Below are 56309 nucleotides of genomic sequence, written 5' to 3' on the forward strand. Positions count from 1 at the left end.
GGCCCTGATCTGCGACTCTCACGAGTCGGGACGACAGGATTTGAACCTGCGACCCCTTGACCCCCAGTCAAGTGCGCTACCAAGCTGCGCCACGTCCCGGTGCGTCCGTACGGTGTCCCGTGTGAACGCGCGGGTCAACACTACCGCACGCGCGTGACTGCTCTCAGCCGGTGCGGGTGCCCGCGCGGGGGGCGGCTTCGCCTGCGGGCTCGGTCTCGGCGTCGGCGTCCTTGGCGTAGGCGAGGAAGTCGTCGACCATGCGGTGGAACAGGGTGGCGAGCCGGCGCAGTTCGTCGGCGGACCAGCCGGACAGGGCGGCCTCCATGCCGCGGGCGCCGACCTCGCGGACCCGGGCGATGGCGTCCCGGCCCTGCTCGGTGAGCCGGATGCGCTGGGCCCTGCGGTCGTCCGGGTCGGGGACGCGGGTGACGTACCCCGACTTCTCCAGTTGCTGCACGGTGCGGGTGACGTGGGAGGCTTCCACGCCTAGGCGGTGGGCCAGCTCGCCCGGCCGCAGCGGCTCCGAGTCGGCGATCTGGCGCAGCAGCGCCACCGCGGCACGGTCCAGCGGGACCCCGGCCAGGCCCATCAGCTTCTCGTGCTGCCGGGCCCGCGTGCTCAGGTACGTGATCCGGGTCAGAGCGCGCTCGATCTCGGCCACTTCGGGCGAGACGGGTCCGGGGGGCGAGGATGCTGTGGACATACCCCCCAGTTTACCATATCGTTGCGTTACTCAACTAATTCGCGAGTGCACGCGCGGTGAGCGCCCACTGCCCGCCAGCCGCTCATCCGCCGCCGCCCCACCACGGCGCCCACCCCGGTCGCCGGGCCCCGCACTCCCCCGGCCCGCACCGGGCGGGGCTTCCCGGGCGCAATCACGGCGGCGGCCGGTGCCGCGCCCGCAGGAGGGTCCCCGGGGACGTCCCCGCCGTCCCCGGGACACGGGGACGGCATCACCGGCGGCCGGCACGGACACGCTGGGCGGCAGGTGATCACGGCACGTGGTCACGGAACGACAGCCCGGAGGTTTCCATGATCCGACGGACCCTCACCGGCGGCCTGCTGGCCACGGTCGCAATGCTCGCGCTCGTGCCCACCGCCGCCGATGCCGCCCCGGCCGCCCCCGCCCCGCGCGCCGCGGTCTCGGCGACCGCCCCGAACCCGCTCCCCGGCCGGGCGCTCCCGCCCGCGCACCGCGTCAACCACTCTGCCACGCACAGGCGTTCGCACCACGCCCTCGGCCGGGTGGTCACCCACCGCGCGTCGCTGAACGTCCGCTCCGGCCCGGGCACCGGCTACCGCGTGATCGGCGTACGGCACGCGGGACGGCTGGTGGCGCTCAGGTGCCGGACGTACGGGTCCCGGGTGCACGGCACGCACCAGTGGTACCGGCTCGCCCGGGTACGCGGCTACGTCTCCGCCCACTACGTACGGGTGGTGCGCGGCACCGTGCCGTGGTGCTGACGCGGCTCACCGCACGCACCCGGTGACACGAGCGCCCGGCGCGGGGACCCCGTGGTCCCCGCGCCGGGCCCGTGCCGCGCCGGACGCAGCCGCACGCCCCGGCCCACCCGGACGCAGCCGCACCTCCGCACGCCCCCGGCCGCACCGGCTCACCGTCCTCACACCTTCCGGATGTGTGGCGGCAGGCCCGGCCAGGGAAACCATCCGGACATCCGGGGTGAAACACCCGAAGCGGGAACGGAGTCGGGAGCAGCGAGATGCGGCAGCCCCAAGAAGCGGCAGCGTCCCCCGTGCCGCTGGTGGCGACCTTGCGCGAACTGAGGGAGCGTACGGGCCTGAGCCTGGCGGCGCTCGCCACGCGCACCCCTTACAGCAAGTCCGCCTGGCACCGCTACCTCAGCGGGGCCAAGCACCCGCCCCGCTCGGCCGTGGAGGCCCTGGCCCGTCTCGCGGGCGCCGACCCCGCCCCGGTGCTGGCCCTGTGGGAAGCCTGGGACGGCACCGGACCCGCCGTACCGGCCCAACGCGGAGCCGCAGTCCCGGGCGCGCCCGGCGGGTCCGGCCGCCCGCCCGTCCGGCGGCGCCGGCTGCCGCTGCTGCCGGCGCTCACCCTGCTGACCGCGGCCGCCGCGGTCGCCACCGCCCTGGCCGCGTCCTCGCGCGGCGCCTCGCCGGGCTCACGGGCGGGGTTCGCCCCCGTGCGCTGCCACGGCCGCTCCTGCCAGGGCGAGTTGCCCGGCGCCTCCGCCTGCGCGCGGGACGCGCAGACCAGCAGCGCCGTGTCCGACGCGACGTACACGGTACGGCTGCGCTGGTCACCGTCCTGCCACACCGCCTGGTCGCAGGTCGGGGTGCGGGGCGCGGTGGCCCGGGAGATCTCCGTACGGACCGGTGAGGACGTCCTGTCGGCCGCCTACCCCGCCCGGGACACCGCCAGTGACACCAGTCCGATGCTGGCCGTCTCCTCGCCGCGCGGGGTGGAGGCGTGCGCCGAGGTGAACGGTGAGGTGGCGTGCACCGGCCTGGACGCCGACGCGGGCGGTGAGCCGTGATCCGCGCGCGGGTGCGTGCCGGGCACCGCGCCGGTTCGCGTCCGGTCGCGGCCCCGCGGGTGCCGCCGCCGCGGGCGGGCCGCCGCACGGAACGGCCGCGCCGGCCGGTCCGGCGGCCGGCGCGCGGGTGAGGGGGTGAGGGGGCCTACTTGATGACCGCGTTGGCCACCACGACGATCAGGCCGAACAGGGCGTCCACCACGCCCGTGGCCAGCACGACCGCCCAGCGGCGCCCCGCCCACCGCGCCGAGACCAGCCCCAGCGCGAACAGCAGCGCGATGTTGAAGACGAACGCCGGGTACTCCACTCCGTCCGCGGACCACCAGCCCCAGCCCGCGCCGGCGAGGATCAGCACCGTGGGCAGCATGGCCACGACCAGCGGCCACTCCGCGGCCAGCGCCCGCAGCGCCTCACCGCGCCGGTGCGGGCCGCGCTCGGCGATGTAGTGGGAGTAGCCGTGCGCCAGGGCCGAGGCGAACGCGGTCACCAGCAGCCAGGCCGCGTCGTAGCGGCGGGCGCCCGGCGAGTTGTGCCCGTACTCGGTCAGCGCCGCGACCATGGCGCTGGCCACCACGGCACCGTAGACCCCGCCGAAGAGCAGAAGGGACCGCGTGTCGTCGTGCGCGGGCCGTTCCGGGACGGCCGCCGCGGGGTCCGCCATGGGCTGCTCGCCTCCCGGGCGTACGAGGACGGATTCTCCCCAACGATCACCCGAAGCACCGGCCCTCGCCACTCCACGGCCGCCTGCACCGCACTCACTCCGGCCCCCACACCCTGTCCCCCGCCTCCCGCCCGATGACGTCCCCGCCGCACGGTGCCCCCGCCGCACGACGATGTGTCCGGGCGTCCGGGCCGATCCCCCACACTCTGTCCAGGCCGCCGGGGCGCGGGGCCCCGTTAGGGTCCGGGTATGGACCGCAGCTTCGTTCTCCACGTGCCCGGTGTCCCCGACGCCGAGCTGGTTCCCGAACCGCTCGACCCCGGGCAGATCGTCTCCGGCTCGCCCGAGGTGACCGGGAAGGTCGTCTGGGAGTCGGCGGACGGCCGTCAGGCGCGCGGGATCTGGCAGATCACGCCCGGGGTCGTCACCGACACCGAGGCGGACGAACTGTTCGTCGTGGTCAGCGGCTCGGCGACCATCGAGGTGGAGGGCGGGCCGACCCTGCGCGTCGGCCCCGGGGACATGGCGGTGCTGCGCGAGGGCGACCGTACGACGTGGACGGTGCACGAGACGCTGCGCAAGGTGTACGCCGTCACCCTCTGAACGGGGACGCCCCGGAGCCGGCGGTACCCCGCGGGCACGCAGCACCGGGCGGGCCGGTCCGGCCCAAATCCTGGCGCGTGCCGAGGCGCGGGCCGCCCGCCTGCGGCGCAGGTCACCGGGCGGCGGGCTGCGCCGGCAGGTCGAACACGTGCCGTGGCGTGACGATCCCGGTGACGGCCCGGCCGAACAGCGTGCTGGGCTCGGCCCCCCGGTGGCCGATGTCCGTGTTGAGCAGGACGACGAGCGTCGTGCGGGCGGCGGGCAGGTAGACGGTGAGGGACTCGTAGCCGGGCAGGGAGCCGTTGTGGCCGATCCAGCCGTGCACGGCGAAGATGCCCAGCCCGTACCCCGCGCCGGGGACGGACGTCGGCGGTGTGGTGAGCCGCTGTTCCTGCGTGGCCGGGCTGATCAGGGCGCGGCCGTCGGGGAGCACCCCGGTGGCCACGGTCCGCGCCCAGACGCGCAGGTCGTCGAGGTCGGAGATCATCGCGCCGGCCGCCCAGCCCCAGGAGGGGTTCCAGCCGGCGGCGTCGGCGGTGCGGCCGTTCGCGGTCTGGTCCGTGTAGCCCTGCGCGTGCGGCTCGGGGAACTCGGCGCCGGCCGGGAAGAGGGTGTGGTGCAGGCCGGCCGGTTCGAGGACGTCCGCGCGGATGCAGTCGGCCAGCGACCGGCCGCTGACCTTCTCGATCACCAGTCCGAGCAGGATGAGGTTGGTGTTGCTGTAGTCGAACTTCCGGCCCGGCGGGAAGAGCACGGGGTGCCGGAAGGCGTACGCGAGCAGCTGCCCCGGGGTGAAGGGGCGCCGCGGGTCGGAGGTGAGCGCCTTGAAGAAGCCGTCGTCGTCGGAGTAGTTGAACAGCCCGCTGCGCATGCCGGCCAGCTCGCGCAGCGTGATCCGGTCGCCGTTCGGCACCCCGTCGACGTACTTGCCGATGGGGTCGTCCAGGCCCACCCGGTGCCGGTCGGCCAGACGCAGCAGCGCGGTCACGGTGAACGTCTTGGTCTCGCTGCCGATGCGCATGTACAGGTCGGCGGACATCTTCCGGCCGGTGCGCCTGTCGGCGACCCCGAAGGACTTCACGTACTGGCCCTGGCCGGGTGTCCACAGGCCGACGATCACGCCGGGAACGTTCGCCTCGCGCTGGACGCGCCGCACGGCCCGGTCCAGCTGCCGGACCACGGCGGGTGTGAGGGTGCGGACCTCGGAGGAGGAACCGGACCGGGAAGGAGAAACGGACGGAGAAACGGACGGAGGAGGGGACGCGGGCCGGGAGAGGGACGACGGCGGGGACGGGAGCTGTCCGGGCGGTGCGGCAGCGGGCCGGGCGCGAGGCGGGAACGGGGCGGCGGCAGCGGCGGCCGGGGCCGCGGCAGCGGGGCCCGCGGTGAACGGGGCGGTCGCGCCGAGCTGGACGACGAGGATCCCGGCGGCGGTCGCGGTGACGGCGCTCCTGCGCAGCCGTCGTGGGCACGCGTGTGTCATGGGCTGACTCCGAGCGCGGCGGATCGCACCCGCGGCCGTCGTCGACGGGCGCGGGACCAGGAGGCGTCCTTACCGCGGCGGACGCCGACGGGACCGGCCATGACGCAGGGGCGCGTCCGCAGGTGCACCGGCCGCGCTGCCCGACGTCCTCAGCACAGAAGACACTCTCGGCGAAGGGGGCACCCCCGCAGGAGCGGACGCCCGCGCGGGCGGAGGCACCCCCGGCAGAGGAGACGTACCCAGCATAAGGAGCGGTCCCGCCCTGCCGCCTGTCGGCGCCGCCGCCCTCACGCGCCGCGCCAGACGTTCGCGAAGGCGGCCTCCTCGATGGCGCGGCGCCGGCGCACCGCCTCCAGCTCCATCACGGCGTCGTGCACGGAGGCGAGCACGGTGAGGACCGCTTCGTCGGTGACCACCGGCTCGTCGGGGGCGATCTCGTCGCGGATCCCGGCCGCCGCGGCCAGCGCCAGCAGCACCGGCTCGTCCGCGGCCCAGCGGAACGCCGCCCGCCGCCGCGCCTCGGTGTCGCCGAGGACGGTGCGCGAGCCGCGGAAGGGCAGCCGGCGGGTGCGCTCCCACGTCACCTGCCCCTCCTCCTCCAGCGCCGCCAGGTAGGCCGGGGCCAGGCCGCGACCGCGCCGCCACAGCCAGTCCGGCAACGATTCGTAGGGGGCCTCGCGCAGGAGTGCGGCGGCGGCCTCGTCCAGGAGGCGGTCACCGAGCCGGGTTCGCGGGCGGGGCAGGATCCGGCCACCGCCGTCCAGCCCGATCGCCTCCGCCCGGAGCAGGTCGTACGCCTCCGCCCCCGCCAGGGCGAGCGCGAGGTCCCCGCGCTCCACGGGCCGGGCGGACGCCACGTCAAGGGCGACGATCATCAGGTCACGCGGTGTGCTCATGAGGCTCCCCGTCGAAGGGCATGTCCGGCCCCGCGCCGCCGGGCGACCGGCGCGGGACGTGGCGCCTGGTGATGCCGTACCCGGCCGACTGTAGCGCGGCGCGAGCGGCTGGGAACGGGGAGCGGGGCCGGGCGGGGGAGCGGACCCGCACGGGCAGGCGGCACGGGACCGGCAGACGCGACCGGGCCGGGACCACGGATCCCGCCGGAGCCGGGACCGCCCGGAGCGGCCACGGATCTCACCGGACCACGGACCTGACCGGACTGCGCATCCGACCGGAGCGCGGATCCGGCCGGAGCCGACCGGAGCGCGGGACCGGGCGGACGGGCCGCCGGGCGCTGCGGCCAGGGTCCAGCCCCGCTCAGGCCCCGCAGGACCTCAGAAAGCGGCGGGTGCGTACGGCGACGGGCAGGGGCGCGTCCGGTGCGGAACGAGGGCATGACGACGAGGGGCTCCGCGCCCACGGCCCGGGCCGGCCCGGGCCGGCGACCCGTCCGACGTGTTCCCAGGTGGACTCCCCCTCGGACGGGCCCCGGTGCAGTGCGGTGAAGACGGTGCCCGCCGACACCTTCGGACCGCGCCGGGCCGGCTCGTCGCCGAGCCTGCCGGGTCGGTCGGCAGGTAGCCGTGGGGGCCCGGTTCGATCCGGGACCAGCCGGCCCGCGCCATCTCGTCCAGGAAGCGGTGCCAGGGGGTCTGCCGGGGGTCGTCGGGGAACCACACGCCCCAGGAGCCGGGGGCCGAGCCGACCCGGATGCGGTCGAGCACGGATGTCATGTCAGGAACTCCCTTCGGGGGTCGCCGATGCGGACCGGGAGGGCGGTACGGACCCGGAGGGCGGTACGGACCCGGAGCGGTCGGCCGCGTCGCGGAGTTCCCCGGCGCCGGCGCCCCGGACCCGGGCCAGTTCGTGCTCCAGGGCGGCGAGTTCGGTGCCGCCGGCCATGTGGTCGGTCAGTTCCTCGACGCTCACCTCGCTGCGCGCGGCGGACAACTCCAGGGTGCCCAGGCGCAGCACGCTGAAGTGGTCGCCGACCAGGTAGGCGTGGTGGGGGTTGTGGGTGATGAAGATGACGCCGAGGCCGCGGTCGCGGGCGGCGGCGATGTACTTCAGCACCACGCCGGACTGCTTGACGCCGAGCGCGGCGGTCGGCTCGTCCAGGATGAGGACGCGGGCGCCGAAGTGGACGGCGCGGGCGATGGCCACGCACTGGCGCTGGCCGCCGGAGAGGGTGCCGATGGGCTGTTCCAGGTCGTCCAGGACGATGCCCATGGCGCGCAGTTCCTCGTCGGCGGTGCGCTTCATGCGGGGGATGTCCAGGCGGCGGACCGGCCAGGGGCCCTTGGTGAGTTCCGAGCCGAGGAAGAAGTTGCGCCACACCGGCATCAGCGGGACGGTCGCCAGGTCCTGGTAGACCGCGGCGATCCCCCTGTCCAGGGCCTCGCGCGGGGTGGTGAACCGCACCGGTCCGCCGTCGACGAGGACCTCGCCCTCGGTGTGCTGGTGCAGCCCGGAGACGATCTTGATGAGGGTGGACTTGCCCGCGCCGTTGTCACCGAGCACGCAGGTGACGCGGCCGGCGTGCACGGCCAGGTCGACGCCGTGCAGGGCGCGCAGGGGACCGTAGGACTTGCCGGCGCCGCGCAGTTCGACGAGCGGGGGCCCGCCCTCGGGCGGGTGGCCGGGCAGGGCGGCGCCGGGCGGGCCGGCCGTGTCGGTCGTCATGGTGTCACCTCCGGGTGGCCGTGCGCCGGACCCACAGATTGATGAGGACGGCCCCGAGCAGCATCACGCCGAGGAAGGCCTTGAACCAGTCGGGGTTCCAGCCCGCGTAGACGATGCCCTGGTTCACCATCCCGAACATGAACGCGCCGAAGACGGGACCGACGGCGGAGCCGTGGCCGCCGGTGAGCAGGCAGCCGCCGATGACGGCCGCGGCGATGTAGATCAGCTCGTTGCCGACGCCCTCGCCGGACTGCACGGTGTTGAAGGAGAAGAGCTGGTGCATGCCGACGAACCAGGCACCGAGGCCGACCAGCATGAACAGGGTGATCTTGGTGAACGCCACCGGGACGCCGACCGCGCGGGCGCTGTCCTTGTTGCCGCCGACGGCGAAGACCCAGTTGCCGTACTTGGTGCGCAGCAGCACCCAGGTGGCCAGCGCGGCGAGGACCAGCCACCACACCACGGTGATCTTCACCTGGACCCCGCCGACGTCGAAGGAGGAGGCGAAGACGGCCTTGGCCTGGCCGAAGCCGTCCATGTCGCTGACGTCGTCGGTGGCCACGTTCCCGGTGATCAGTTTGGTGACGGCCAGGTTGACGCCCTGGAGGGTGAGGAAGGTGCCCAGGGTGACCAGGAAGCTCGGCAGGCCGGTCTTCACCAGCATCCAGCCGTTGAACGCGCCGATGCCGAGCGAGACGGCCAGCGCGACGATCACACCTGTCCACACGTTCGTCGTGAGCTGGTAGCTGAGCATGCTCGCGGTCAGGGCGGAGGTGATCACGGCGACCCCGGCCGAGAGGTCGAACTCGCCGCCGATCATCAGCAGGGCCACGGGCAGGGCCATGATCCCGATGGTCGACGACTGGTAGAGGACGGTCGCCATGGAGCTGCCCTGGCGGACCGAGGGCGCCGCGGCGAGGAAGAAGACGAGGACGGCGAGGGCGCCGAGGAAGACCCCGACCTCGGGCCGGGCCAGCAGCCGCAGCGCCGGCGGGCGCCGCACGCTCCCGCCGCCGGTCCGGGTGTCGCCGGCGCCCGGTGGGCCGGCCGGAGCCGGTGCGGCCGGCCGGCTCACGCCGCTCACCGGGTGCCCTTGGCGGCGAACTCCGCGACCTTGTCGACGTTGGTCCGGTCGACGAAGGCGGGACCGGTGAGCACCGGCTGCGCACCGCCGCCGCTGTAGTTGCCGTTGTTCCTGTAGAGCCACAGGGAGTCGACGGCGAGGTAGCCCTGGAGATAGGGCTGCTGGTCGACGGCGAACTGGATGTCGCCCTTCTTGATGGCGCCCGCCAGGTCCTTGTTCAGGTCGAAGGTGGCGATCTTCGCCTTGCCGCCCGCCTCGGCCACGGACCGCACCGCGGTCAGCGCGAAGGGCGCGCCGAGGGTGACGACGTGGTCGACGGCGCGGTCCTGCTTGAGTTTGGCGGTGATGGTCGACTGCACGGACGGCATGTCGGTGCCGTTGACGTACAGCGTCTCGGCGGTGCCCTTGAACGTCTTCTCGAGGCCGTCGCAGCGCTGGGTCAGACCGACGTTGCCCTGTTCCTGGACGACGCAGACGACGTTCTTGGCGCCGACCTCGTTCAGCTTGGTCCCGAACGCCTCGCCCGCCACGGTCTCGTCCTGCCCGAAGAACTCCAGCAGACCGAGCTTCTTCCAGTCGCTCAGACCGGAGTTGAGGCCGACGACGGGTATGCCGTCGCCGACGGCCCTGCCGATGACGGCCTTCATCGCGTCGGGCTTGGCCAGGGTGACGGCGATGCCGTCGGCCTTCTGGTCGATCGCGTTCTGCACGAGGCCGGCCTGGTTGCCCGCGCTGGGGTCGGCTGCGTAGACCAGTTTGATGTTGTCCTTGGCGGCGGCGGCCTCGGCGCCCTTGCGGACGATGTCCCAGAACGTGTCGCCGGGTGCCTGGTGGGTGACCAGGGCGACCGTCATCCGGGGCGTGGCGGCCTTGCCCGCGGAGGCGGCTCCCCCGCCCTGCGCGGCCTTCTTCCCGCCCGAGCTGCTGGAGCAGCCGGCGAGGGCCAGGGCGGCGGCCGCGGCCAGGGCCACGACGGGGACGAGTCGGCGGGAGCGGGAGGAGCGGTCCAATTTTCCTGCACCTCACTGTGCGACGGAGGGGAGGCCGGCCCCCGGCGGGTGGTGCGGGTCCTCGCCGGTTGACGGACGGCTGGTGCGCTGGGACGGGATCCAATCCCCTGCGATGCCCGCTGTCAATACTTTGTCAGGACATCATTTCAGAAGTAGGTCCGTATGTTAGAACAAAGTATTGACATCGCGCTGCCGCGAGCCCTACACCTGGGGACGGCGGGGTCCCGGACCCGCCCTCCCCCGACGGGGTCGATCCCTACCCGTTGTGTCCCGGCCTACCCCTGACGCGGCCGACGGCCTGCCCGCGCCGGCCCGCCCCCGTGCCCCTTCCTTCCGCCCACCGCCGACCGCCCACCGCCTGAACGGAGCCCTCTCTTGCGCCTCCTGAACGGAGCCCTCCCTTGAGCGTCCGCATCCCCGACCTCACCTCGGTCAGAGTCCGGCACCCCGGCGCCGTCGCCGAGGCGGCCGAGCGCCGGGTGCGCCGCCCGCTCGTCGGGGGCAGCGGACGGCTGCTGATCGTGGCCGCCGACCATCCCGCGCGCGGCGCGCTCGGTGTCGGGGAGCGCGGCCTCGCCATGGCCAACCGCGCCGGGCTGCTGGAGCGCCTGTGCGTGGCCCTGGCCCGGCCCGGTGTCGACGGAGTGCTCGCCTCCGCCGACATACTGGAGGACCTGCTGCTCCTCGGCGCACTCGACGGCAAGGTGGTCATGGGCTCCATGAACCGCGGTGGTCTGGCGGGCGCGTCCTTCGAGATGGACGACCGCTTCACCGGCCACCGCGCCCGCGACATCGCCCGGCTCCGCTTCGATGCCGGCAAACTGCTGCTGCGCATCGACTACGAAGACCCCGGCTCGCTGGCCACCATGGAGTCCGCGGCACGGGCGGTGGACGAGATGGCCGCGGCGCGCCTGCCGGTGTTCGTCGAGCCGTTCATCTCGCGCCGGGTGGACGGCAGGATCGTCAACGACCTGTCCGCCGGGGCCGTCACCCGTTCCATCGCCATCGCCTCCGGTCTGGGCGGCACCTCCGCGTACACCTGGCTGAAGGTGCCGGTCACGGCGGACCCGGACGACATGGCCGAGGTCCTGGCGACCTCCACCCTGCCCGCCGTGCTGCTGGGCGGGGAGGTCGGCGACGACCAGGAGGGGGCCTACGCGCGCTGGCGCAAGGCCCTGCGGCTGCCCACCGTCCAGGGCCTGGTCGTGGGCCGTTCACTGCTCTACCCCGCGAAGGGCGGTGTCGAGGACGCGGTCGACGCCGCCGTCAGCCTGCTGTGACGAGGAGGGACCGCACCCTATGACCCGCACGCCCCCGCGCCCCGGACCCACCGGACCCGGCCGGCCCACCGGACCGGACGAACCCACCGGCCGCGCAGACCTCACCCGGCCCGACGGCTCCACCGGCCCGGCAGACCCGACCCGGCCCGACCGGCCCACCGGCCCCGCCGGCCCGACCGGACCCGACGGCCGCACCGGCCCGGCGAGTCCGTACCACCTCCGCGCCGGCCGGGCGGCTCACGGCCCCTACGCCGTGCACGTCACCCCCGAGTCCGCCGGCTGGGGCCACTGCTCCCTCCGGGTCCTGGAACTGCCGCCCGGCGGCTCACACACCTTCGACACCGGCGACAGCGAGTGGATCGTGCTGCCGCTGAGCGGGGGCTGCGCGGTCGCCTGCGCCGACGGCTCGGCCCACGACACGTTCGCGCTCACCGGCCGGGCGAGCGTGTTCAGCGGCGTGAGCGACTTCGCCTACGTGCCCCGGGACGCCCGGACGACCGTCTCGTCCGCCGGCGGCGGGCGCTTCGCGCTCACCGGCGCCCGCTGCACCCGGCGCCTGCCCGCCCGCTACGGTGCGGCCTGCGGTGTTCCGGTCGAACTGCGCGGCAGCGGCCCGTGTTCCCGCCAGGTCAACAACTTCGCCGCCGCGGGGGTGTGGGACTGTGATGCCCTGATCGCCGTCGAGGTGCTCACCCCGGGCGGCAACTGGTCGTCGTTCCCGCCGCACAAGCACGACGAGCACCGGCCCGGCGAGGAGTCGGTCCTGGAGGAGATCTACTACTTCGAGTTCGCCGGCCACGACGGCACCCCCGGCCTGGGCTACCAGCGGGTCTCCCCGTCGGGGCCCGGCCGGGACACGGACGTGCTGGCCGAGGTGCGCGACGGTGACGTGGTGCTGATCCCGGACGGCTGGCACGGTCCGTCGATGGCCGTGCCCGGCCATCACATGTACTACCTCAACGTCATGGCGGGCCCCGGGACCGAACGCGCCTGGCTGATCCGGGACCACCCCGACCACGCCTGGATCCGCGGCACCTGGCCCGGACAGCCCGTCGACCCGCGTCTTCCCCTCTACTCGGCACCGGAGCAGACCCCATGACCCTCAGCCACCACTCCCGTCCCGGCCCCGAATCCGGCCCCCGCACCCGCCGTCTGACGGTCGCCCAGGCGCTGATCCGCTTCCTCGCCGCCCAGTACACCGAACGCGACGGGGTGCGGCAGCGGCTGATCGCCGGCACCTGGGGCATCTTCGGCCACGGGAACGTGGCCGGGGTCGGCCAGGCACTCGTCGAGCACGCGGACGTGATGCCGTTCCACCAGGGCCGCAACGAACAGGCGATGGTGCACGCGGCCGTCGCCTTCGCCCGGCAGCGCGGCCGGCTGTCCGCCCAGGCGGTCACGACGTCCATCGGCCCCGGTGCCACCAACCTCGTCACGGGAGCGGCCCTGGCCACCGTCAACCGCCTGCCCGTCCTGCTGCTGCCCGGCGACTACTTCGCCACGCACCCCGCCGACCCGCTGCTGCAGCAACTGGAGCACCCGACGGCGGCGGACGTGTCCGTCAACGACACCCTGCGCCCGGTCTCCCGCTTCTTCGACCGCGTCACCCGCCCCGAGGCGCTGGTGCCGTCCGCCCTGAACGCCGTCCGCGTCCTGACCGACCCGGCCGAGACGGGCGCCGTCACTCTCGCGCTGCCGCAGGACGTCCAGGCGGAGGCCCACGACTGGCCGGAGGAGTTCTTCGCCGAACGCGTGTGGCGGATCCGGCGGCCCGCCCCCGACCCGGCCGAACTCGCCGACGCGGTCGCGGCGATCAGGTCCGCCGTCCGCCCGCTGATCGTCGCGGGCGGCGGAGTCCACCACAGCGCGGCCGAGGACGCGCTGCGGGCGCTCGCCGACGCCACCGGCATCCCGGTCGCCTCCACGCAGGCCGGCAAGGGCTCGCTGCGGTACGACCACCCGGCCGACCTCGGCGGCATCGGGCACACCGGCACGGCGGTCAGCGACGACCTGGCCCGCACCGCCGACCTCGTCATCGGTGTCGGCACCCGTTACACGGACTTCACCACCGCCTCCGGCACGCTCTTCCAGCACCCGCACGTCCGTTTCGTCAACCTGAACATCACCGCGTTCGACGCGCACAAGATGGCGGCGGCCACCCTCGTCTGCGACGCGCGGGCCGGTCTCGCCTCGCTCGTCGACGCGCTGGCCGGACACCGTGTCGACCCCGCCTACGAGGGCGAGTACCGCGCCAGGAAGGAGCGGTGGCAGCGGGTGACCGAGGCCGCCTTCGCCGCCCCCGACGACAGCGCGGTGCCCACGCAGGCCCAGGTCCTCGGCGCCCTGGACGCGGTGGTGGGCGACGAGGACGTGGTGATCAACGCGGCCGGTTCGCTCCCCGGCGACCTGCACAGACTGTGGCGGGCCCGCTCACCGCGCCAGTACCACCTGGAGTACGGCTACTCCTGCATGGGCTACGAGATCCCGGCCGCCGTCGGCGTGCAGCAGGCGGCGCCCGACACGCCGGTGTGGGCCCTGGTCGGCGACGGCACCTACCTCATGATGCCGACCGAGATCGTCACGGCCGTCCAGGAGGGCCTGCCCGTCAAAATGCTGCTGGTCCAGAACCACGGGTACGCCTCCATCGGCGGCCTGTCGGAGTCGGTGGGCGCCGAGCGCTTCGGCACGGCCTACCGCCACCGCGCCCCCGACGGCTCCTTCACCGGCGCCCCGCTCCCGGTCGACCTCGCCGCCAACGCCGCCAGTCTCGGCATGGACGTCCTGCGTGCCAAGACCGTGGGCGAACTGCGCGCGGCGCTGCGCACGGCCCGCGCCGCCCACCGTCCGACCTGCGTGTACGTCGAGACGGACGCCGGCGGAGCGGCGGCGGCTGCCGCGCCGCCCGCCGAGGCCTGGTGGGACGTCCCGGTGGCCGAGGTGGCCGCCCGCGAGGCCGCCGTCGAGGCCCGCAAGCGCTACGAGCAGGAGGTCACCGCCCGCCGCCGCCCCCTGTAGGACGCCGGCTCCTCCCCCGCCCGCCATGTCACCCGGCCGCGGCCGTGACCCCGGGCCCCGCCGCCGGTTGACCGGGTGACCGGTCGGATCGGCGAGGCACGGGAGGACGGCGGCATGGACAGCGGTACGCAGGCGGGTGCGGAGCACGGGTCCGTCAGCCGGCGGCGATTCCTGGAGACGTCGGCCGTCTCCTTCGCCGCGGTGTCCCCGGTGGCGGCGCCCGCCGCCCGGGCGTCCGCCGCGGACGGGGACGCGCGGCTGCTGACGTACCGGGAGGCGACCGGCGGGTCGGTCACCGCGCACGCGGACGGACAGGTGCTGATCGCCGAGGTGCAGGGCGTGCTGTGGCGGGTGCCGCGCGCGGGCGGTGCGGCCGAGCGGCTGACCGGCTGGGAAGTGGAGGCGACCCGCCCCGCCCTGTCACCGGACGGGCGAAGCCTCGCCCTGTGCGGCTACGCGGGCGGCGCCTTCCACCTGTGGACGATGCGGCCCGACGGCGGCGGCCTGCGCCGGCTCACCGACGGCCCGTGGGACGACCGCGCGGTGGCCTGGTCGCCGGACGGCACCCGGCTGGCGTTCTCCTCCGAGCGCGGCGGCGACCCGGTGGCCGGCGGCTCGTTCGGCCTGTGGACGCTCGACGTGGGCAGTTCCCGGCCGACCCGGGTGACGAGCGGCCCCTTCGAGGACTACGACCCGGCCTGGTCACCGGACGGACGGACGCTGGTGTGCGTGCGCGCCGCCCACACACCCGACGGCGGCAACGACGGCGGACTGTCCCTGGTCCGGGTGTCCCTCGCGGACGGTACGGCGCGGCCGGTGCGGACCGTCACCACGGGCCGTCTGCTGTGCCCCGCGGTGTCCCCCGGGGGCCGGATCGCCTGGCTGCGGCTGTCCGGTCCCGGCGGCCCGCCGTCCCTCCCGCCGTCCCGCGCGGAGCTGCTGGTGGACGGGCAGGTGGTCGCCGCGGGCGAGGACCTGGCCGCGGCGCCGCCGTGCTGGCTGGGTGAGGACCGCCTCCTCTACCTGGCCGACGGGCGCATCCGGATCCGCACCCTGACCACCGCCTCCGTCACGGACATCCCCTTCACCGCCCGAATGCCGGTGCCCGCGCCGCGCCGCCGCAGCGTGCGGCGCCGGACGACAGAAGGCACCGGCCTCGCCCCGGTGCGCGGGCTGCACCGGCCGGTGCTCTCCCCCGACGGCCGCCAGGTGGCGTACGCGGCGCTCAACTCGCTGTGGCTGCAGCCCGCCGGCGGCCCCGGCGCACCCCGCGAGCTGGTCCGGGCGGCCGACGCGCACTACGTGCAGATGCCCGCCTGGTCCCCCGACGGGCGCGCCGTGCTGTACTGCACCGACCGCGACGGGCTGCCCGCGGTGCGCAGGGTCCGCATGGACGGCTCGGCGGACGAGGCGGTGACCGGCACCGGACGCCTGTCGCCGGCGCCGTCACCGGACGGCACGCACCTGGCCTGCCTCGACGTCACCGGCGGCCTGCTGGTGCGGAACCTGGCCACCGGGCAGGAGCGGACCGTGGCGCGTCCGCTCGCCACCGACGGTCCGCCCGGCGCCCCCACCTGGTCACCGGACGGGCGGTACGTGGCGTTCTGCGACCGCAACCGGCTCAACCACCGCTTCCGCGAGGGCTACAACGTCATCCGTGTCGTCGACGTCCGCACCGGCACCGAGCGCCGCCACCTGCCCGCCGCGCACCAGTCGCTGTCGGACCGGGTCGCCGCCGGGCCGGTCTGGTCACCCGACGGCCACTGGATGGCGTTCGTCGCCGAGTCCGTCCTGTGGCTGCTGCCGGTCACGCCCGACGGCACCCCCGCGGGCCGCGCCCGCCGGCTCACCGACGAGCCGGCCGACCATCCGAGCTGGGCGGCCGACTCCCGCACCCTGCTGTACCTGTCGTGCGGACGCCTGCGGCTGCTGCGTCTCGACGACGCACGCACGCCGGTGCGGGCGCGCACCCTGCCCGCCGCGCCGCCCGCCCGCCGCCGCGCGCCCGGCGGCCGGGAACCGCTGCGCGTGCACGCCGGGCAGATGTGGGACGGCACCGGCGGCGCGCCGCGCCAGGACGTGGACATCCTGGTCCGGGGCGAGCGGATCACCGCCGTCGAACCGCACCGCGCCCGCCGGCCGGGTCACCGCACACTCGACGCCTCCGCCCACACGGTCCTCCCCGGCCTGTTCGACAGCCACACCCACCCGTACCAGGCCACCTACGGCGCCCGGCAGAACCTGACCGCGCTCGCCTACGGCATCACCACCACCGCCTGCATGGGCGGTCCGCTGTACGAGACGGTCCGGCTGCGCGAGGCGACCGGTTCCGGAGCCTGCCTGGGTCCGCGGTCCCTGGCCTGCGCCGAACTGATCGACGGCTCCCGCACCGCCTACAGCATGGGCCGCGCCCACCGCACCGAGAGCGGCGTGCGGCGCACGCTGGAGCGGGCCGCCGCCCTGGACGTCGACTTCGTCAAGACCTACGTACGGGCCCCCGGCCGGTACATGGCGCTGGCCGCCGAGGCCGCGCACCGCCTGGGCGTGCCGTGCGGCAGCCACCTGTGCGCTCCGGGCCGGGCCGCCGGCCAGGACCTGACCACCCATCTCCAGGCCACCCAGCGGCTGCCGTACGGCCATGCCACCACCCCGCTCGGCCACATCCACCAGGACCTGGCCGAGCAGTACGCCGACGGCGACTTCGCCATGATCATGACCCCGTTCAGCGCGCAGTTCCTGCTCGGTGCGGATCCGGCGCTCGCCGACGACCCCCGGGTGGACGTCCTCATGCCGCCCTGGGACGTGGCCGCCGTCCACGAGTGTGCCCGCACCCGGCCCACCGGCCCTGAACTGGCCGCGCTGGACCTGGAGTTCGAGGACTACCGGCGGCTGGCCGCGCACGGCGCGCGGCTCGCCCTGGGCACCGACTCGCCCCTGGTGCCGGTCGGTCTCTCCCTCCACCTGGCCCTGCGCGGACTGCACGCCCACGGTTTCACCGCGGCGCAGGCCCTGCACACGGCGACCACCGTCCCGGCCCGGCTGTTCGGTCTCGCCCGGGACCTCGGCACGGTCGAGGCGGGCAAGCTGGCCGAGCTGACGGTGGTCGGCGGCGACCCGTTCACCGACTTCACCACGCTCGTCGACACCGTTGCCGTGGTGCGGGGCGGCGTGCCTCACCGCCGTGCCGACCTGGTGGCCCGGCGCCGGGGGGCCGCTCAGGTGCGGGCGTAGCCCGTCCGGGCCGGAGGGGCGGAAGCGGGCGAGGGCCTTCCCGGACCGGTCCGGGAAGGCCCTCGCTCAGCGCTCCGCGGCGCCCGCACGGCGGGGTTGACGGGATCTCAGACCCAGTCGTCCCCCGCGGTGATCTGCCAGTACGTGCCGGTGTTGATGCGCACGGCGACCTTTCCGTCCGTGGAGTGCACCCACAGGTCGGCCTTGCCGTCGTTGTCGGCGTCGGCGAAGAGCAGCTCTCCCTTGGGACGGCCGAGGAAGTTGCTCCAGCCGGCGCTCCAGTCCTTGCCGCCGTCCCAGTACGTCCCCGTGTTCGTCCGCACGGCGATCTTCCCGTCCGTGCCGTGCACGATCAGGTACGTCCCCGTGTTCGTCCGCACGGCGATCTTCCCGTCCGTGCCGTGCACGATCAGATCGGCCTTGCCGTCACGACCTTGCCGCTCTTGGCGGTGCGCACGGTGATGACGCCGTCGGCGCCCAGGACGACGAGGTCGCTCAGTCCGTCACCGTTGACGTCGGCCGCGTACAGGACCTCCCGCAGGCGGTCCCTGGCCTCCTTGGCCCATGCCTGGACCGCGCTGTCGTCGACCCGCGCGGACACCGCGCCGGTGCGGGTCTCCGCCGGGTCCTGTCCGAAGCATCCGCCCTGCCAGGAGCGGCTGTTGACGGCGACGAGCTCGACCGTGCCGTCCTCCTTCTCGCGGAGCAGCGGGCCGCCGGCGTCACCGGCGCAGATCGCGTCTCCGTTCCGGCCGGTGACGGTCAGCTGGTCGCTGTCCGCGGCGTCGACGCCGAAGACGCCGGTGTGCTGCTTGAGCGGTGACCACTCGGTCCTGGTGCGGCCGAAGCCGACGGCCTTGAGGGTCTCGCCCGCGGTGGCCGGGGTGGTGGCGAAGGCGACCGGGGTGATCCCCGTGGTCGGCTGCGCCAGCCGGGCCATGACCAGGTCGCGTCCCTGGTACGGCACGAGTTCGGTGATCTCGGTGACGAGGCCGCCGGTGGCCGTGAGGTCGGGGCGGCCGACCGTGACCTTGGTGGACTTGGCGGGCTTCCCGGCGGCGGGAACGGCGCCGGAGGCCGGGTCGTCCACGAAGCAGGACGCCGCGGTGACGATCCACCGGGGATCGACCAGGGCGCCCGAGCAGGCACGTTCGCCGTCGCCTATGTCGATCCGGGCGGTGAACGCGTAGGCGCTGTCGGCGGCGTCGCCGGTGACGGCCTGGGCGCTCGGGACGGTGAGCGCATCGCACGCGACGGTGACCGCGAGCAGAGCGCTCGTCAGGGCCGCGCGAGAGCGGGATCTTGACATGGTGAAGCCTCCCCGTAGGTCGTACGAAGTGCTGATGGGCGGGCGGATCAGGACGTGCTGACGGCGGCCCCCGCCCGGACGCGTGCGTGCGGGACGCGTCCGGGCGGGGGCCGCCGCCGGGAGCATCCGCCGGAGACGGATCGTGCCGGGCTGGCGGATCAGCCGGTGACGCGGATCTCGACGAGGACCGAGCGCAGGCCCGTGTCGCCGGACTCGCCGACCGGAGTGAGGTCGTTGGCGGGTGCGTTGACGACCGTGTTCTTGCCTTCCGCGGTCAGCGTGGCCTTCACCGGGTGGTTCTGGGTCCAGATGCTGAACGTGTCGGGCAACTCCAGCGTGAGGTAACCGGACTTGGCGTTGGTCTTGAAGCAGAAGAGGCCCTTGCGGGACTCGATCGCGATGTTCGACGCGCCGCTGCACTCGTTCAGGGACGTCACGTCGGTGAGCCAGACGTGTCCGTCGCCGCGCTTGAGCGTGACCCCGCGGTCCTGCTGCACCTGGGCGGCGCCCGGGTAGTCGAAGTCCTCCACCAGACCCGGCATGTCGCCCGCGGCGGTGGTCGTGGCGGCGGACGTGGTGGTCTGCGGGAGGGCCAGCGCGGTGGCGCCGAGGCCCATCACCAGGGCGGCCGTCAGACCACCCAGCAGCACCTTGCGGGCGGGGGTTATCGCCATGGGTTCCTCTCAGAGTGCGGCGTGCGGAGCGTATGTGAAGGCGGAGTAATCGCCTCGTCGAGCTGAAGTAAAGCACATGTAAGATCCGTAAATAAGAGTGCTCCGGCGTCACCACCTGCGGTTATGCGCCCCCCTGACGTGCTGCCACCACCTGTCGGCGGCCGTGGGGGCCTGGCTGCCCGTTTCCTGCGAGAGCCCGGGGACGAGGGACATGGACTCCTGTGTCCGGCCCCGCCCAGGGGTGTCCCGCCGGAAGTCCGGTCACCGATCCATGAAGGACCGTCAGGTGAAACAACCATCACGCCCGACACCACCCGGGCACAGCCGCAGACCGCGACGGGGCGGGCCGGCACGCGGAGCGGGCCTGCGGGCCGCCTGCGCGACCGTACTGGCCGTCACGCTCACGGGAACCCTCCTGGGCGCCTCCCCCGCCGTCGCGGCCGACCCCCAACCGGCCGCCAACCGGGGCCTGGTGGTCGGATACTGGCTCGGGGGCGGCACCGGCATCAGGGAAGCGGCCGAGAAGGCGCTCGTGGGCACGGACGACGACGTCCGGCAGTTCCTCACGGACGCCCCCGCGATCCAGGAGATCGACGACCGCGTGGACGTCTCCCGCGTGGTGAACGCGGGCGGTCCCGCCGTGCGGGAGGCCGCGAAGAAGGCGCTGGCCGGCACCCCCGCCGATGTCGAGGCCTTCCTCGACGAGGGCTGGAAGACGGCGGACGAGCAGGACCTGCGGGTGCAGGCCACCCGGGTCGTGAACTTCGGCGGTCCCGGCGTCCAGGACGCCGGCAAGAAGGCGCTGCAGGGCACGTCCGCGGACCTCAAGCAGTTCCTGCGGATCGACCAGTACAAGGAGCAGCAGACCGACGAACGGGTCGAGGTCAGCAAGCTCTACAACAGCGGCGGCCCGAACGTGAAGGCCGCCGCCAAGCTCGCGCTGCGCGGCACCCCCGACGACATCGTCGAGTTCCTGGAGGTCGGCCAGTTCGTCGCGCGCAACCGCGACCAGGAACGCGCCACGATCGAGCAGCTGATCGAGCAGGCCGAGAAGGCCGGCAAGCAGGCCGAGCACGCCACCGACGAGGCCGAGGAGGCGTCCGGCAAGGCCATCGCCGCCGCGGCGCTCGCCGAGGAGGCCGCGCAGAAGGCGGCCCAGGAGACGCAGGCGGCGAAGAACGACGCCCAGCGCGCGTCGCTGAAGGCCGGTCAGGCAGCCGACGCGGCCCGGGCCGCGGCCGCCGCCGCGCAGCAGGCGATCGGCGCGGCCGACGCGGCCAACCGCTCGGCCCGCAGGGCGTCGCTGGCCGCCGCGCAGACCGCGAACGCGGCGGCGGCGGCGGCCGAGGCCGCGAGCCGCGCCTCGAACGCGGCGTACGCCGCGAGCAAGGACAAGGACAACGCGCAGGCCGCCCGGGACCGGGCCGCCGAGGCGCGCAAGGCGGGGGCCCTGGCCAAGAAGTCGGCGCAGGCCGCCGAGCAGGCCGGCAAGGCCTCGCTCGCCGCCGCGGACGCGGCGGCCGCCTCCCGCAGCGCCACCGGGAACGCCAACAAGGCGGCCGCCGCGGCGGACCAGGCGGCCGACTACGCCGAGGCCGCCGGAGGCAGCGCGGCCGAGGCCCGGGCCGCCGCCGCGGAGACCCGCCGGCACGCCGCCGAGGCCGACCGCGCCGCCGACGCCGCCGAGGCGCTGGCCCGCAAGTCGGCCGCGGCGGCCATGGAGGCCCGTGACGCGGCGAACTCCGCCGCCGCGCACGCGAACAGCGCCGCCGACGCGGCCGACGCGGCCGCCGAACACGCCGGTGAGGCCGCCGACCAGGCGGCGGAGGCGGTCAAGCAGGCCGCCGCCGCCAAGGCCGCCGCCGACGACGCCACCAAGGCGGTGGCGACCGCGCAGAAGACCTTCGCCATCGCGCGGGAGGTCGAGACCGAGGATCTCAACACCCGCACCAACGCGGGCGTCGAGGCCGCCCTGACGCAGAAGGCCTCGGCCGACGGCTTCACCGTCGACGTGTCCCGGTCGGTCATCGAGGGCCAGGCGATCACGGACGACACCCGGGCCCTGAGCGCCGAGGCGGCCGAGCCGGGGGCGGACCCGGCCGCGCTGGCCGCCCGGGGCCGCGCCGTCGCGCTGCGGGCCATGCAGTACTTCGGTTCCTGGCGCAAGGACGCCGCCGCCCAGGCCCTGTCCGGCACCGATGCCGACGTGATCGAGTACCTGCGCACCGGCTGGGACAAGGCCGTGGCCGACGAGACCCGCCAGCAGGTCGCCGACCTCGCCACGGACAGCCCCTACGAGGCCGTGCGCACCGCCGCCGCCGAGGCCCTGAACGGCACCGACCAGCAGATCCGCGACTTCTACACCACCGGGCGGCACCAGGCCGCCAACGCCGACTACCGCGTCGCCGTCACCAAGCTCGCCAACGACAGCGGGCCCGGTGTCAAGGAGGGCGCCAAGAAGGCCCTGGCGGACGGGGGCACGCAGGCCCTGCTCGACTTCCTCGACAAGGGACAGTACGAGGCCCGGCAGGCCGACGAGCGGGTGGCCGCCACGCAGCAGTACAACGCGGGCGGCCCCGAGGTCAGGTCCGCGGCCAAGATCGCCCTGGCCGCTCCCGCCGACCAGCTCCACCAGTTCGTCGAGGCGGGCCAGTTCATGGCCACCCGCAAGGACGCTCTGGCCGACACGCACGTCGCCCAGATGCAGCGGCTCATCGCCGAGGGCCAGGAGATCGCGGCCACCGCCCGCAAGAACAGCGCCCTCGCCGCGCAGGCCGCCGCCGAGGCACAGCACGCCTCGGCCGATGCCGACAAGGCCAAGAAGGACGCCGAGCAGAGCGCAAAGGACGCCGCGGGTTACGCCGCCGACGCCGACGCCGCCGCCGACCGGGCAGAGACCAGCGCCCAGCAGGCCAAGGCGTCCGCGACCACCGCACGGGCCGCCGCCGACCGCGCCGCCCGGGACGCCGCCGCGGCCGAGGAGTCCGCCGCGCAGGCGGAGTTCTCCGCCGACTACGCGCGCACCTCCGCCTACGAGGCCAAGCAGGCGAGCGACCGGGCCCAGGCCGACGCGGTGGCCGCCGGGAAGAGCTCCGAGGAGGCCGGCAAGGAGGCCGCCGCGGCCTGGAAGGACGTGGTGGCCAAGCGCCAGGCCGAGGAGGCCGAAGCGCGGCGCGCCGCCGCGGAGCGGCGCAAGAAGGAGGAGGAGAGCAAGCCCAAGTGCTACATCCCGGTCAACCGGGACAGCCTCCCGCCGTGCGCGCTGGCCGGCCAGGAACTCGTGTTCCCCACGATCGACCCGACGATGAAGGAGTTCGCCTGGGAGATCCTCGGCCTCAACGACGCCAAGGACTGCGCGAAGAACCCCAGTCTCGGCAAGTGCGCCCTGGCGGCCATGAACTTCCTGCCCGTCGGCAAGCTCAGGCTCCTCAAGAAGTCGGTCGAGGGCGTGGAAGGCGCGATCGACAGCAGCCGTGCCGTGCGCATGGCCCAGAAGTGCGCCGAGTGCTTCCTCGCCGGCACCGGGGTCCTCATGGCGGACCGCTCGGTGAAGGACATCGAGTCCGTCCGGGCCGGCGACCAGGTGCTGGCCACGGACCCGGTGACCGGGCTGACCGGGCCGCGCCGGGTCACCGACCTGATCGTCACCGAGCACGACAAGTACTTCACCGAGCTGGCCGTCTCCACCCCGCGCGGCCGGGAGAAGCTGACGGCCACGGAGGAACACCCCTTCTGGTCGCCGTCCGAGGGCAAGTGGACGGCGGCGGCCGACCTCCGGCCGGGCATGACGCTCAGGACCGACGGCGGGGACACCGTCACGGTCCGGGACAGCCGGTTCTACAGCGGCTTCGCACGGACCTTCAACCTCACGGTCGAGGGCCTGCACTCGTACTACGTGCTGGCCGGCGGCACCCCCGTACTGGTCCACAACAGCCGGTGCCTGATCGCCGACGTCCTCGGCCCCAAGGGTGAGAAGCTGTGGCTCCCCAAGGGCCGCAAGGCCGTCGCGACGGCCAACAACCTCAAGGGGTGGGTGTACGAGATCAAGAAGAGCGAGGCCGTCGCCAACGGGCTCAGCGACAAGGTCGCCTACGTCCGGGTCATGGATCCGGTCACGAAGGGCAAGTTCCAGTACCCGAACGGGTACGTGGAATACTTGAACGCCGTGGGACAGACCGTGCACCCGCTGACCGGCCGGGCCGACATCGCGAAGTCCGATCCCTACTACCACATCCCGATCCCGTGATCTCCATCGAAGAACTGTTCACCGGCACCGCGGACGTCACGGGGGCGGACCCCGTCGACTGGGACCCGCTGCGGGAGGAAGCCGCGCTCCAGGAGGTGCACCTCCTGGACTGCAGGGTGTCTCCCCCCACGGGCCGTGCGGGACTGCTCCTGGACATGCGCACCGCCCTGCAGTACGACACGGGCAACGCCGCTCTCCTGGTGGTCCGCGGACTGCACACGTTCCGGTGGGAGGAGGAGCCGCTGGAACGCACGCTGCTCCCCTTCGCCATCATGAACAGCGTGCCCTCGGTGGCCAGGAGGCAATGGCGGATGGACATCGGCCTCTTCCCGGACGGTGAGCTTTCCCTCTCCGGCACGGCGGCCGAATTCCATCTCCTGCAGGCCGCGGGGATCCCCGAGGGCCTGCCGGACTACTCCGAGCACCGGTTGGACGAGATCCGCGCGGATCTCCCCTGGTGGGATTCCGGCTGCACGGTCCTGCAGTCGTCCACCACGAGCGCCGTCTGACGGGAACAGCGGGGGTGGGCACCTGGCCGCCGGCCGGGTGCCCACCCCCGTCCGTCCGTCACCCGGGGCCGGGAGAGGAACGGGTCAGCTCGGCGGCCAGGCGGCGCAGGGCCGTGCGGTTGGCGCGCCGCATCACGGTCCGCACCACGGGCGCCAGCAGCCGGTCGGCGAGCGGAGCGCGCCGCCAGGCGTAGGTGAACGTGACGCGGCTCGCGCCGCCGCCCAGCGGCTCGACGGTGTAGGTGCCCTGGGCCAGCCGCCGGCCGGCCGCGCTTACGTTGCGTTCGACCAGGCGCCGCGGTGCGTCCGCCTCGACGGTCTCGATGGTCACCTCGGTCCTCGCGCCGGCCAGTGCGGCGGTGACCGTGGCGCGCGACCCGACACCCCGGGCCGGGCCGTCGCAGCGCCAGCCGGAGAGGTAGTGGTCGGTGAAGCGCTCGTGGTGCGCCATGACCTCGAGGAAGTCGTAGACCTGTTCCGGCGTTCGCGGCACGTCGATCGACACAGTGACAGGCTGCATGGGCCCACCGTAGCGGCGGGCCGGGCCCGCGGATACGGTCACGACGCGACGGATGCGCCGGCCGGCCCCTCCCCGGAAAACGATCGAGGGCCGCTCCCGGATTGCTCCGGAACCGGCCCTGACCCGCGACTCCTACGAGTCGGGACGACAGGATTTGAACCTGCGACCCCTTGACCCCCAGTCAAGTGCGCTACCAAGCTGCGCCACGTCCCGACGCGCTCACGTGCGGTGACCCGCGTGATCGCGTGAACGTCACTTTACCGCACGCCGGGGGCCGCGCCGAAGGGGGCGCTCGGACGGGGCGGGCGGCGGGGGGCAGAATCGCACCATGAGCAGCACACCCTCCGGCCGGGCGGCCGGCCCACGTGACCGGGACAGCGAGGGGCGGGCGCGCAACGCCCGGCCCCGGGACGGCCTGGGGCGCCCCCTGCCCTACGGCGCGGAAGGGGTGCCCCGGCAGCCCGAGGGCGTGGTCCGCACGCCCGCGGAGACGGTCGTGGAGGCTCAGGAGCTGCTGGACACGGGCAGGCCGTTCCACGCGCACGAGGTGTTCGAGGACGCCTGGAAGTCGCGGCCGGCGCGGGAACGCGGTCTGTGGCGCGGGCTGGCCCAGCTGGCGGTGGGGCTGACCCATGCCGCCCGCGGCAACGTCACCGGCGGCGCCCGGCTGCTGCGGCGCGGAGCGGGCGCGGTGCGGGAGTGGAGGGCGGACACGGGCGAGCGGGAGCCGCACGGCCTCGACCTGGCCGGTCTCGTCGCCTGGGCGCAGGACCTGGCCGCCGCCGTGGAGAGCGGGGCGGCGGACCCCGTGGACGCGGCCGAGCGGGCACCCCGGCTGAGGCGCGGGGCGTAGACGGACGGGATCGGGGGACCACGGCACAGCGGGGCGGAAGGGCGGCGGGCGACGGCCGGGGGGCCTGTGGGCCGTACGTCTGGCCGGGCGACCGGCGGGTGCGGGCCGGGGTGGCCGGTGTGCCCCCTGCGTGGAGGCGGCGGTGGCCGGTGCCTGCCTGCGGGCGGGGTGGCCGGTGTGCCGGGGGCCGGCCGGGGCGTCGGGTCGGCGGCCCGTGCACGGAGGCGGATGGCCGGTGCGGTGAGGCGGGGTGGCCGGTGCGTGCCTGCGGGCCACGTAGCGGGGTGCCGGCGGGCCGGCCGGGGCGTCGAGTCGGCGGCCCGTGCACGGAGGCGGATGGCCGGTGCGTGCCTGCGGGCCGGGTAGCGGCGTGCCGAGGGGCGGCCCGGGCGTCGGGGCCGGGTGGCCGGTGCGGGGTTCGTCGGCGGCCTGCGGCAGACTCGGGGGGCGTGCGGAAGATTCACGTCATCGGTATCGGTGCGGGCGACCCCGACCAGCTCACCCTGCAGGCGGTCAGGGCGCTGCGCGACACGGACGTGTTCTTCGTCCTGGACAAGGGCGAGGTGACGGCGGACCTGGTGCGGCTGCGCCGCGACATCCTCCGCACCCACCTGCCGGCGGGCGGGTACCGGGTGGTGCAGGCGCGGGACCCGGAGCGGGACCGTGCCGCGACGGGCGCGGCGTACTCCCCGGCGGTCGGGCAGTGGCGAGGTGCCCGCGCCGGCGTCTACGAGCGACTGATCGCCGAGGAGCTGGGTGACGACGCGACCGGCGCGTTCCTGGTCTGGGGCGACCCCGCGCTGTACGACAGCACGCTCGGGATCCTCCAGGAGGTGCTGGCGCGCGGGTCGGTCGCCTTCACGTACGACGTCGTGCCCGGCATCAGCAGCGTCTCCGCCCTGGCGGCCCGCCACCGCACCGGGCTGAACCGGATCGCCCGTCCCGTGCAGATCACCACGGGCCGGCGGCTCGCCGAGGGGTTCCCGGAAGGTGTGGACGACGTGGTGGTGATGCTCGACGCCCACCGGACGTTCCGGCGGTACGCCGACCAGGACATCGACATCTACTGGGGCGCGTACCTGGGCACCCCGGACGAGCTCCTGGCCAGCGGCCCCATCGCCGAGACCGCCCCGCGCATCGAGCGGCTGCGGGCCGAGGCCCGGGAACGCAAGGGCTGGATCATGGACACGTATCTGCTGCGCCGCAGGCCGAAGGGGTAGGGGCGCCCGGGGCGGGAGCGGTGTGGCCGTCCGGGTGCCGCCGGGGCGTGCCGCGGCCCACCTCGTGCTCGGCCAGGGTGCCCACCTCCCAGCCGGCGTCGCGGCAGGCGGCGACCAGGCCGGGCAGGGCGCCGAGCGCGGCCTGCCAGCAGCCCGGGGCCGAGGCGTGGTCCGTGTCGTGCAGGAGGACCGTGCCGCCGCCGCGCAGGTCCGCCCCGACGCAGGCCCGCACGGTGTCCGCGGTGGCGTCCGCCGTCCAGTCCCGGCCCCAGGCCGACCACAGCACGGGCCGCAGCCCGAGGCGCCGGGCGGCCGTCCAGCGACCCGCGGTGAGGATGCCGTAGGGAGGGCGGTACCACAGGGGCCGGCGGCCGGTGAGGTCGTGCACGACGCGGACCGCGCGCGCGGTCTCCCGCAGGTCGCGGCCGGGGGCGGGCAGCCACGGGCGGCTGTGGGTCCAGCCGTGCACGCCGAGTTCGTGGCCGCGCGCGGTGAGGGCGCGGGTGAGCGCGGGGTGGCGGGCGGCACTCTCCCCGAGCACGAAGAAGGTGGCGCGCACGCCGAGCCGGTCCAGGGCGTCCAGGAAGTACGGCGTGGTCGCGGGGTCGGGGCCGTCGTCGAAGGTGAGGGCGACGTGGTCGGGCCTGCCGTGGCCGGCCAGGCGCGGGAAGCAGCGGGAGCGCAGGCGCGGCAGCCAGGTGGCGGCGGGGACGATGTGCGCGGCCGCCACGGCGGCCGGCACCGCGAGGGCCGCGGCCGTGAGCGGCGGGACACCCGTGGCCCGCGCGCGGGTGCCGACGGCCCCGGTCCCGCGCCGTCCTGTTCCCCGGTCGCCCACCCGGCTCACCCGAACCGTGCGGCCAGGCGCCGGTACAGGCCGGGCGCGGCGCCGCGGACCCGGCCGGGCAGCCGGGTCCAGCCGGGAACGTAGACCTCGTCCCGCCCGCGCGTGACCGCCTCCCAGACGGCGTCGGCGACCCGGGCGGCCGGGACGGGCCTGGGACGCGACCGGCGGTACGGTACGCCGCGGCGGTCGAAGAACGGGGTGTCGACCACGCCGGGCACCACGTGGCTGATGCCGACGCCGGTGCCGCGCAGTTCGTAGCGGACGGCGTCGGCGAAGGCGCCCAGGGCGGCCTTGGCGGCGGAGTAGACGGCCTCGTCGCGCACCCCGACCGTCCCGGCCAGGGAACCGATGATGACCACCCGGCCGGCGCCCTGCCCCACCATGTGCGGCAGCAGCAGTCGGACCAGGTGCACCGTGGCGAGCACGTTGACGTCGAACACCTCGTCGATGGCGGACTGCGGCATCGTGCTGAACGGTCCCGCCCAGCCGATGCCGGCGCCGGCCACCAGGAGGTCGACCCGGCCGACGCGGTCGAGTGCGAACTCGGCGAGCCGGCGCTCGGCCCCCGGCCCGGACAGGTCCGCCGGATAGGCCAGCGCGGAGGTGCCCCGGGCGACTTCTTCGAGCCGTGTGTGGTCCCGCCCGTTGAGCACCATCCGCCAGCCGCCCTCGGCCGCGAGCCGCCGCGCGACGGCCGCGCCGATCCCGGAGGAGGCGCCGGTGACCAGCGCGCCCCCGCCCGTGGGCGTGCCGTCGGCGCTTCTGCGGCGCTCGGCGCCCCGCGTCGCCGGTGCCTCGGCGCGGATCCCGGAGCCGGACCGTACGCGGGAAGGGGCTTGGGTCATGGGGGCGCACCTCTGGATCGACGGGCCCGGGGCCGCCGTGCGGCTCCGGTGGTCCGGGACGGCCGTGCCGGGCGTGGAGTATCCCGGTGGCCGGGTCCGAAACGCGGGACGGGCTGGGGCGTGTCGGTTCGTTTGACTGCGGTGGGTGAGGGTTACTCACTTCCAGTGTCGTCCGAATCGCCCGCGCCGCCACCGCTGCCCGCCGCCCGGGGTCCCGTGACCGGGGCCGGGCGGGACCCCTCGGCCGCCCCGGGGGCCGGCCCGGCCGCCGCCGGCGGCCCCGTCCCCGGCGAGGGCTCCGTCACCGGGGCGGGGCGGCTGCTCGTGGTGAGCGCCAGCATGGGCTCCGGGCACGACACGGTGGCCGCGGAACTGGCCCGCCGGGCCCGCGCCGCCGGCGGCCGGGCCGAGGTCGTCGACGTGCTGGAGCTGCTGCCGTACGGCCTGGGCGCGGGGCTGCGCGCGGGCTACCAGGGCGCCGTCCGGCACTGTCCGTGGGTCTACTCCGGTGTCTACGGCCTCTTCCTGCGGCCCGGTCCCCGGCCCCGGCCGAGCGGCACGCCGCTGGCGCGGCTGGCGGGGGACGCGCTGATGGCGCTGGTGCGCGAGACGTCCCCCGACGTGGTGGTGCCGGTGTTCCATCTGGCTGCCCAGCTCACCGGGCATCTGCGGGCGCGCGGGACGCTGCGGGTGCCCAGCGCGGTGGTCGTGGTCGACTTCGCCGTGCACCGCCAGTGGCTGCACCCGGGCAACGACCTGCACCTGTGTCTGACGGACGGGGCCGCGCGGGAGGTGCGCCGGGGCCTGGGCCGTCCGGCGCGGGCGACGGGGCCGGTGGTGGACCCGGCCTTCTTCGCGCGGGGGGCGGGGGCGGCCGAGTGGCGGGACCGGTTCGCGCGGCAGGCGCCCGGGCGTCCGGCGGTGCTGGTCTCCGCGGGCGCCTGGGGGGCGGGTGCGCGGCTGCCGCGTACGGCGCGGCTGCTCGCGGCGCACGGCTTCCTGCCCGTCGTGCTGTGCGGGCGCAACGAACGGCTGCGGCGGGCCCTGTCCGGTGTTCCCGGTGTGCTGGCCCCCGGCTGGGTGACGGACATGCCGGAGCTGCTGCACGCCTGTGCCGCGCTGGTGGACAACGCGGCCGGGCAGACCGCCGTCCAGGCGCTCGCCGCGGGCCTGCCGGTCGTCGGGTACCGGCCGCTGCCGGGGCACGGGGCGGAGGGCGTCCGCACGATGGCCGCTCTCGGGGTGTCCGACCTCGCCGGGGACGAGACCGGCCTGGTGCGGTCCCTGGCCCGCCTCACCGCGGAGGGTCCGCAGCGGGAACGGCGGATCGCGGCGGGGCGCGCACTGTTCGGGACGGACGCGCTGACGGAGGTCGTACGCCTGCGCGGGTGACCGGAAGTCCGACTCCGCGCCCCCGCTCTACCGGTCTTCCTTACGCGCGGTCGCTCTCACGCCGTCGTCGTCCCGGTCCCGCCGGAACGGACCCGGTCCGGGCGAATCGTGCGGTCCACGTTCCGCGGTCCTCGGCCCCCTCGCCGGTGGCGGCGGCGAACCAGGCGCCGAGGACCTCCTCGGGCAGGGGCTCGGAGATCGGCCGCGGGCCGAGGGCCGGGAACGCCGGCGCCGCTCCAGCGGCGCGCGCCGCCCACCGTCTACGCGTCGGTGCACAGGACTCCGGGGACGCCCGGCACCTTGCTCACGGCGACCGACGCGCCCGTCCGGGTCCGGCGGCACACGACCGCCCGGCCGCTGCGCGCAGCCCGGCGGCGAGGGCGTGGGCCACGGGTTCGGCCGTCCGAGGAGGCGGAGAGCCGCACGCCCGGCGGGCTACGCCTGGAACAGGGTCATGCCGAGCAGGAGGGCGCAGACGAACAGGGCGGCCGCGCCGACGACGGCGACCAGGCGGGAGTGGCGCCGCAGCGAAGTGCGCAGGCCGGGACGGCGCGGGGGCACCCGGTGGACGGTGGTGTTCCAGCCGGTGTCCGCCCCCGGGACCTGCGGGTGCGCGGCGCGGCCGGGTACCGCCCGCCCGGGGGCGCCCGGGTGGGGCTCGGCGGCGGGATAGGGCTCGTGGGCGAGGCCCGGCCGCTCGGGCGGCAGCGGTTCCGGTGCGCCGCGCCAGGCGCCGCTGCGGAACCAGTCCGCCGCCTGCCGGGCCGTGGGCCGCTCCTCGGGGCTCTTGGCGAGCATGCTCAGCAGGTACGCCTCGAACGCGGGGGGCAGCGCGGCACCGCGCTGGTGCGGGGGTACGGGCGGGGAGTCGACGTGCTGGTACAGCAGTCCGGTGGCGGTGTCCGACTCGAACGGCGGGCGGCCCACGGCCAGTTGGTAGAGGACGCAGCCCAGCGAGTACATGTCGGAGGCCGAGGACGCCGGGGTGCCGATGGCGCGTTCGGGCGCCAGGTACAGTCCGGTGCCGACGATCTGGCCGGTCGTGGTGAGGCCGGCCGACGGGTCGTCGACGAACCGCGCGATGCCGAAGTCGCCGATGCGGACGGTGCCGTCGCGGTCGCTCAGCAGATTGCCGGGCTTGATGTCGCGGTGCACGATGCCCTGGGCGTGCGCGGCGGCCAGGCCCTCGGCCGCCTGCTCGGCCACCTGGGCCAGCCGCTCGGGCGTGAGCGGGCCGCCGGCGGACAGTTCCCCGGAGAGGCTGTCACCGTCCACCAGTTCCATGACGAGGAAGCAGCGGTGCTCCCAGGTGCCGAAGTCGAGCGTGCCCACCACATGGGGGTGGTTGAGCCGGGCGGAGGTCTGCGCCTCCAGCCGGAAGCGCGCCTCGGCCGAGGCGTCTGCCAGGTCGCTCAACAGCAGTTTGACCGCGACGGGCCGGCCGAGCACCTCGTCCTGGGCCCGCCAGACCTCGCCCATCCCGCCCCGCCCGATGACCGCGTGGAGCCGGTACCGATCCGCCACCAGCACCTGTAGACCGCCCTCAATCCCCGTAGCCACCAATGTCCCCGCAATCCCCCCGCACGAGCCCCGCCCCGCGGGCGGGCACGGCCGCAGCCGGGCACCGCTTCCGGGGCGCGGCAACCGGCCCATCTTAACGATCACTTGGCCTTCCGCCGACCGGCGTCTTACCTACGGCGACGGCCGGCGGATCACGACCATCGTGATGTACGGGGCCCTTACGGGTGAAAAGCGGAACATCCCACTTCGTACCAGTATGTAGAACTGATCATGTATGTCATCGTCGCCGTGACCCGCTGATCCACTCAGGAAGGGTGAGGACGACCTTGGACCCACTGACCTGGCTGCTCATCCCACTGGCGACCGCGATCATGGCGGCCCTGTGGGGCTGTTGCGCGGGGCGCACCCGGCGCGCCGACGACTGGACCAACGTGCAGCGCTACGACCGCCTGCGGGCGGCCCTGGCCCGCGCGACCGCCTCGGCCTCCACCACCCCGTCGGTCCCCTGCCGCTGACGGGGTCCCCGGGGCCGGTCCGCCGGATCGGGCCCTAGGGCGCGTTTCGAAAGTCCCGCCTGCCCCGCGGCGCCTGGCACGCGCGCTCGCCGCGTTGTCGGGATCGTCCACGTACGCCCGGTACGAGGACGAATCAGCCCGAGACCCACGCTGAACGGCACCTTGGAGACGTTGACGATCAGGAAGAAGAAGGCCGACGTCCCGAGGAAGCCGAGCTTGCGGAAGCCGGCCGAGAGCAGGTACAGCGACATCACCGGGCCGCCCGCGTTGGCGACCATCGTGGTGAAGCCGCCGAGGACACCGTAGGAGCGGGCCTTGAGGCGGCCGGCGCGGGTGGTGACCGCGCCGGGTTCCTCCTGCTGCTCGGCCGCTCTGCGCCGCACCACCGTGACGGCGGCCATCAGCAGCAGGATGGCACCGATCGAGATCCGCACGGCCCCGTCGTCGGCCCGCAGCAGGAACAGGGTGCCGACGACCACTCCGGCCGCGACCGCCGGGAACAGCCGCCACAGCGTGGGCCAGTGGGCGTGCCGCCGGTAGGTCAGTACGGCCAGCACGTCTCCGGCGATCAGCACCGGCAGCAGCACCCCGGTCGAGGCGCGCGCCGGGAGGACGGCCGCGAAGATCGCGAGGCTGACCGTGTTGGCGCCGCTGACGGCGGTCTTGGAGAAGCCGACCAGCAAGGCCGCGCACGCGAGCGCGGCGAAGGCCCGGCCGGACAGGTGCCACAGAGTCATCGTGTCCATGCGGAGACCGATGGTAGGTCCGGGCGGGATCCGGCCGTAAGCGGCGTCTCGCCAGGTGGTCCCGCGGCCTGCGGGACGCGGGCGACCGAGGTGAGTGATGTGGGGGCGTGACGGAAGCTCAGACGACCGGTGCGCCGGCAGCGGACCGCTCGCGTCCCGCCGTCACGCCCTCGCCGTCCCGCTTCCCCGCCCGCCGCCCTCCGTCAGGCGTACCGCGCCCGCAGTTCCCGCTTGAGCACCTTCATGCTGGGCCCGAGCGGCAGCGCGTCGGTGAACTCCACGCGGCGCGGGTACTTGTGGCGGCCCAGCCGCTCCTTGGCCCACGCGGTGACGGCGGCCGCGTCCGCCGTGGCGCCGGGGGCCGGGACGACGACCGCGCACACCTCCTCGCCGTGCAGTTCGTCCGGCAGGCCGATGACGGCCACCTGGGCGACGTCGGGGTGGCGCAGCAGCACCTCCTCCACCTCGCGCGGGTAGACGTTGTAGCCGCCGCGGATGACGACGTCCTTCTTGCGGTCGACGATGCTGAGGAAGCCCTCGTCGTCCTTGGTGCCCAGGTCGCCGGTGCGGAACCAGCCGTCGACCAGCGCCTCGGCGGTGGCCTCGGGGCGGCCGAGGTAACCGGAGAAGACGTTGTGGCCGCGGACGACGACCTCTCCCAGTTCGCCCGGGGGCAGGAGTTCGACGCGGTCCTCGGTCTCGGCGCGGGCGATCTCCACGTCCACGCCCCACAGCGGGTGGCCGATGCTGCCGGGCTTCGCACCGAACACCGGCTGGTTGACGGCGGCCGCCGGGGAGGTCTCCGACAGCCCGTACCCCTCGTAGATCTTCGCCCCGAACGCCGCCTCGAACCGTTCGAGCACCGCGACCGGCAGTGAGGCTCCGCCGGACACGCACACGCGCAGCTCCGGCAGGACGTCGGCGCCGGCCGCCGCGGCGGCCAGGGAGACGAACATCGTGGGCACGCCGTGGAAGGTGTTGACGCCCTCCTTCACCATCAGCTCGATGGCGCGGACCGCGTCGAAGCGGGGCAGCAGGACGAGGGTCGCCCCGGCCCGCCAGGTGGAGTTCATCGACACCGTCTGCCCGAAGGCGTGGAAGAGCGGCAGCGCGCCGAGCGCGATGTCGTCGGGGCGGATGTCGTTGGCGTCGAAGGCGTTGACGGTGGCGTTCATCACCAGGTTGAAGTGGCTGAGCACGGCACCCTTGGGGACGCCGGTGGTGCCGCTGGTGTAGAAGACGACGGCCGGGTCGTCGGCGGCCCGGGTGGTGTAGGACGCCAACGGCTGCGCGCCGGCCGCCAGTGCCTCCAGCTCGGCGCCGAGCGTGACGACCCTCACCCCGGCGGCGCGGGCGGCGGCCGTGCCGGTCTCCGCCTGCGCCGGATGGCACAGGAGCAAGGCGGCGCCGCTGTCCTTCAGGACGTGCTCGGCCTCGGCCGCCGAGAGCAGCAGGTGGACGGGGACGACGACCGCGCCGGCCGCCGCGATCGCGTAGTACGCCTGCGGGAACTCGGCGGTGTTCGGCGCCATCAGGGCGACCCTGTCACCCGGCCGGATCCCGAGCCCGGCGAGCGCCCCGGCCTGCGCCAGGGCCCGCTGCCACACCTGCGCGAAGGTGAGCCGCAGGTCGCCTTCGACGAGGGCGGTCCGGTCGGGGCGGCGCCGGGCGTTCTCGGCGAGGATGGCGGCGACGGAGAGGGTTGCCATGGGGGGACTTCCTTCAGGTGCGGCTTCGTTGCTGCGGTGGGGGCTGCTTCTTCCGGCGCGGGGGTACGGCCGGTTTCGTTGCCGCGCCGGGGGATTCCGGCACGGCGGCGTGCCCGGGGCCCGGGAGACGTGCTTGCCGGCCGGGCGGGTCTAGGGACGCTCGACTAGCAGGGCGCTGCCCTGTCCCACGCCCACGCACATCGTGGCGAGGCCGCGGGCCGCGCCGGTGCGGTCCATGCGGTGCAGCAGCGTGGTGAGGATGCGGGCGCCGGAGCAGCCGAGCGGGTGGCCGAGGGCGATGGCGCCGCCGCTCGGGTTGACCAGGTCCTCGTCGATGCCGAGCTGGTCGACGCAGGCGAGGGCCTGGGCGGCGAACGCCTCGTTGAACTCGGCCTCCTCGATGTCGCCGATCCCCCATCCGGCGCGGGCCAGCGCCTTGCGGGTGGCGGGGACGGGGCCGATGCCCATGACGTCGGGGTGGACCCCCGCGGAGGCGCCGGCGACGTAGCGGCCCAGGGACCGCAGGCCGAGGTCGTTCAGCGCCTCCTCGCTGACCAGGAGGAGACCGGCGGCTCCGTCGTTCATCGGGGAGGCGTTGCCCGCCGTGACCGTGCCGTCCGCGCGGAAGACGGGCTTCAGCCGGGCGAGCTTGTCGTAGGAGGTGTCCTCGCGGATGCACTCGTCGCGGTCGACGACCGTGCCGTCGGGGCGCTTCACGGGGAGGAGTTCGGCGTCGAAGTGACCGTCGGCGCGTGCCTGGGCAGCGCGCCGGTGGCTGCGCAGCGCGAACGCGTCCTGGCGGTCGCGCGCGACGCCGTACCGCGCGGCGACCTCCTCGGCGGTCTCGCCCATGGAGAGCAGCGCGTGCAGGTCCTTCATCGCCGGGTTGACCAGGCGCCAGCCGAGCCGGGTGTCGTACGTCTCGATGCGGTGCGGCAGCGCCTCGTCCGGGCGGGGCAGCACGAAGGGGGCGCGGCTCATCGACTCCGAGCCGCCCGCGAGCACGATGTCGGCCTCGCCCGCGGCGATGGTGCGTGCGGCGGCGGTGACGGCCTCCAGGCCGGAGGCGCAGAGCCGGTTGACGGTGGCGCCGGGCACGGACTCGGGGAGCCCGGCGAGCAGGGCGGCCATCCGGGCGACGTTGCGGTTGTCCTCGCCGGCCTGGTTGGCGGCGCCCCAGTAGACGTCGTCGACGCGGGCCGGGTCGAGGGCGGGCACGCCGTCGACCAGGGCGCGGATCACCGCCGCGGCGAGGTCGTCGGGGCGTACGGAGGACAGGGTCCCGCGCAGCTTGCCGATCGGGGTGCGGCGGGCGGCCGCGAAGTGGACGGGACGCACGGCAGGACTCCTCGAAGGGCTCGTGGGGCCGGACGGGACGCGCGGGGTCACCGCTCGCTCCCGGACGACCATTAATTAGCACTGCTAGTTTCGGACTATAGACCGCGGACCGGCCCGCTGGGAAGATCCCCTCCGGGCCCGCCGACGCCGCAGGAGGAGACATGGCCGACACCCGCGAGCACGTCCTCACCGGAACCCGGGGCACCCTGTGCGTCCACGAGTGGCCGCACCCGCGCCCGCGCTTCCTCGCGGTGCTCGTCCACGGCTACGGCGAGCACGCCGGGCGCTACGCGGAGGTGGCGGACGTGCTCCGCGGGCTCGGCGCGGCCGTCCACGCGCCCGATCACGTGGGGCACGGGAAGTCGGCGGGCGAGCGCGTGGTCGTCGAGGACTTCGAGGACGTGGTGAGCGACGTGCACGCCGTGGCGGACCTCGCCCGGTCCGCGCACCCGCGCCTGCCGCTGGTCCTGGTCGGCCACTCCATGGGCGGCCTGATCGCGGCCCGCTACGCCCAGCGCCACGGCGACGAGTTGACCGCGCTCGTGCTGTCCGGCCCGGTCATCGGCGCCTGGGAGCTGCCCGGGCGGCTGCTCGCCCTGGACGAGATCCCCGACCGGCCGATCAGTCCGGCGGCGCTCTCCCGGGACCCGGCGGTCGGCGCGGCGTACGCGGCGGACCCGCTGGTGTGGCACGGTCCGATGAAGCGGCCGACGGTGGAGGCGTTCGCGCGCACCCTGCGGACCGTCGCGGACGGCGGTGACGTCGGCCGGCTGCCCGTGCTGTGGCTGCACGGGGACGACGACCGGCTGGTGCCGCTCGCCGGGAGCCGGGCCGGTGTGGAGAGGCTCACCGGCGGTCCGGCCGGGGCCGGCGGCGACCTGACCGAGCGGATCTATCCCGGCGCACGGCACGAGGTGTTCCTGGAGACCAACCGGGCGGAGGTCTTCGCGGACGTGACGGCCTTCCTGGACCGGGTCCTGCCCCGCTGAGGACCGCCCACGGGGGCGTCGTGGCCGGGACCGTCCGCGGGGGCAGGTGTCCGGTTTGCGGGAGCACGCGCCGGGCACCCGACCGGTACCGCCAAGACGACCCCACGAGGGAGAACCACCGCATGACTGTCGTGAAGAGCACGATTCCCGAGTCGGCACGCCAGGTCACCGGGGAGGCACTGCAGAGCACCCTGGTGGATCTTCTCGGGCTCTCCTTGATCGGTAAGCAGGCGCACTGGAACATCGTGGGACCCCGTTTCCGCTCGATCCACCTGCAACTGGACGAGGTGGTGGCGGCGGCCCGCGAGTTCGCCGACACGGTCGCGGAGCGCTCCTCGGCGCTCGGCCTGCCGCCGGACGGCCGTCCGGAGACGATCGCCTCCGCGTTCACGCTGCCGGGCCCGAAGGACGGCTGGGTGCGCGACACCGACGTCGTCGAGGTGATGATCGAGGCCCTGGAGGCCGCCATCGCCCGGCTGCGCGAGCGCATCGAGGTGACGGAGAAGCCCGACCCGGTCACCCAGGACCTGCTGATCACGATCACCGCCGAGCTGGAGAAGCAGCGGTGGATGTTCGCCGCGGAGAACGTCTCCCGCGACGACTGAGCCTCGAGGGCCAGGGGCCACGATGAGTGCGGCCACCCGTGCCGCCCGCGCGCCCGGCGCCGGGGAGCGGGACGAGAAGGACGACCGGCGAGCGGAGGCGGTGCTGCGGGAGCTGGTCGGGCGGCACGGCGAGACCTTCGCGCAGGAGGCCGGCATCACCCTGAAGAACACACCGCAGCCGCTGTACCGGCTGCTGGTGCTCGCCGTGCTGCTCAGCGCCCGCATCCGCGGGTCGGTGGCCGTCGCGGCGGCCCGGGAGCTGTCCGGCGCCGGACTGCGCGACCCGCACCGCATGGCAGCCGCCGGCCGGCGGGCGCGGGTGGACGCGCTGGGCCGCGGCGGCTACCGGCGCTACGACGAACGCACCGCCACCCAGCTGGGCGAAGGCGCCGAGCTGGTCACCGGACGCTGGGGCGGTGATCTGCGCCGCCTGCGCGGGGAGGCCGACGGCGACGTGGCGGCGCTGCGCCGACTGCTGCGGGAGGTACCGGGGCTCGGTCCGGCCGGCGCGGACATCTTCCTGCGGGAGGTCCAGGGCGTGTGGCCCGAGGTCGCACCCTTCCTGGACGCCAAGGCACTGTCGGGCGCCGAACGCCTCGGCCTGCCGTCCGACCCCGGCCGGCTGACCGCCCTCGCGGGCGGCACGGGCCCGGAGGTCCTCGCGGCGGCACTCGTGCGCGCGGCGCTCGACAAGAAGGTGGCCGGCTCAGTCGGCTGACCCGGCCGCCCCGGCCCCGGACGGGCGCCTCGCCTCCGCCGCCGGGCCGGTGCGCACCCTTCATGCACCTCAGTCGCGCGGCAGCGGCAGGTCGAGGAGACGGCTGATGGTCCGCAGGACGCCGTTGTCGTTGTTGGAGGGCGCCAGGTGGCGGGCCCGGCGGATCACGTCGGGGTGGGCGTTGGCCATGGCGAAGGACCAGTCGGCGGCGTCCAGCATCTCCAGGTCGTTGAGGTAGTCGCCGAACACCAGGGTCTGCGCGGGCGTGATGCCCAGGTCCCGCTGGAGACGGCGCAGCGCCGCGCCCTTGTCGGCGGTGCGGTTCATGACGTCGACCCAGTGCTCGCCGGAGACGACGACCTGATGGGTAGCGGCGAACGGCGCCAGGGCCGGGGCGGTGGTCCGCTCGACCGCTCCGAAGTCGAAGACGGCCACCTTGATGACGTCGTCGTCGACGGCGGCGGCGTCCGCCACGACCTCGTGCCGTACGTAGTACTTGCGGACCTCCGCGAGGAACGCCTCGTCGGACCGTTCCACGTAGGCGGACCGCTTGCCGCAGATCACCGCGCCCACGTCCGCGCCCCCGGCGGCCAGCTCCCGCACGGCCGACACGAGCCGCGCGGCCACGGCGGGCGCCAGCGGGTCGGAGCTGAGTTCCTCGCCGTCCCGGACGACGTACGTGCCGTTCTCGGCGATGAAGACCATGCCCTCGTCCGCACCGGCGAACTGCTCGGCCAAGGTGGCGTACTGGCGTCCGCTCGCCGGGCTGAAGAGCACACCGCGGCGGCGCAGCTCGGCCAGGACCGGCCACAGGCCCGCGGGCATCCGTTTGGCGTCGTCGAGGAGCGTGCCGTCCATGTCGGTGACGATCAGCCGTATACCGGCCGGTCCGGCGGGGTCCCCGGGGCGGCTGCCGGGGGCGGTGAGCAGGGGCGAGGGAGTGGTGGACATGTCCCGGTTCCTGTGAGGGCGCGGGTGCGCCGGACGGGTGGCGGAGCGGCGGGAGCAGCCGGAGCGGCTCCCCGCCGACCCCCGAGACAAACACGTCCCCCCACCGCCGGGCAAACCCCGCCGGCGGCCGGCCGGGGTGCCGCCGGACCGCGACGGCCGCGGCCCCGGGCGGGCGGGTGCGCCGATTCCCGGGACAGGGTGATCTTCGCGCGGCACAATGGCGGGGACTGCGCGGCCTGCGCCGTGCCGTCGGCGGACATGCACCGAGCGGACATGAACCAGGAGCGCGGACGTGAGCGAGAGCAGCACCCCGACGGGCGGGTCGCCGAGGCTGAACACCGGGGTGGCGCACAACGCGCGGGTCTGGAACTACTGGATCGGCGGCAAGGACAACTACGAGGTGGACCAGCAGGTCGGCGAGCACGTGGCCGGCATGTTCCCGGTGATCCGCGAGGTCGCGCGCGCGGACCGCGAGTTCCTGGGGCGTGCGGTGCGCTTCCTGACCGCCGAGCGCGGCATACGGCAGTTCCTCGACATCGGCACCGGACTGCCGACCGTCGACAACACCCATGAGATAGCGCAGCGCCTGGCTCCCGAGGCGCGCATCGTGTACGTCGACAACGACCCGATCGTCCTCGCCCACGCGCGCACCCTGCTGACCAGTACCCCCGCGGGCGCCACCGCCTACATCGACGCGGACGTGCACGACCCGGAGGCCATCGTCGAGCGGGCCGCGGCCACGCTGGACCTCGGCCGGCCCGTCGCCGTGATGATGCTCGGCATCCTGAACTTCGTCCTGGACACCGACAAGGCGCGCGACATCGTCCGCCGCGTCATGGCGGCGGTCCCGTCGGGCAGTTACCTGGTCCTCACCCACCCCACCGTCGACGCCGACCTCGGCGGCGAGGGCAACGTGGGTGCCATGGCGTTCTGGAACGAGAACGCCACTCCCCCGATCACCGCCCGTCCGCGGGCCGAGGTCGCCGCCTTCCTGGACGGTCTCGACCTGGTCGAGCCGGGTCTGGTGCCGTGCTCGCGGTGGCGGCCCGGGACCGAGGCCCCCGCCGTGGTGCCCCAGTTCGGCGCGGTGGCCGTGAAGCCCTGACCCGGACGGCGCGGCGGCACCCTCGCCGCACGCCCCGAGGCAGCCCCATGGAGTACGTATGACCACCCTCGCCGACCCCGTGCCGGGCGCTCGCCCCGGCGCAGCGCAGCGGGCCGGCGCGCTCGCCGGTGGACTGGCCGGACGGGGCGTGCACGGCGTCGTCCCGGCCCGCGTGGACACCGCCGGGATCACCCGGGTCAAGGCGGTGCACGGCGCGCGGCCGCCCGACGCGGCGGCGTGGGGCGTGGGCATGCCCCCGGTGTCCGGCACCTTCCTTTCCGGCGGCTCGGTCGTCACCACGGACGTCCTGGGCTGCCCGGACGGCGGCCTGCGGCTCCACCCGGGCCTCGGCCGTCTGGTGGCGCCGGCCGCGCGGCCCGGCCGGGCCTGGGTGCCCGTCGACCCGGTCACGCAGGACGGCGAGCGGCACCCGGGGTGCGGCCGCCGTACCGTCCTGCGCCGGATCGCGGCGCACGCGCGGCGGCGGCGCGGGATCACGTTCGAGGCGGCCCTCGAGATCGAGCGGGTGCTCGGCCGGGGGACGGCACCGCGGGGCGCGTTCGAACCCGCCGTCTCCGGTCCGGCGTACGGGGCCGTCCGGCAGGTCGAGGTGAGCGACTACGGCGCCGCCCCGCCGGGGGCGCTCGCGGCGCGGGGCGTGGAGGCCGAGCAGTTCCACCCGGAGTACGCGGCCGGGCAGTTCGAGGCGTCCACACCGCACCGGTCCCGCGCGGACCGGTGCCGTCCTGGCCGAGGCGCTGGAGATCACCCCGTACCGCGAACTGCCGCACAGCGCCGGCGCCCGCGGTCCGGCCGAGTTCCACCGCCTCGGCGCGGTCGCCCTCCGGCAGGGCCCGGCCGGGCTGCTGCGGGAACGGGCGTAAGCCGACGAGCGGAGCCTCGCCGACGCGCCGCGGATCGCCCGCCGGACGGGGCGGGACAACGCCCCGCGGGCCTGCGGGCTCGCCGGAACTCCCCATCCGGAACCACTGAAAGTATGATCAAACAATGTCTGACATGACCGAGATCACGCCCGGTTGGCTGACCACCGATGAACTGGAGTCGGCACGCGCCCGCATGCCGATCCTGTACGTCGAGGCGGTGCCGGTGCGCGTCGACGACAGCGGCGAAGTGACCAGCATCGGCCTGCTGCTGCGCATCGGCCCGGACGGGACGGTCAGCCGGACCCTGGTCTCCGGCCGGGTGCTCCACCACGAACGGGTACGGGACGCGCTGCTGCGCCACCTCGAGAAGGACCTCGGGCCGGTGGCGCTGCCCCGGGTCCCGGCCTCCCTCCAGCCGTTCACCGTGGCCGAGTACTTCCCGACGGCGGGCGTCACGCCGTACCACGACCCGCGCCAGCACGCCGTGTCGCTCGCCTACATCGTCCCGGTCGCCGGTGACTGCCGGCCCCGGCAGGACGCCCTGGACCTGGTGTGGTTCACGCCGCAGGAGGCGGCCTCCGGTGCGGTCCAGAGCGAGATGCCGGGCGGGCACGGAGTACTGCTGAAGCAGGCACTCGCTCACGTGGGTCACGCCTGACGCGAACCGGACCGTGACGGTCGACGGCGTACGGAACAGCCGCCCCCGGCGGCACCGCCCGGTGCGCCGCGCACGGGCACAGGCGGGCGGTGACGGGCGGACGGTCACCGGCGGGCGGTCACCGGCCGGCGCTCACAGGTCGGTGGCGCGGTGGGTGGGGCGGCCGTTCACCACGGTGAGCAGCACCGGAAGCCGGGCCAGGTCGGCGTCGGAGACGTCGAGGGGGTTGTCCGCGAGGACCGTGAGGTCGGCCCGGTGCCCGACGGCCGGCCGGCCGGCCACGTCCTCCTCCCCCGCGACCCACGCCGGAGCGAGGGTGATTCCCTGCAGCGCCTGGAGCGGCGTCAGCGCCTGCTCGGGACCGTGCGGCGGCAGGGAGAGGTCGCCGGGACGGCGGTGACGCGCGCCCGCCATGACACCCAGCGGCGGGAAGGGCGCGATGGGCCAGTCTGAGCCGAGGACGACCCGCGCACCGGCCTCCCACAGGTCCCGGCAGCGGAAGGCCCGCGAGGCACGCTCCTCGCCGAGCCGCCTCGACCAGTTGTCGGTGTGGTCGGCGCGGGTGTACTCGCAGCAGTGGGTGGGCTGCATCGAGGCCGCCACCCCGAGCCGGGCGAAGCGCGCCACCGTGTCGTCGGGAACCGTCTCGATGTGCTCCACCCGGTGGCGTACCGGCGCCCCGCCCGCGGCCTGCGCCTTCTCCACCGAGTCCAGCACGTGCCGCACCGCCGCGTCGCCGATGGCGTGGGTCGCCGTGGGCACCCCGGCCCGGTGCAGTTCGCCGACCACCCAGCTGTACTGGTCGGGGTCGGGCCAGAAGGCGTGCACGGACTCGCCGTGGCAGTCGGGACGCTCCAGCCAGGCGGTGCCGTTGTCGATGGTGCCGTCCATGAACATCTTGACCCCGGCGACCCGCCACAGGGTGCCGCCGGTGCCCTGGAGCCGGACGAGCCCGGCCACCGCGTCCGCGTCGGCGCCCGGCTGGCACCAGGGCGCCACCCGCAGCCGCAGCGGCAGGGCGTCCTCGGCCTCCAGCGCGCCGAGGATCTCCAGGGTCGCGCCATTGGCGTCCATGGCGTGGCCGCCGGTCAGGCCGGCCGCCGCCATCTCGCGCAGCACCTCACCGGTGCGCGCCCGCACCTCCTCCTGCGTGGGCTTGGGCGCCACGGCCTCGACGAGTTCGCAGGCGGCGTCCTCCAGCAGCAGGCCCGTGGGACGGCCCGCGTCGTCGCAGACGATCTCGGCGGCCTGCTCGAACCGCCGGGGCCCGTCGACGCCCGCGAGTTCCAGCGCCCGGGCGCTGGCCAGCACGGAGTGGCCGTCGAACAGGTCGATCAGGGCGGGGACGCCGTCGAGGACCGGGCCGAGGGAGGCGGCGCCGACGGGCGCGTCACCGAAGGCGTTCGGGTCCAGGCCCCAGCCGCGCAGCCAGGCTCCGGGCGCGAGCGTCGCGGCGCGCTCGGCGAGCGCCGCCCGTACGGCCGCCAGGTCGCGGCAGCCGGAGAGGTCCACGCCCATGGTGCGCTCGGCGCCGGAGACGGGGTGGATGTGCGCGTCCGTGAAGCCCGCGGTGACCACCGCGCCCTTCAGGTCGATCACCGTGGTCGCCGGTCCGGCCAGCGCGCGGACCTCCCGGTCCTGCCCGAGGTGCGTGATGCGGCCGCCGCCCGCGGCGAGCGCGGTGTGCGGCAGGAGCGAGCCCGTGCCCGGGTCGAGGAGCCGGGCGGAGAGCAGGACGAGATCGGGAAACACGGGGTCGCTCCTTCGGAACTGGTGGTGCGGGGGCGGTGCTGAGGTGCGGGTGTGCGTGCCGGGGGCGGTGCAGAGGTGCGGGTGAGCGTGCCGGGGGCGGTGCTGAGGTGCGGGTGTGCGTGCCGGGGGCGGCCGACCGTGCGTCAGGCTCGCGCCGCCGACGCGTCGCGAGGTCCGTCCTCGCCCTGCGGCGCGGTACGGGAAGCAGGCCCGGTGTCCGCGGCCGGCGCCGCCACGCCCTCGGCCGGGCGGACGAGGGCGCCCGCGGGCAGGCCCAGGGCACGTTCCGCCGTGGCGGCAGCCATACCGCTCACCGCCGGTCTGCGTTTCGAGACACCGGAGTTGGCGTGCGCCCCGAGCCCGTCGAGGACGACCAGGATCTGCACGACCGCCACCAGCACGTCGTCCGTGCGGAACTCGCCCGCGGCGACTCCCTCCCGGATGACGTCCCCGAGCCGTCCGCGCCAGGCGGCCTCCTGCTCGTCGACCCGGTCGCGCAGCACCGGCCGGTAGCGGCTGAGGTGCCGGGCGTTGATCCACAGCCGGCTCATCGCGTCGTAGGCGTCCCCCACCGTGCGGGCGAGGAAGCGCGCGAGGTGCTCCGTCGGCGTGCCCTCGGGCCGCTCGGGCGGGATCAGGGTGTCCAGTTCGCCGGTCGCGGCGCTGCCGAAGGCCTCGGCCACCAGGTCGTCCGCGGACGGGAAGTAGTGGCTGATCAGCCCCGGCCGGACGTCGAGTTCCTCACCGATCCGGCGCAGGGTGATGCACTCCAGGCCCTCGGTCAGCGCGATCGCCGCGGCGGCATCGACGATTTCCGCACGTCGCGTGGCCGGGTCTTTGCGAATTCGTTTACGGCTGACGCTTGACGACATACCGCGGATGCTATTGAGTGACCGACCAATAAGCAAGCCGCCGTCAGCCCCTCGGAGTGACAATGGTGTCCACGACCCCCGACCCGAACCCGGACGTCGACGACTGTCCCGGTCCACTTACGTCCGCGGAACCTTCCGCCCGGGTCGAGGCGCACGGCATCGATCACATCCCCGACAGCGAACGCCGGGGCCGTCCACGGGAGTTGTTCTCCGTGTGGGCCGCCGCCAACGTGAACTACCTCAGTCTGGTGGTCGGCGGCGCGCTGGTCCTGATGGGCCTGAGCCTGTGGCAGTCGCTCGCGGTGATCGTGGTGGGCAACGCGTTCTGGCTGCTGACCGGGGTGCTGGCCGTCTCGGGGCCCGCGGCGGGCACGCCGAGCGAGGTGATCACCCGGGCGATGTACGGGATCCGCGGCAACCGCGTCAACAACGCAGTCGTCGGCTGGCTGATCTCCGTCTGCTACTTCGCGCTCAACCTCGCCGCCGCCGCGACGGCCGCCTTCTCCCTCGCCGGCAAGGCCGGCCTGCCGGTGAACACCGGCGTCAAGATCGTGGTCGTGGTGGTCGTCGCGGCACTGACGCTGACCATCAGCGTCTACGGCCACGCGCTGATCATGAAGCTGTACCTCCCGATCACCCTGGTCCTCACCGCGGCCTTCATAGGCGTGGCCGTCGCCGTGACCGGCCACACCGACTTCTCCTACGTCCCCGGGCAGCCGCTGACCGGCCGAAGCCTGTGGGCCGCCGTGCTCGCCGGGGTCGCCCTCGTCGCCTCGGGCCCGCTGTCGTACACCACCAGTGCGGACTTCTCCCGCTACCTGCCCCGCACCACCTCCGCGAAGGCGATCGTGGGGTGGACGGCCCTGGGCGGGTTCCTGCCGGGCACCGCGGTGTGCGCGCTGGGCGCCTTCGCCGCGACCGCGGTCGACATGACGGACCCGCAGAGCGCGCTGCAGGAGATCCTCCCGTCCTGGTTCGACCCGGTCTTCCTGCTGGCGCTGATCCTCGGCACGATCGCCATCAACGCCCTGACCGCCTACAGCGCGGGCCTCGCGCTCCAGGCCGTGGGCGTGCGGATCCGCCGCTCCCTCAGCGTGCTCGTCGACGGCGCCGTCTCGGTCTCCCTGACGCTGTACGCGCTGCTCGTGTCCGACTTCCTCGACACCGTGAACAACGTCCTGCAGCTCACCGTCGCGCTGCTCGGCCCCAGCATGGCCGTCTACGCCACCGACATCCTGCTGCGCCGCAACCGCTACGACGGCCCCGCCCTGATGGACGAGACCCCGGGCGGCCCCTTCTGGTACACGGGCGGCGTGAACCGGGCGGGCGCCGTCGCGGTCGTCGCGGGCACCGCCGTGGCCTCGCTGTGCGTGAACACCCTGTACTACACCGGGCCGGTGGCGACCGCCCTGGGCGGCGTGGACCTCGCCCTGCCGGTGGGCCTCGTGGTCGCCGCGGTGCTCTACGCCGCCCTGATGCGCGGGACGGCGGGCCCCGCCCGCACACGCTAGGCGGCCGGCCCCAAGCCCCCTGCCCGGCAGGCCCCGGCCGGACGTTTTCCGGCAGAGCCGCCGCCGGTCAGGACCATGCCAGTCAGGCCATACCGGTCAGGGCCGTCGCCGTTCACGGCCGTCGTCGTTCAGGGCAGCAGACGCTGCTCCTTGGCGACGGCCACGGCGCCGGCGCGGGTGTCGACGCCGAGTTTGTCGTAGATGCGCCCCAGGTGCGTCTTGACCGTCGCCTCGCTCAGGAAGAGTGCCTTGGCGATGTCCCGGTTGGTCAGCCCCCGGGCCAGCTGCCCGAGGATGTCGCGCTCGCGGTCGGTCAGTCCGGGGCGCGGGCTGCGCATGCGGGCCATGACCCGGTGGGCGACGGGTGCGGACAGGGCGGTGCGGCCGGCGGCGGCGCTGTGGATGGCCGTGAACAGCTCGTCTGGGCGTTCGGCCTTGAGCAGGTAGCCGGTGGCCCCCGCTCCGATGGCGCGGGTGATGTCCGCGTCCGTGTCGTACGTGGTCAGGACCAGGACGTGCACCCTGCCGCCGGAAGCGGCGGTGATCCGGCGGGTGGCCTCGACGCCGTCCATCCCCTCCCCCAGCTGCAGATCCATGAGGACCACGTCGGGGGTGAGCTTCGCGGCGAGCGCGACGGCCTCCGCCCCGCTGTCCGCCTCGCCCACCACCTCGATGCCCGGGGCGCTGCCCAGCAGGGCCCGCAGACCGGCGCGGACCACCGCGTGATCGTCACAGAGCACGATCCGTACGGCTTCGGCGGGACCGGCGGACAGGTGGGAGGCGGTGGACAGGTGGGGCGGGGCCGAGCCGCCGGGTTCGGCGCTCTCACCGGGTCCGGTGGAGCCGCCGGGACGGATGGAGCCGCCGAGTCCGGTGGAGCCGTCGGGACCGGTGGATTCGGCGGGACCGGCGGACCGGTCGGGTTCGGGGCGGGTCACGGCGCGGGGACCTCCACTGCGCTGGGGGCGGGACGGAGCGGTACGGCGGCGGAGACGACGGTGCCGTCACCGGGCGCTGACTCGATGGTGAGGGTGCCGCCCAGCTGGCCGACCCGGGCGCGGATCGCGGGCAGGCCGTGCCCCCGTACCCCGGGCGCCCGCTCCGGCAGGGCCGAGGTGTCCAGACCGCGGCCGTCGTCGGCCACGTCGAGGCGGACCTGGTCCTCCAGGTAGGTGAGGGTGAGGGCTGCCCGGGTCGCACCGGAGTGCTCGCGGACGTTGGCGAGGGCGCCCTGCGCGATGCGCAGCAGTGCCGACTGCACCCGGTCCGGCAGGCCGGACGGACCCGGGGCGCCGTCGACGAGGCAGGTCACGGTGCGTTCCGCCGTGCTCTCACGGGAGGCGAGGCCGCGCAGCGCCGCTTCCAGGCCGCCGCCCTCGGCGAGATCGGCCGGGGCCAGGTCGTGCACGAACCGGCGGGCCTCGGTGAGGCTGCTCTCGGCGATCGCGGCGGCCGTGCGCACATGGGCCCGCGCCTGCCGCGGGTCGGTGTGCCACACCAGGTCTGCTGCCTGGAGGAGCATCCGCTGACTGGACAGGCTCTGGGCGAGGGTGTCGTGGATCTCCATGGACAGCCGCTGGCGCTCGGCGAGGGTGCCCTCGCGACGCTCGGTGGCGGCCAGTTCGCGGCGGGTGCGCACCAGGTCGCGGATCAGGGCGGCCTGGCGTGCCGCCTGCCGGTCCAGGTGGGTGAGGACCGCGGTGGCCAGGAGGGCGACGGCCGGCGGTGCGACCACCAGGTCGACGTCGACGCGGTCGGCCAGCCGCACCTGTGCGACGACCACGAAGACGGTGAAGAACACCACCAGCGCGTACGCGGCGCGCGCGGGGAGGATCCGCAGGGCGGTGTAGAACAGCGGCACCGCGCACCAGGCGAAACTGGGTGCCAGGGCGACCAGCACGGCCCACACCGCGACCAGCGCGCCCAGCCACAGCAGGGCCCTGCCGGGCGGCCGGCCGGGACCGCGGGCGGACCCGGCGGAAGCCGCCGGTGCCGCCGAAGAACCCGATGCCGCCGATACCGCTGAAGAGCCCGAAGCAGCCGAAGGCGCTGAGGCAGCCGGTCCCGCCGATGCGGCGGACGGCCCCTGGAGCGCGGGACGCCCCACTCCGGGGCGGGCCGCCGCCCCGGCCGACGCGTCCGCCGCCCCGGGCACGGCGGCGGCCGTCCCCGCCGCCGTTCGGCGACCGACGACGTAGAGCAGGGCCAGCACGCCCGCCAGCGCGAGGACGGCGGGCACCTGGGGCTGGGCGCCGTGCCGCTGCACGTAGCGGGCCAGGGCGGAGAGCAGCAGCAGGAAGAACGCCAGACGGATGACGAGCGCGAGCCTGCGCGCTTCACCGTCGGCGCTCTTCGGACGGGCCGGGGAGGTTCGGCTCCTGAACGGCATGGACGGCATGGGCTGCTCCTCCCGGCCGGGACTTCGGGACGTACGGACTTGGCTGCCGAGCTGGGCGAGCACTGACATTGTCGCCCCGGCCCCGCCCGCCGGGGTCAACCGATCGGATGACCCCGGTGTCCACCGTCCTGCTCGCCGGGACCAGCCGGTACGCCGACGGGTGCGCGGGGCGGGCGGGGTGAGGCTGGAGGCACAGCGCAGGAAGCGCTGCGCCCCCCGCACCGCGGGGACCGGGCCGCGACGCCGGCCGGTCCGCCGGGGCGGGAGGGACGCGAGACTACCGGGGAGTTGCCCGCATGCAGCACAAGGCCAAGAAGTTCTCCACCCGCGCCAGGCTCGTCACCTCCGTGGCGGCCGTGGCAGCGGTCGGTGCCGGTGTGGCCGGCGCGGTCTCCGCGTCCGCCGGCACCCCGGCAGCCGCTCCGGCCGCGGCCGTCGCGGCGGTGAAGGGGAAGGCCACGACCACCAGCACCCATCTGACGGTCGACGCCGCCACCGACGCGGCCGAGGCGGCTCTGAAGGCCGCGCGGAAGGAGGGCCAGCGGGTGAGCGTCGCGGTGGTGGACCGCAACGGCAACACGATCGTCACCCTGCGCGGCGACGGTGCCGGCCCGCAGTCGTACGAGTCCGCGGTGAAGAAGGCGTACACGGCGGTCTCCTGGAACGCGCCCACCTCGCAACTGGTCAAGCGTCTGGAGTCGGCGCCCACCCTCAAGGACATCCCGGGCACCCTGTTCCTGGCGGGCGGCGCCCCGGTGGCGTACGACAACGCTCCGGTCGCGGGCATCGGTGTGGCGGGCGCGCCCTCCGGTGACCTGGACGAGAAGTTCGCCCGGGCCGGCGCCGAGGCGATCGCCGACGGCCGCTGACGGGGTCGCCCGTCCCGCCCGGCTGAGCGGCGGCCCCGTCCGCGGCCGCTCGGTGGCGGCGCGCGGGGTCCCCGCCCCGCGCGCCGCCACACTGTCCGCGGGCCCTCGCCGTCCCGTCGTCACCGTCACCCTGTGGAGGAGTTCCGCCGTGGCCAAGAAGTCACCTTCCCCTGCCGACCGCGCCCTGCTGGAGGCCGCGCGCGGCGGCGACGTCCCCGCCGTCCGCGCGGCCCTGGCAGCGGGCGCGGGCCTGGAGGTCCGCGACGCGGAGGGCCGCACGCCGCTGCTGCTGGCGGCCCTCGCCGACCAGGTGCCCGCGGCCGAGGTCCTGGTCCGGGCGGGCGCGGACGTGAACGCGCAGGACGACCGGCAGGACAGCGCCTGGCTGGCCACCGGGGTGACCGGCAGCGTGGCGATGATGCGCGCGCTGCTGCCCGGCGGCCCGGACGTGAGTCTGACCAACCGGTTCGGCGGGGTCTCGGTGATCCCGGCCAGTGAACGCGGGCACGTGGCGTACGTGCGCGCGGTTCTGGCCGAGACCGCCGTGGACGTGAACCACGTCAACCGGCTCGGCTGGACGGCCCTGCTGGAGGCGGTGATCCTCGGCGACGGCGGACGCACCCACCAGGAGGTCGTGGAGGTGCTGCTCGCGGCGGGCGCCGACCCGCTGCTGCCGGACGCCGAGGGCGTCACGGCCCGCCTCCACGCCGAGCGCCGCGGCTTCGGCGGGATCGCCGCCGTACTGCTGGCGGCCGAGCGGCGGACTGCTTCGCGGAGCGAGGAGGCCGGCGAGTGAGGCGACGGCGCTCGGCGGCCGTCGCGGGCGCGGTGCCCGTGGCCGTGCCGGCCGGGTGCGCGCCGGTCGGCGCCGCCGCTTCCCCGCCGTACCCGCCCGCTCCGCCGCACCGCGAACCGGACCGGGGCCGGGCTCAGGGCCGGGAGCGGGAGCGGGACACACGAGCGGACCGGAAGGCTCCGCCGCCCCGGCCGCACCGCTGCCGCACGGCACCGTGCTGGTGACCGACTTCGGCGCCGGCACCGTGACCTTCGTCGACCCGGCACGCCGTCACGGCCGGCGCAGACGGCACGCTCCAGTGCGGCACCGGGCCGGTCGATCCGTCCCGGGACGACGGGCCGTCCCGGACCGTGCGCTCCCCCGGCGGCCACGAGCGCGTCATCCCGCCCGACGAGCCGCACGCGGACGTCGCCCTGCCGGCGGACGCACCGCCTACGTCCCGGACGGCTTCACCCGCGCCGGCCACTGGAACGGCCTGAGCGTCGTCGGCCTCGGCACGGGCCACGTCACGCGCCCGGCGGCCGGTCACCGCCCGCTGGGGACGGCCGTGCTGCAGCGAACGCGCGGTGCAGGTCGTACAGCCGGCCGGCCAGCGCCGGTGCGGGCCCCCGCACCTCCAGGCCGGGCACCACGTCCCGGATGGGCGCGCAGCGCACCGGGGACGGCGGCACACCGAGGTCGGCCAGCCATCGCGTCAACTGCGCGGCGGAGTGGGCGTACACGACGGGACCCAGGCCCGCCCAGCCGTGGGCGGCGGCGCACATGGGGCAGTGCTCGCCCGAGGTGAAGACGGTGGCCGCGGCCCGTTCGTCCTCGGTGAGGTGGGCCGTGGCCCAGCGGACCAGCTCGAACTCCGGGTGCCGGGTCCGGTCGCCGAGGGTACGGACGCGGTTGCGGTCCTCCGCCAGGACCCGCCCGTCGGCGCCGACCAGGAGGGAGCCGAAGGGCTCGTCCCCGGCGCGCAGTGCCTCGGCGGCCAGCTCGACGGCACGTTCCAGGCGGGGCATGTCGTCGGCCGTCGGTCCGGCCGGGTCCCTGCCCGGTCCGGTGGGACGGGTTTCCGGATCGGTGGGGTTCACGGCTCTCCTTCAGGCTGCGGTGGGGGCGCCTGGGACGCGGCGCTCGCCGCCGTTGCGTTCCTGCCAGAGCCGGTACACCTCGACGGCGGCGTCGCGCGGCTCGTGCCGCATCGGCAGCCGGCGCTCCTGCCAGTCCTTGGCGAACTCGTCGTAGAAGGTGTCGAGTTCGAAGTACTTGCGGTCGTCCACGTAGTGCGGCTCGTAGGCGTCCCGGGTGGTGAGGAAGACGACCTCGTCGGGCGAACAGTAGTAGAGCGCCCCGAGGCACATCGGGCACGGCTGGGCGAGGACGTAGATCGTGGTGCCGACCAGGTGCTCGGTGCCGAGCCGGGTGCACGCCTCGCGGATGGCGAGGATCTCGGCGTGCGCGGTGGGGTCGTCGGTCTGGGCGACCCGGTTCGCGCTCTCGGCCAGGATCTCTCCGTCCTTGACGATGACGGTCGCGAACGGACGTCCGCCCTCGGTGACGTTGCGGCGGGCGATGTCGATGGTGTGCTGTGCGAAGTCCATGGGGGGGTGTCCTTCCGGTCCTTGGGGGATGAGCGGCGGGCCGGGGCGGGCCTGCGGGGGCGGGCGGTGCGCCCCGGTCCGCCGCTCCGGTGGGGCGGGCGGGATCGTCAGAAGGGCTTGGTCGGCAGGTACTTGCCGTCCAGGGTGATCACGGCACGCTCGCCGCCCTCGGGGTCGGCGACCTTCTTCACGTCCAGCCGGAAGTTGATCGCGGAGATGATGCCGTCGCCGAACTGCTCGTGCACGAGTGCCTTGAGCGTGGTGCCGTACACCTGGAGCATCTCGTAGAAGCGGTAGATGGTCGGGTCGGTGGGAACGCCGCCGGGGATGGAGCCCCGGGTCGGGATGGTCCGCAGCAGCATCGCGGCGTCGTCGTCCAGGCCGAGCAGTTCCGCGACGGCCTCCGCGGCCCGCTCGGGAAGGGCGTGCTGGCCGAGCACGGCGGCGGTCACGAAGGCCACCGAGAGGCCGGCCGCGTCCGCGATCTGCTGCCAGCTGAGGTCCTTGCGGGTCTTGGCCTCGACCGCGGCGGCGGCGAGCGCCTGACGGGCGGCGGGGTCGAACTGGGCGTGCATCATGAGGGAAGGTCCTTCCTGGGTTCAAGGGTGGGGGAACACCCGGTCGGCCGCGAGACGACGACAGCGACGACGGCGACGACGGCGACGGCGACGGCGACGGCGACCGGGACGTGGAGGGGCGGGCGGGGTCCGCGGGGCGTGGGCCTGCCGCGGGGCCCGCCGGGTCAGGCCGCGGACGTGGCGGAGGGCGGTTCCGGGGCGGGGTGCGTGGCCGTGGGCCGCCGGACCGGGCCGGAGCGGGGCTGCGGGGTGACGGTCTCGACGCCGCCGGTGGCGATGTCGTAGACCCAGCCGTGGGTGGCGAGGGTGCCCTCGGCCAGGGCGCGGGCCACCGAGGGGTGGGTGGCCAGGTTCGCGAGCTGGGCGAGTACGTTCTGGCGCACCAGGGCGGCGACGTCACCGCCGGCGGGGGTACGGGCCCGGGAGGCGTCCGCGTGCCGCAGCCACCGGCCGACCGCCGGGACCCCGCTCAGATCGTGCGCCTCGGCCAGCGCGGTCATCGCACCGCAGCCGGCGTGTCCGCACACCACGGCATCGCGGACGCCCAGCACGGCGACGGCGTACTCGATGCTCGCCGCGACCGCGTCCGGGCCCGGCGCGTGGGCCGGGACCAGATTGCCCGCGGTGCGGACGACGAACAGCTCGCCCGGCTCGCTCGTCGTGATCAGTTCCGGGACGACGCGGGCGTCGGAGCAGCCGATGAACAGCGTGTGCGGCGCGTGGTTCCCGGCGAGGTGGGCGAACAGCTCCGCCTTGGCTGGGTGGACGTCCCGCTGGAATCGCGTGACGCCCTCGGTGAGGTCGCGCATGGGTCACTCCCTTCGTGGATTCCGGCCCGTCGGGCTCGATGCATCCACCTTGCATGACCTGTGCCTATAGCGTCCAAGACGCATCACTCATAAGTTCTATTGGTCATATCTATACTGATGCTCATGGCTCTGGAACTGCGACATCTGCGTTACCTGCTGGCCGTCGCCGAGCACGGCAGCTTCACCCGCGCCGCCGAGGAGCTGCGCATCTCCCAGCCGACCCTGTCCCAGCAGGTCAGGCAGCTGGAAAGGACGGTGGGAGTGCAACTGCTCGACCGCACGGGGCGCAGCATGCGGCTCACCGACGCGGGCGAGACGTACGCGCGCCACGCCCGGCGGGCCCTGCGGGACCTGGCGGCCGCCCAGCGTGCCGTCCAGGACGTCCAGGACCTCACCCGCGGCCACCTGCGCCTGGCCGTGACGCCGACGTTCACCGCGTACCTGGTGGGCCCGCTGGTCGCCGAACTGCACGCACACCACCCCGGAATCACCCTGGACGTCAGGGAGATGACCCAGGACCGCATCGAGTCGGCGCTCCTCGCCGACGACGTCGACCTCGGCATCGCCTTCGCCGGCGCCCATCTGCCCGGCATCACCGCGGCGACCTTGTTCACGGAGACCCTCAGCCTGGTCACCGGCGCCCACCGCCCGGAGGACGGACCGCCGGCGCCGCTCCCCGTGCAGAGCCTGATGGATCATCAACTCGCACTGCTGAGCGGCGACTTCGCCACCCGCGGGCACATCGACGCCCATCTCGCTGCCCATGGCGTGCGCCCGCGCATCGCGGTCGAGGCCAACTCCATCCAGGCCCTGGTCGAGATCGTGCGCCGCACGACGATCGTCACGGTGCTGCCCGACGCCATCACCCACGACCACCCCCGCCTCACCCCGGTGCCCCTCGAACCGGCCCTGCCCGCGCGCACGGTGACCCTGCTGCGCCGCGGAGGCGGTTACGAGAGCGCCGCCGCCCGGGCCTTCACCCGCCTCACCCACGCCCTGGTGCGTGCCCGCGGCTACGCCGACGCCCGCCCCTGAAGGATCCGCGGCATCCATGAGGATTCCGGCCGGGACCCGTCCCGGCCGGACGACCTGCGCATCTCGCGCCTCTCGTCTGGCCAGGGCCTTCACCGGATCGAAGTGACCGGCGCCGCCTCCGGCCGGGCTGGAAGAAGGCCACGACCGCACCGTCCTGGCAGTCCGTACCCGGGGGGCGGGACGCGGAAGGTTCAGTGGCCTCCGGTCCCGGCGGCCACAGGATCACGTCCGCCGGTGCGGCGCTCGCGGCTCGTCTCGGCGCGATGCGCGCCGCACGTCCTTCACCGAGCCCGATGACCCCCACCCGCCGGCACCGGTCCACGAGGCCGGTACACGACCGGCCCCGACCAGTCCCCGGAAAAGAACGAGGACCGGCTTCGGATCGCTCCGAAACCGGCCCTGATCTGCGACTCTCGCAGCCCATCGCCGCGAGATCGGCATGAGGCCGATGACGGGGGCCGGGCAGCGCGACAGGTTGATGTCCGGGGGAAGCACTCGCGGGCGGTGACAGCGGCCCCCTGGGAAGAGGTGGAGTCCACGATCCACACCGGGTCCGACAACAGGTCCGGTGTCCGTGGCCGGGGACCGGATCACCTGTTTGACCAGCCCCGGAGCGGCCCGCAGGCGCTTGTCGTGCGCCGGCCGCTGGGGCAGGTAGGCGAACATCGCGTGAGGTTGGCGTGGGCGAAGCGCAGCCAGCGGGCCTCGCAGTGGAAGCCCGGCAGGGCCCGGGCCACGGCCAGGGCGACCAGCGCGGCATCGGTCGGCCGAGGCGGCCGGCCGCGCCGGCACGGGGTCCTCGGACGATCGTCGATGCGTACAGCGCGGTTAAGAGTTGCGAACAAAAGGGTGTCTGACTCGGTCGTCACAACCCGATGTCGGACACCCTCCCCACGTCCGCGAACCCCGCATTCGGAACTACTCGTCTGCGTGTTGCCGGCCATGACGTTGGTGACGCACCCCGTCGATGTTGACCTTCAAGTTGGTTGAAGCTCAATGATGGAGGGGTGCCAAGTTCCGAGCTGATGCCTATCGGGGTCTTCGCGCAGCGCAGTGGCCTGACCTCCAGCGCGTTGCGGTTCTACGCCGACTCCGGGCTGCTGCCCCCTGCCGACGTAGACCCGGTCTCGCGCTACCGCTACTACGCCGCCGCCCAGTTGGAGCGGGCGACCACACTGCGCCGGCTCCGCGAGATCGCCATGCCCCTTGCCGCGGTCGAGGCGGTCCTTGCCGCCGGGGCGGCCGAGGCGGCACGGCTGCTTGACGAGCACGTCGCCAAGATCGAAGGGGATGCGGCGGCGGCGCGGCGGAAGGCGGCGGTCATCAAGTCCGCGCTCGGCGGCAAAGTGCCTGGTCTGCTGATTGCCACACTGAAGGGTCCCGTGCTGGCGGATGCGGTCGAGCAGGTTTTGACCGCGACCGCGTACGAGCCGGGGATGGCGGTGCTCGCCGGCCTGCACATCGATTCGAGTGACGAGGCGATCGTCCTGACGGCGACCGACCGGTACCGTCTCTCCACCAGGACCTTGGTGCCGGCGCGGCCGACGGAGCAGACCTGGGCCGGCACGGTCGACGGCGTGGACCTCCGAGATGCGGTAGCCGACGTCCGGCGTAGTGCGCTGATCCGCATCGAAGCCGTGCCGCACGGGATCTGGCTGCGCATGCCCGAGCGGGAGGACCGGCACTGCCGGACGCTGCCTGAGGAGTTCCCCGACCACCGTCTGATGCTTGAGTCCCTGGACGACGTCACCACCCGCGCGACGGTCTCGAAGGACCTGCTGCTGCGAGTTCTGGAAGAGCACCCCGACGAACACGTCGTACTGCACATCACCGATCACAGCGTGAACGTCCGGTCCCCGAACGACGAACACCCCGGAATCCCGCTCTCCGCGGCGGTGACGGGCGAGGTCTGCCAGATCCGGTTCGAGATGACCACGCTCTATCCCGCCGTGAGCACGGCGATTGGCCCCGACGTGATGCTCGACCTGAGGGGACACGACCAACCCGTCACGATCCGCTCCGCCGACCGCGGCGACCTCACCACCCTGGCCATGCCCGTCAAGCTCGACCCCTCAGCCTGAGAACAACGACGAGGAACCTCATGACCACCACATCTGCCAGCCCCGATCCGACCATGGAAGCCATCGGCCAAGCCGTCGCCGAAGGTCGAACGGGCGACGTCCTGTCCGCCCGCCGCAAACTCCTGAACCTGTGGTCCGAGATCGGCGTCACCGGCGACCCGCTGCACCGTTGCTCACTCGCCCACTTTCTGGCGGACCTCTACGAAGACCCCGCCCAGGCCCTCGCCTGGGACGTCCGGGCCCTGGACGCCGCCGACGCCGTGACCGAACAGCGTGCCAAGGAGCACCACGCCGGCCTCCGCATCTGCGGGTTCTACCCCTCCCTCCATCTCAACCTGGCCGACAACTACCGCCGCCTCG

The 56309-nt window shown here is 74.7% G+C and carries 49 protein-coding genes, 2 tRNA genes and 3 pseudogenes (1 of these 54 running past the window's edge); 24 read left to right on the top strand and 30 right to left on the bottom strand.

All coding sequences use genetic code 11. From position 1 onward, the window contains the following. Positions 1-25: 25 nt before the first annotated feature. A tRNA-Pro gene (locus tag IG64_RS36180) sits at positions 26-99 on the bottom strand. Between the two features lie 64 nt (positions 100-163). Beyond that, positions 164-703: a MarR family winged helix-turn-helix transcriptional regulator gene (locus IG64_RS36185; protein ID WP_037864528.1), complete on the bottom strand. Its 540-nt coding sequence runs from the start codon at positions 701-703 to the stop codon at positions 164-166. A gap of 329 nt (positions 704-1032) precedes the next feature. Here IG64_RS36185 and IG64_RS36190 point away from each other — a divergent pair, with 329 nt between their 5' ends. Further along, positions 1033-1464, top strand: coding sequence for an SH3 domain-containing protein (locus tag IG64_RS36190; protein ID WP_037864530.1), 432 nt, complete (start codon positions 1033-1035; stop codon positions 1462-1464). 257 nt (positions 1465-1721) lie between these two features. Beyond that, the gene (locus IG64_RS36195) at positions 1722-2516 is read left to right on the top strand and encodes a helix-turn-helix domain-containing protein (RefSeq protein ID WP_078884422.1); all 795 of its coding nucleotides are present in this window, start codon (positions 1722-1724) and stop codon (positions 2514-2516) included. Positions 2517-2661: 145 nt separating this feature from the next. On the opposite strand, the gene IG64_RS36200 is transcribed toward IG64_RS36195, so the two are convergent. Continuing rightward, complete coding sequence (locus tag IG64_RS36200; protein ID WP_037864531.1) at positions 2662-3177, bottom strand: hypothetical protein; 516 nt, start codon at positions 3175-3177, stop codon at positions 2662-2664. 249 nt (positions 3178-3426) lie between these two features. On the opposite strand from IG64_RS36200, the gene IG64_RS36205 reads away from it, so the two are divergent. Then, a complete protein-coding gene (locus IG64_RS36205) occupies positions 3427-3780 on the top strand; it encodes a cupin domain-containing protein (protein WP_037864535.1) in 354 nt (117 codons plus the stop codon). A gap of 112 nt (positions 3781-3892) precedes the next feature. On the opposite strand, the gene IG64_RS36210 is transcribed toward IG64_RS36205, so the two are convergent. From IG64_RS36210 to IG64_RS36230, 6 genes and pseudogenes are all read right to left on the bottom strand, one after another. Next, positions 3893-5263, bottom strand: a complete 1371-nt coding sequence (locus IG64_RS36210) for a serine hydrolase domain-containing protein (RefSeq protein WP_051813774.1) — start codon at positions 5261-5263, stop codon at positions 3893-3895. 287 nt (positions 5264-5550) lie between these two features. Next, a complete protein-coding gene (locus IG64_RS36215; RefSeq protein ID WP_037864543.1) occupies positions 5551-6159 on the bottom strand; it encodes a GPP34 family phosphoprotein in 609 nt (202 codons plus the stop codon). Between the two features lie 428 nt (positions 6160-6587). Continuing rightward, positions 6588-6936: pseudogene (locus IG64_RS42710) on the bottom strand (2-keto-myo-inositol dehydratase); the annotation flags it as partial. Between the two features lies 1 nt (position 6937). Continuing rightward, entirely contained in the window at positions 6938-7885 is a 948-nt protein-coding gene (locus tag IG64_RS36220; protein WP_037864545.1) for an ATP-binding cassette domain-containing protein, read from the bottom strand. Positions 7886-7889: 4 nt separating this feature from the next. Beyond that, entirely contained in the window at positions 7890-8960 is a 1071-nt protein-coding gene (locus IG64_RS36225; protein WP_051813782.1) for an ABC transporter permease, read from the bottom strand. Positions 8961-8965: 5 nt separating this feature from the next. Further along, entirely contained in the window at positions 8966-9979 is a 1014-nt protein-coding gene (locus IG64_RS36230) for a sugar ABC transporter substrate-binding protein (RefSeq protein WP_037864550.1), read from the bottom strand. Positions 9980-10380: 401 nt separating this feature from the next. On the opposite strand from IG64_RS36230, the gene IG64_RS36235 reads away from it, so the two are divergent. The 4 genes from IG64_RS36235 to IG64_RS36250 all read left to right on the top strand — a co-directional run bounded on the left by IG64_RS36235 (position 10381) and on the right by IG64_RS36250 (position 17505). Next, the gene (locus IG64_RS36235; protein WP_037864551.1) at positions 10381-11259 is read left to right on the top strand and encodes a Cgl0159 family (beta/alpha)8-fold protein; all 879 of its coding nucleotides are present in this window, start codon (positions 10381-10383) and stop codon (positions 11257-11259) included. A gap of 19 nt (positions 11260-11278) precedes the next feature. Next, positions 11279-12358, top strand: a complete 1080-nt coding sequence (gene iolB / locus IG64_RS36240) for a 5-deoxy-glucuronate isomerase (protein WP_078884423.1) — start codon at positions 11279-11281, stop codon at positions 12356-12358. Then, positions 12355-14274, top strand: coding sequence for a 3D-(3,5/4)-trihydroxycyclohexane-1,2-dione acylhydrolase (decyclizing) (iolD, locus tag IG64_RS36245; RefSeq protein ID WP_051813776.1), 1920 nt, complete (start codon positions 12355-12357; stop codon positions 14272-14274). The genes iolB and iolD overlap by 4 nt, the downstream gene beginning before the upstream one ends. A gap of 114 nt (positions 14275-14388) precedes the next feature. Then, positions 14389-17505: an amidohydrolase family protein gene (locus IG64_RS36250; RefSeq protein ID WP_037864613.1), complete on the top strand. Its 3117-nt coding sequence runs from the start codon at positions 14389-14391 to the stop codon at positions 17503-17505. 107 nt (positions 17506-17612) lie between these two features. Here the strand turns inward: IG64_RS36250 and IG64_RS40915 are convergent, their stop codons facing one another. From IG64_RS40915 to IG64_RS36260, 3 genes are all read right to left on the bottom strand, one after another. Next, a complete protein-coding gene (locus IG64_RS40915; RefSeq protein ID WP_107474461.1) occupies positions 17613-17912 on the bottom strand; it encodes a hypothetical protein in 300 nt (99 codons plus the stop codon). A 2-nt stretch (positions 17913-17914) separates the two neighbouring features. After that, positions 17915-18814, bottom strand: coding sequence for a S1 family peptidase (locus IG64_RS36255; RefSeq protein ID WP_107474462.1), 900 nt, complete (start codon positions 18812-18814; stop codon positions 17915-17917). Positions 18815-18972: 158 nt separating this feature from the next. Beyond that, positions 18973-19488, bottom strand: coding sequence for a hypothetical protein (locus IG64_RS36260; RefSeq protein ID WP_037864554.1), 516 nt, complete (start codon positions 19486-19488; stop codon positions 18973-18975). Between the two features lie 286 nt (positions 19489-19774). Here IG64_RS36260 and IG64_RS36265 point away from each other — a divergent pair, with 286 nt between their 5' ends. Next, positions 19775-23734: a polymorphic toxin-type HINT domain-containing protein gene (locus IG64_RS36265; protein ID WP_158771740.1), complete on the top strand. Its 3960-nt coding sequence runs from the start codon at positions 19775-19777 to the stop codon at positions 23732-23734. Then, positions 23731-24243 (top strand): hypothetical protein, encoded by a 513-nt coding sequence (locus tag IG64_RS36270; RefSeq protein ID WP_037864556.1) that lies wholly within the window; start codon positions 23731-23733, stop codon positions 24241-24243. The genes IG64_RS36265 and IG64_RS36270 overlap by 4 nt, the downstream gene beginning before the upstream one ends. A gap of 58 nt (positions 24244-24301) precedes the next feature. Here IG64_RS36270 and IG64_RS36275 read toward each other — a convergent pair whose 3' ends face one another. After that, on the bottom strand, positions 24302-24763 hold the full coding sequence (locus IG64_RS36275; protein WP_037864559.1) for an SRPBCC family protein: 462 nt from the start codon (positions 24761-24763) through the stop codon (positions 24302-24304). A 139-nt stretch (positions 24764-24902) separates the two neighbouring features. Next, positions 24903-24976 (bottom strand) — tRNA-Pro (locus IG64_RS36280). 115 nt (positions 24977-25091) lie between these two features. Between IG64_RS36280 and IG64_RS36285 the strand changes: the two genes are divergently transcribed. Together IG64_RS36285 and cobF are read left to right on the top strand one after the other, a co-directional pair. Next, positions 25092-25616, top strand: a complete 525-nt coding sequence (locus IG64_RS36285; protein ID WP_037864562.1) for a DUF309 domain-containing protein — start codon at positions 25092-25094, stop codon at positions 25614-25616. A gap of 449 nt (positions 25617-26065) precedes the next feature. Further along, positions 26066-26836 (top strand): precorrin-6A synthase (deacetylating), encoded by a 771-nt coding sequence (cobF, locus tag IG64_RS36290; protein WP_037864565.1) that lies wholly within the window; start codon positions 26066-26068, stop codon positions 26834-26836. Here cobF and IG64_RS36295 read toward each other — a convergent pair. Both IG64_RS36295 and IG64_RS36300 read right to left on the bottom strand, forming a co-directional pair. After that, complete coding sequence (locus IG64_RS36295) at positions 26796-27578, bottom strand: polysaccharide deacetylase family protein (protein ID WP_051813786.1); 783 nt, start codon at positions 27576-27578, stop codon at positions 26796-26798. The two genes, cobF and IG64_RS36295, sit on opposite strands and share 41 nt — an antisense overlap. Before the next feature lie 101 nt (positions 27579-27679). Further along, positions 27680-28528, bottom strand: a complete 849-nt coding sequence (locus IG64_RS36300; protein WP_037864567.1) for an SDR family NAD(P)-dependent oxidoreductase — start codon at positions 28526-28528, stop codon at positions 27680-27682. Positions 28529-28693: 165 nt separating this feature from the next. Here IG64_RS36300 and IG64_RS36305 point away from each other — a divergent pair, with 165 nt between their 5' ends. Further along, entirely contained in the window at positions 28694-29920 is a 1227-nt protein-coding gene (locus IG64_RS36305) for an MGDG synthase family glycosyltransferase (protein WP_420710052.1), read from the top strand. Positions 29921-30355: 435 nt separating this feature from the next. Here IG64_RS36305 and IG64_RS36310 read toward each other — a convergent pair whose 3' ends face one another. From IG64_RS36310 to IG64_RS36330, 4 genes are all read right to left on the bottom strand, one after another. Further along, complete coding sequence (locus IG64_RS36310; RefSeq protein WP_420710053.1) at positions 30356-31444, bottom strand: protein kinase domain-containing protein; 1089 nt, start codon at positions 31442-31444, stop codon at positions 30356-30358. A gap of 436 nt (positions 31445-31880) precedes the next feature. Continuing rightward, positions 31881-32702: a sulfite exporter TauE/SafE family protein gene (locus IG64_RS36320; protein ID WP_234438734.1), complete on the bottom strand. Its 822-nt coding sequence runs from the start codon at positions 32700-32702 to the stop codon at positions 31881-31883. Between the two features lie 203 nt (positions 32703-32905). Further along, positions 32906-34411, bottom strand: a complete 1506-nt coding sequence (locus IG64_RS36325) for a long-chain-fatty-acid--CoA ligase (RefSeq protein ID WP_037864576.1) — start codon at positions 34409-34411, stop codon at positions 32906-32908. Between the two features lie 150 nt (positions 34412-34561). Continuing rightward, complete coding sequence (locus IG64_RS36330) at positions 34562-35749, bottom strand: thiolase family protein (RefSeq protein ID WP_037864577.1); 1188 nt, start codon at positions 35747-35749, stop codon at positions 34562-34564. A 161-nt stretch (positions 35750-35910) separates the two neighbouring features. Between IG64_RS36330 and IG64_RS36335 the strand changes: the two genes are divergently transcribed. The 3 genes from IG64_RS36335 (at position 35911) to IG64_RS36345 (ending at position 38061) form a co-directional block, all read left to right on the top strand. Continuing rightward, a complete protein-coding gene (locus tag IG64_RS36335) occupies positions 35911-36738 on the top strand; it encodes an alpha/beta hydrolase (protein ID WP_037864579.1) in 828 nt (275 codons plus the stop codon). A 122-nt stretch (positions 36739-36860) separates the two neighbouring features. Continuing rightward, positions 36861-37343 carry a Dps family protein gene (locus IG64_RS36340; RefSeq protein WP_037864580.1) on the top strand — a complete coding sequence of 161 codons (483 nt, stop codon included), beginning with the start codon at positions 36861-36863 and terminating at the stop codon, positions 37341-37343. 22 nt (positions 37344-37365) lie between these two features. Then, complete coding sequence (locus IG64_RS36345) at positions 37366-38061, top strand: endonuclease (protein ID WP_234438735.1); 696 nt, start codon at positions 37366-37368, stop codon at positions 38059-38061. Positions 38062-38130: 69 nt separating this feature from the next. Here IG64_RS36345 and IG64_RS36350 read toward each other — a convergent pair whose 3' ends face one another. Continuing rightward, on the bottom strand, positions 38131-39012 hold the full coding sequence (locus tag IG64_RS36350; protein WP_037864581.1) for a Cof-type HAD-IIB family hydrolase: 882 nt from the start codon (positions 39010-39012) through the stop codon (positions 38131-38133). A 292-nt stretch (positions 39013-39304) separates the two neighbouring features. On the opposite strand from IG64_RS36350, the gene IG64_RS36355 reads away from it, so the two are divergent. The 3 genes and pseudogenes from IG64_RS36355 (at position 39305) to IG64_RS36360 (ending at position 41659) form a co-directional block, all read left to right on the top strand. Continuing rightward, complete coding sequence (locus IG64_RS36355; protein ID WP_037864582.1) at positions 39305-40117, top strand: SAM-dependent methyltransferase; 813 nt, start codon at positions 39305-39307, stop codon at positions 40115-40117. A 58-nt stretch (positions 40118-40175) separates the two neighbouring features. After that, positions 40176-40829: pseudogene (locus IG64_RS42715) on the top strand (glutamine synthetase); the annotation flags it as partial. A 305-nt stretch (positions 40830-41134) separates the two neighbouring features. Beyond that, positions 41135-41659 carry an NUDIX hydrolase family protein gene (locus IG64_RS36360; protein ID WP_037864585.1) on the top strand — a complete coding sequence of 175 codons (525 nt, stop codon included), beginning with the start codon at positions 41135-41137 and terminating at the stop codon, positions 41657-41659. Positions 41660-41791: 132 nt separating this feature from the next. On the opposite strand, the gene IG64_RS36365 is transcribed toward IG64_RS36360, so the two are convergent. After that, entirely contained in the window at positions 41792-43411 is a 1620-nt protein-coding gene (locus IG64_RS36365; RefSeq protein WP_037864587.1) for an amidohydrolase, read from the bottom strand. Between the two features lie 143 nt (positions 43412-43554). Continuing rightward, positions 43555-44283: a TetR/AcrR family transcriptional regulator gene (locus tag IG64_RS36370; RefSeq protein WP_078884426.1), complete on the bottom strand. Its 729-nt coding sequence runs from the start codon at positions 44281-44283 to the stop codon at positions 43555-43557. A gap of 62 nt (positions 44284-44345) precedes the next feature. On the opposite strand from IG64_RS36370, the gene IG64_RS36375 reads away from it, so the two are divergent. Beyond that, complete coding sequence (locus IG64_RS36375; RefSeq protein WP_037864589.1) at positions 44346-45794, top strand: purine-cytosine permease family protein; 1449 nt, start codon at positions 44346-44348, stop codon at positions 45792-45794. A gap of 128 nt (positions 45795-45922) precedes the next feature. Here the strand turns inward: IG64_RS36375 and IG64_RS36380 are convergent, their stop codons facing one another. Both IG64_RS36380 and IG64_RS36385 read right to left on the bottom strand, forming a co-directional pair. Next, on the bottom strand, positions 45923-46585 hold the full coding sequence (locus IG64_RS36380) for a response regulator (protein ID WP_051813788.1): 663 nt from the start codon (positions 46583-46585) through the stop codon (positions 45923-45925). A 143-nt stretch (positions 46586-46728) separates the two neighbouring features. After that, the gene (locus tag IG64_RS36385; RefSeq protein ID WP_234438736.1) at positions 46729-48192 is read right to left on the bottom strand and encodes a sensor histidine kinase; all 1464 of its coding nucleotides are present in this window, start codon (positions 48190-48192) and stop codon (positions 46729-46731) included. 296 nt (positions 48193-48488) lie between these two features. Here IG64_RS36385 and IG64_RS36390 point away from each other — a divergent pair, with 296 nt between their 5' ends. Together IG64_RS36390 and IG64_RS36395 are read left to right on the top strand one after the other, a co-directional pair. Then, a complete protein-coding gene (locus tag IG64_RS36390) occupies positions 48489-49061 on the top strand; it encodes a GlcG/HbpS family heme-binding protein (RefSeq protein WP_037864592.1) in 573 nt (190 codons plus the stop codon). A 148-nt stretch (positions 49062-49209) separates the two neighbouring features. Then, positions 49210-49857, top strand: coding sequence for an ankyrin repeat domain-containing protein (locus tag IG64_RS36395; protein WP_037864594.1), 648 nt, complete (start codon positions 49210-49212; stop codon positions 49855-49857). Between the two features lie 506 nt (positions 49858-50363). On the opposite strand, the gene IG64_RS36400 is transcribed toward IG64_RS36395, so the two are convergent. The 4 genes from IG64_RS36400 to IG64_RS36415 all read right to left on the bottom strand — a co-directional run bounded on the left by IG64_RS36400 (position 50364) and on the right by IG64_RS36415 (position 52833). Continuing rightward, a complete protein-coding gene (locus IG64_RS36400; protein ID WP_051813790.1) occupies positions 50364-50864 on the bottom strand; it encodes a nucleoside deaminase in 501 nt (166 codons plus the stop codon). Between the two features lie 81 nt (positions 50865-50945). Continuing rightward, complete coding sequence (locus IG64_RS36405; protein ID WP_037864597.1) at positions 50946-51446, bottom strand: nucleoside deaminase; 501 nt, start codon at positions 51444-51446, stop codon at positions 50946-50948. A gap of 107 nt (positions 51447-51553) precedes the next feature. Then, complete coding sequence (gene cynS / locus IG64_RS36410) at positions 51554-52024, bottom strand: cyanase (protein ID WP_037864599.1); 471 nt, start codon at positions 52022-52024, stop codon at positions 51554-51556. A 164-nt stretch (positions 52025-52188) separates the two neighbouring features. Further along, entirely contained in the window at positions 52189-52833 is a 645-nt protein-coding gene (locus IG64_RS36415; RefSeq protein WP_051813780.1) for a carbonic anhydrase, read from the bottom strand. Between the two features lie 123 nt (positions 52834-52956). Here IG64_RS36415 and cynR point away from each other — a divergent pair, with 123 nt between their 5' ends. Then, the gene (gene cynR / locus IG64_RS36420; RefSeq protein WP_037864601.1) at positions 52957-53868 is read left to right on the top strand and encodes a transcriptional regulator CynR; all 912 of its coding nucleotides are present in this window, start codon (positions 52957-52959) and stop codon (positions 53866-53868) included. A gap of 527 nt (positions 53869-54395) precedes the next feature. Here the strand turns inward: cynR and IG64_RS43425 are convergent. After that, a pseudogene (locus tag IG64_RS43425) lies at positions 54396-54737 on the bottom strand (IS982 family transposase); the annotation flags it as partial. A gap of 138 nt (positions 54738-54875) precedes the next feature. Here IG64_RS43425 and IG64_RS36425 point away from each other — a divergent pair. Both IG64_RS36425 and IG64_RS36430 read left to right on the top strand, forming a co-directional pair. Beyond that, positions 54876-55949: a MerR family transcriptional regulator gene (locus IG64_RS36425; RefSeq protein WP_037864605.1), complete on the top strand. Its 1074-nt coding sequence runs from the start codon at positions 54876-54878 to the stop codon at positions 55947-55949. Positions 55950-55969: 20 nt separating this feature from the next. Continuing rightward, on the top strand, positions 55970-56309 hold the 5' portion of the coding sequence (locus IG64_RS36430) for a hypothetical protein (RefSeq protein WP_199811730.1). It continues 170 nt past the right edge of the window; only the first 340 of its 510 coding nucleotides appear in the window; it begins with the start codon at positions 55970-55972; its stop codon lies beyond the right edge, outside the window.

This window comes from Streptomyces sp. NRRL S-340 (assembly GCF_000720185.1).
GTDB lineage: Bacteria > Actinomycetota > Actinomycetes > Streptomycetales > Streptomycetaceae > Streptomyces.

What these genes read in the sequence shown, in the direction of transcription:
- IG64_RS36185 (WP_037864528.1), bottom strand. Translation starts at nt 703, where the DNA reads ATGTCCACAGCATCCTCGCCCCCCGGACCCGTCTCGCCCGAAGTGGCC.
- IG64_RS36190 (WP_037864530.1), top strand. Translation starts at nt 1,033, where the DNA reads ATGATCCGACGGACCCTCACCGGCGGCCTGCTGGCCACGGTCGCAATG.
- IG64_RS36195 (WP_078884422.1), top strand. Translation starts at nt 1,722, where the DNA reads ATGCGGCAGCCCCAAGAAGCGGCAGCGTCCCCCGTGCCGCTGGTGGCG.
- IG64_RS36200 (WP_037864531.1), bottom strand. Translation starts at nt 3,177, where the DNA reads ATGGCGGACCCCGCGGCGGCCGTCCCGGAACGGCCCGCGCACGACGAC.
- IG64_RS36205 (WP_037864535.1), top strand. Translation starts at nt 3,427, where the DNA reads ATGGACCGCAGCTTCGTTCTCCACGTGCCCGGTGTCCCCGACGCCGAG.
- IG64_RS36210 (WP_051813774.1), bottom strand. Translation starts at nt 5,263, where the DNA reads ATGACACACGCGTGCCCACGACGGCTGCGCAGGAGCGCCGTCACCGCG.
- IG64_RS36215 (WP_037864543.1), bottom strand. Translation starts at nt 6,159, where the DNA reads ATGAGCACACCGCGTGACCTGATGATCGTCGCCCTTGACGTGGCGTCC.
- IG64_RS36220 (WP_037864545.1), bottom strand. Translation starts at nt 7,885, where the DNA reads ATGACGACCGACACGGCCGGCCCGCCCGGCGCCGCCCTGCCCGGCCAC.
- iolB (WP_078884423.1), top strand. Translation starts at nt 11,279, where the DNA reads ATGACCCGCACGCCCCCGCGCCCCGGACCCACCGGACCCGGCCGGCCC.
- iolD (WP_051813776.1), top strand. Translation starts at nt 12,355, where the DNA reads ATGACCCTCAGCCACCACTCCCGTCCCGGCCCCGAATCCGGCCCCCGC.
- IG64_RS36250 (WP_037864613.1), top strand. Translation starts at nt 14,389, where the DNA reads ATGGACAGCGGTACGCAGGCGGGTGCGGAGCACGGGTCCGTCAGCCGG.
- IG64_RS36255 (WP_107474462.1), bottom strand. Translation starts at nt 18,814, where the DNA reads ATGTCAAGATCCCGCTCTCGCGCGGCCCTGACGAGCGCTCTGCTCGCG.
- IG64_RS36260 (WP_037864554.1), bottom strand. Translation starts at nt 19,488, where the DNA reads ATGGCGATAACCCCCGCCCGCAAGGTGCTGCTGGGTGGTCTGACGGCC.
- IG64_RS36275 (WP_037864559.1), bottom strand. Translation starts at nt 24,763, where the DNA reads ATGCAGCCTGTCACTGTGTCGATCGACGTGCCGCGAACGCCGGAACAG.
- IG64_RS36285 (WP_037864562.1), top strand. Translation starts at nt 25,092, where the DNA reads ATGAGCAGCACACCCTCCGGCCGGGCGGCCGGCCCACGTGACCGGGAC.
- IG64_RS36300 (WP_037864567.1), bottom strand. Translation starts at nt 28,528, where the DNA reads ATGACCCAAGCCCCTTCCCGCGTACGGTCCGGCTCCGGGATCCGCGCC.
- IG64_RS36320 (WP_234438734.1), bottom strand. Translation starts at nt 32,702, where the DNA reads ATGGACACGATGACTCTGTGGCACCTGTCCGGCCGGGCCTTCGCCGCG.
- IG64_RS36325 (WP_037864576.1), bottom strand. Translation starts at nt 34,411, where the DNA reads ATGGCAACCCTCTCCGTCGCCGCCATCCTCGCCGAGAACGCCCGGCGC.
- IG64_RS36335 (WP_037864579.1), top strand. Translation starts at nt 35,911, where the DNA reads ATGGCCGACACCCGCGAGCACGTCCTCACCGGAACCCGGGGCACCCTG.
- IG64_RS36340 (WP_037864580.1), top strand. Translation starts at nt 36,861, where the DNA reads ATGACTGTCGTGAAGAGCACGATTCCCGAGTCGGCACGCCAGGTCACC.
- IG64_RS36345 (WP_234438735.1), top strand. Translation starts at nt 37,366, where the DNA reads ATGAGTGCGGCCACCCGTGCCGCCCGCGCGCCCGGCGCCGGGGAGCGG.
- IG64_RS36350 (WP_037864581.1), bottom strand. Translation starts at nt 39,012, where the DNA reads ATGTCCACCACTCCCTCGCCCCTGCTCACCGCCCCCGGCAGCCGCCCC.
- IG64_RS36360 (WP_037864585.1), top strand. Translation starts at nt 41,135, where the DNA reads ATGACCGAGATCACGCCCGGTTGGCTGACCACCGATGAACTGGAGTCG.
- IG64_RS36370 (WP_078884426.1), bottom strand. Translation starts at nt 44,283, where the DNA reads ATGTCGTCAAGCGTCAGCCGTAAACGAATTCGCAAAGACCCGGCCACG.
- IG64_RS36375 (WP_037864589.1), top strand. Translation starts at nt 44,346, where the DNA reads ATGGTGTCCACGACCCCCGACCCGAACCCGGACGTCGACGACTGTCCC.
- IG64_RS36385 (WP_234438736.1), bottom strand. Translation starts at nt 48,192, where the DNA reads ATGCCGTCCATGCCGTTCAGGAGCCGAACCTCCCCGGCCCGTCCGAAG.
- IG64_RS36390 (WP_037864592.1), top strand. Translation starts at nt 48,489, where the DNA reads ATGCAGCACAAGGCCAAGAAGTTCTCCACCCGCGCCAGGCTCGTCACC.
- IG64_RS36400 (WP_051813790.1), bottom strand. Translation starts at nt 50,864, where the DNA reads ATGCCCCGCCTGGAACGTGCCGTCGAGCTGGCCGCCGAGGCACTGCGC.
- IG64_RS36405 (WP_037864597.1), bottom strand. Translation starts at nt 51,446, where the DNA reads ATGGACTTCGCACAGCACACCATCGACATCGCCCGCCGCAACGTCACC.
- cynS (WP_037864599.1), bottom strand. Translation starts at nt 52,024, where the DNA reads ATGATGCACGCCCAGTTCGACCCCGCCGCCCGTCAGGCGCTCGCCGCC.
- IG64_RS36415 (WP_051813780.1), bottom strand. Translation starts at nt 52,833, where the DNA reads ATGCGCGACCTCACCGAGGGCGTCACGCGATTCCAGCGGGACGTCCAC.
- cynR (WP_037864601.1), top strand. Translation starts at nt 52,957, where the DNA reads ATGGCTCTGGAACTGCGACATCTGCGTTACCTGCTGGCCGTCGCCGAG.